The organism is uncultured Pelagimonas sp. (assembly GCF_947498515.1).
GTDB lineage: Bacteria > Pseudomonadota > Alphaproteobacteria > Rhodobacterales > Rhodobacteraceae > Pelagimonas.
This window is the reverse complement of record NZ_CANMKO010000001.1, coordinates 619,671-668,925: the sequence shown is the minus strand read 5'-3', so window position 1 is coordinate 668,925 and position 49,255 is coordinate 619,671. Positions and strand designations below refer to the sequence as shown.

45 protein-coding genes are annotated in these 49,255 nt (G+C 55.8%); 38 read left to right on the top strand and 7 right to left on the bottom strand.

What is annotated here, in order from left to right; all coding sequences use genetic code 11:
• Nucleotides 1–355: 355 nt before the first annotated feature.
• Entirely contained in the window at nt 356–1,048 is a 693-nt protein-coding gene (locus Q1A43_RS03350; RefSeq protein WP_299928537.1) for a GntR family transcriptional regulator, read from the bottom strand.
• Between the two features lie 108 nt (nt 1,049–1,156).
• Here Q1A43_RS03350 and uxaC point away from each other — a divergent pair, with 108 nt between their 5' ends.
• The 7 genes from uxaC to Q1A43_RS03315 all read left to right on the top strand — a co-directional run bounded on the left by uxaC (nt 1,157) and on the right by Q1A43_RS03315 (nt 8,101).
• Nucleotides 1,157–2,563: a glucuronate isomerase gene (uxaC, locus tag Q1A43_RS03345; RefSeq protein ID WP_299932481.1), complete on the top strand. Its 1,407-nt coding sequence runs from the start codon at nt 1,157–1,159 to the stop codon at nt 2,561–2,563.
• A gap of 28 nt (nt 2,564–2,591) precedes the next feature.
• On the top strand, nt 2,592–3,572 hold the full coding sequence (locus Q1A43_RS03340) for a TRAP transporter substrate-binding protein (protein WP_299932478.1): 981 nt from the start codon (nt 2,592–2,594) through the stop codon (nt 3,570–3,572).
• A gap of 59 nt (nt 3,573–3,631) precedes the next feature.
• On the top strand, nt 3,632–4,153 hold the full coding sequence (locus Q1A43_RS03335) for a TRAP transporter small permease (RefSeq protein WP_299932475.1): 522 nt from the start codon (nt 3,632–3,634) through the stop codon (nt 4,151–4,153).
• A 2-nt stretch (nt 4,154–4,155) separates the two neighbouring features.
• Nucleotides 4,156–5,436, top strand: a complete 1,281-nt coding sequence (locus tag Q1A43_RS03330) for a TRAP transporter large permease (protein ID WP_299932472.1) — start codon at nt 4,156–4,158, stop codon at nt 5,434–5,436.
• An 8-nt stretch (nt 5,437–5,444) separates the two neighbouring features.
• Nucleotides 5,445–5,756, top strand: coding sequence for a cupin domain-containing protein (locus tag Q1A43_RS03325; protein WP_299928552.1), 312 nt, complete (start codon nt 5,445–5,447; stop codon nt 5,754–5,756).
• Between the two features lie 15 nt (nt 5,757–5,771).
• Nucleotides 5,772–6,593, top strand: a complete 822-nt coding sequence (kduI, locus tag Q1A43_RS03320; RefSeq protein ID WP_299932469.1) for a 5-dehydro-4-deoxy-D-glucuronate isomerase — start codon at nt 5,772–5,774, stop codon at nt 6,591–6,593.
• A gap of 74 nt (nt 6,594–6,667) precedes the next feature.
• On the top strand, nt 6,668–8,101 hold the full coding sequence (locus tag Q1A43_RS03315; RefSeq protein ID WP_299932466.1) for a mannitol dehydrogenase family protein: 1,434 nt from the start codon (nt 6,668–6,670) through the stop codon (nt 8,099–8,101).
• Nucleotides 8,102–8,147: 46 nt separating this feature from the next.
• On the opposite strand, the gene Q1A43_RS03310 is transcribed toward Q1A43_RS03315, so the two are convergent.
• Complete coding sequence (locus Q1A43_RS03310) at nt 8,148–9,035, bottom strand: helix-turn-helix domain-containing protein (RefSeq protein ID WP_299928561.1); 888 nt, start codon at nt 9,033–9,035, stop codon at nt 8,148–8,150.
• Nucleotides 9,036–9,185: 150 nt separating this feature from the next.
• Here Q1A43_RS03310 and Q1A43_RS03305 point away from each other — a divergent pair, with 150 nt between their 5' ends.
• The 8 genes from Q1A43_RS03305 to Q1A43_RS03270 all read left to right on the top strand — a co-directional run bounded on the left by Q1A43_RS03305 (nt 9,186) and on the right by Q1A43_RS03270 (nt 19,913).
• Nucleotides 9,186–10,580, top strand: coding sequence for an alpha-galactosidase (locus tag Q1A43_RS03305; protein ID WP_299932463.1), 1,395 nt, complete (start codon nt 9,186–9,188; stop codon nt 10,578–10,580).
• A complete protein-coding gene (locus Q1A43_RS03300) occupies nt 10,580–11,464 on the top strand; it encodes a carbohydrate ABC transporter permease (RefSeq protein WP_299932460.1) in 885 nt (294 codons plus the stop codon). The genes Q1A43_RS03305 and Q1A43_RS03300 overlap by 1 nt, the downstream gene beginning before the upstream one ends.
• Before the next feature lie 3 nt (nt 11,465–11,467).
• Nucleotides 11,468–12,364 carry a carbohydrate ABC transporter permease gene (locus Q1A43_RS03295; RefSeq protein ID WP_299928570.1) on the top strand — a complete coding sequence of 299 codons (897 nt, stop codon included), beginning with the start codon at nt 11,468–11,470 and terminating at the stop codon, nt 12,362–12,364.
• Complete coding sequence (gene ugpC, locus Q1A43_RS03290) at nt 12,364–13,485, top strand: sn-glycerol-3-phosphate ABC transporter ATP-binding protein UgpC (RefSeq protein ID WP_299928573.1); 1,122 nt, start codon at nt 12,364–12,366, stop codon at nt 13,483–13,485. Before Q1A43_RS03295 ends, ugpC begins: the two co-directional genes overlap by 1 nt.
• A 28-nt stretch (nt 13,486–13,513) precedes the next feature.
• Nucleotides 13,514–14,776, top strand: a complete 1,263-nt coding sequence (locus tag Q1A43_RS03285) for an ABC transporter substrate-binding protein (RefSeq protein WP_299932458.1) — start codon at nt 13,514–13,516, stop codon at nt 14,774–14,776.
• A gap of 25 nt (nt 14,777–14,801) precedes the next feature.
• Nucleotides 14,802–16,349, top strand: coding sequence for a glycoside hydrolase family 28 protein (locus Q1A43_RS03280; RefSeq protein ID WP_299932457.1), 1,548 nt, complete (start codon nt 14,802–14,804; stop codon nt 16,347–16,349).
• Nucleotides 16,343–17,440, top strand: coding sequence for a glycoside hydrolase family 88 protein (locus Q1A43_RS03275; RefSeq protein ID WP_299932456.1), 1,098 nt, complete (start codon nt 16,343–16,345; stop codon nt 17,438–17,440). Before Q1A43_RS03280 ends, Q1A43_RS03275 begins: the two co-directional genes overlap by 7 nt.
• 472 nt (nt 17,441–17,912) lie before the next feature.
• Nucleotides 17,913–19,913: an ATP-binding protein gene (locus tag Q1A43_RS03270; protein WP_299932455.1), complete on the top strand. Its 2,001-nt coding sequence runs from the start codon at nt 17,913–17,915 to the stop codon at nt 19,911–19,913.
• A 225-nt stretch (nt 19,914–20,138) separates the two neighbouring features.
• On the opposite strand, the gene Q1A43_RS03265 is transcribed toward Q1A43_RS03270, so the two are convergent.
• Nucleotides 20,139–21,005 (bottom strand): amidohydrolase family protein, encoded by an 867-nt coding sequence (locus tag Q1A43_RS03265; protein ID WP_299932454.1) that lies wholly within the window; start codon nt 21,003–21,005, stop codon nt 20,139–20,141.
• Nucleotides 21,002–22,003, bottom strand: a complete 1,002-nt coding sequence (locus Q1A43_RS03260; RefSeq protein ID WP_299932453.1) for an ester cyclase — start codon at nt 22,001–22,003, stop codon at nt 21,002–21,004. The genes Q1A43_RS03265 and Q1A43_RS03260 overlap by 4 nt, the downstream gene beginning before the upstream one ends.
• Before the next feature lie 128 nt (nt 22,004–22,131).
• Here Q1A43_RS03260 and Q1A43_RS03255 point away from each other — a divergent pair, with 128 nt between their 5' ends.
• The 15 genes from Q1A43_RS03255 (at nt 22,132) to Q1A43_RS03185 (ending at nt 36,325) form a co-directional block, all read left to right on the top strand.
• Entirely contained in the window at nt 22,132–23,187 is a 1,056-nt protein-coding gene (locus Q1A43_RS03255; RefSeq protein ID WP_299932452.1) for an ABC transporter ATP-binding protein, read from the top strand.
• A 78-nt stretch (nt 23,188–23,265) separates the two neighbouring features.
• Complete coding sequence (locus Q1A43_RS03250; RefSeq protein WP_299932450.1) at nt 23,266–24,492, top strand: extracellular solute-binding protein; 1,227 nt, start codon at nt 23,266–23,268, stop codon at nt 24,490–24,492.
• A 69-nt stretch (nt 24,493–24,561) separates the two neighbouring features.
• Nucleotides 24,562–25,587 carry a carbohydrate ABC transporter permease gene (locus Q1A43_RS03245; RefSeq protein WP_299932448.1) on the top strand — a complete coding sequence of 342 codons (1,026 nt, stop codon included), beginning with the start codon at nt 24,562–24,564 and terminating at the stop codon, nt 25,585–25,587.
• A 1-nt stretch (nt 25,588) separates the two neighbouring features.
• Nucleotides 25,589–26,470 (top strand): carbohydrate ABC transporter permease, encoded by an 882-nt coding sequence (locus Q1A43_RS03240; protein WP_299928600.1) that lies wholly within the window; start codon nt 25,589–25,591, stop codon nt 26,468–26,470.
• A 124-nt stretch (nt 26,471–26,594) separates the two neighbouring features.
• Nucleotides 26,595–27,137, top strand: a complete 543-nt coding sequence (locus Q1A43_RS03235) for an ester cyclase (protein WP_299932446.1) — start codon at nt 26,595–26,597, stop codon at nt 27,135–27,137.
• Between the two features lie 10 nt (nt 27,138–27,147).
• Nucleotides 27,148–28,476 (top strand): histidinol dehydrogenase, encoded by a 1,329-nt coding sequence (hisD, locus tag Q1A43_RS03230; protein ID WP_299932444.1) that lies wholly within the window; start codon nt 27,148–27,150, stop codon nt 28,474–28,476.
• Nucleotides 28,477–28,576: 100 nt separating this feature from the next.
• On the top strand, nt 28,577–29,623 hold the full coding sequence (locus Q1A43_RS03225; RefSeq protein ID WP_299932443.1) for an ester cyclase: 1,047 nt from the start codon (nt 28,577–28,579) through the stop codon (nt 29,621–29,623).
• Entirely contained in the window at nt 29,620–30,384 is a 765-nt protein-coding gene (locus tag Q1A43_RS03220) for an SDR family oxidoreductase (protein ID WP_299932441.1), read from the top strand. The genes Q1A43_RS03225 and Q1A43_RS03220 overlap by 4 nt, the downstream gene beginning before the upstream one ends.
• Nucleotides 30,381–30,638, top strand: a complete 258-nt coding sequence (locus Q1A43_RS03215) for a hypothetical protein (RefSeq protein ID WP_299932438.1) — start codon at nt 30,381–30,383, stop codon at nt 30,636–30,638. The genes Q1A43_RS03220 and Q1A43_RS03215 overlap by 4 nt, the downstream gene beginning before the upstream one ends.
• Nucleotides 30,631–31,659: a LacI family DNA-binding transcriptional regulator gene (locus Q1A43_RS03210; RefSeq protein WP_299928618.1), complete on the top strand. Its 1,029-nt coding sequence runs from the start codon at nt 30,631–30,633 to the stop codon at nt 31,657–31,659. Before Q1A43_RS03215 ends, Q1A43_RS03210 begins: the two co-directional genes overlap by 8 nt.
• A complete protein-coding gene (locus tag Q1A43_RS03205) occupies nt 31,656–32,645 on the top strand; it encodes an ester cyclase (protein WP_299928621.1) in 990 nt (329 codons plus the stop codon). Before Q1A43_RS03210 ends, Q1A43_RS03205 begins: the two co-directional genes overlap by 4 nt.
• A gap of 156 nt (nt 32,646–32,801) precedes the next feature.
• Nucleotides 32,802–33,761 carry a cupin gene (locus tag Q1A43_RS03200; RefSeq protein WP_299932435.1) on the top strand — a complete coding sequence of 320 codons (960 nt, stop codon included), beginning with the start codon at nt 32,802–32,804 and terminating at the stop codon, nt 33,759–33,761.
• A 73-nt stretch (nt 33,762–33,834) separates the two neighbouring features.
• On the top strand, nt 33,835–34,950 hold the full coding sequence (locus Q1A43_RS03195; protein ID WP_299932432.1) for a cobalamin-independent methionine synthase II family protein: 1,116 nt from the start codon (nt 33,835–33,837) through the stop codon (nt 34,948–34,950).
• Between the two features lie 29 nt (nt 34,951–34,979).
• On the top strand, nt 34,980–35,633 hold the full coding sequence (locus Q1A43_RS03190; protein WP_299932555.1) for an alpha/beta hydrolase: 654 nt from the start codon (nt 34,980–34,982) through the stop codon (nt 35,631–35,633).
• The gene (locus Q1A43_RS03185) at nt 35,630–36,325 is read left to right on the top strand and encodes an RraA family protein (protein ID WP_299932429.1); all 696 of its coding nucleotides are present in this window, start codon (nt 35,630–35,632) and stop codon (nt 36,323–36,325) included. Before Q1A43_RS03190 ends, Q1A43_RS03185 begins: the two co-directional genes overlap by 4 nt.
• A gap of 492 nt (nt 36,326–36,817) precedes the next feature.
• On the opposite strand, the gene Q1A43_RS03180 is transcribed toward Q1A43_RS03185, so the two are convergent.
• Together Q1A43_RS03180 and Q1A43_RS03175 are read right to left on the bottom strand one after the other, a co-directional pair.
• Nucleotides 36,818–38,185 (bottom strand): sensor histidine kinase, encoded by a 1,368-nt coding sequence (locus tag Q1A43_RS03180; RefSeq protein WP_299932426.1) that lies wholly within the window; start codon nt 38,183–38,185, stop codon nt 36,818–36,820.
• Nucleotides 38,185–38,853: a response regulator transcription factor gene (locus tag Q1A43_RS03175; RefSeq protein ID WP_299932424.1), complete on the bottom strand. Its 669-nt coding sequence runs from the start codon at nt 38,851–38,853 to the stop codon at nt 38,185–38,187. The genes Q1A43_RS03180 and Q1A43_RS03175 overlap by 1 nt, the downstream gene beginning before the upstream one ends.
• 139 nt (nt 38,854–38,992) lie before the next feature.
• On the opposite strand from Q1A43_RS03175, the gene Q1A43_RS03170 reads away from it, so the two are divergent.
• From Q1A43_RS03170 to Q1A43_RS03145, 6 genes are all read left to right on the top strand, one after another.
• Nucleotides 38,993–40,081: a tricarboxylate transporter gene (locus tag Q1A43_RS03170; RefSeq protein WP_299928639.1), complete on the top strand. Its 1,089-nt coding sequence runs from the start codon at nt 38,993–38,995 to the stop codon at nt 40,079–40,081.
• A 74-nt stretch (nt 40,082–40,155) separates the two neighbouring features.
• Nucleotides 40,156–42,186, top strand: coding sequence for a tripartite tricarboxylate transporter permease (locus Q1A43_RS03165; RefSeq protein ID WP_299932421.1), 2,031 nt, complete (start codon nt 40,156–40,158; stop codon nt 42,184–42,186).
• Nucleotides 42,183–43,283 (top strand): 4-oxalomesaconate tautomerase, encoded by a 1,101-nt coding sequence (locus tag Q1A43_RS03160; protein WP_299932418.1) that lies wholly within the window; start codon nt 42,183–42,185, stop codon nt 43,281–43,283. The genes Q1A43_RS03165 and Q1A43_RS03160 overlap by 4 nt, the downstream gene beginning before the upstream one ends.
• Nucleotides 43,280–44,098 (top strand): universal stress protein, encoded by an 819-nt coding sequence (locus tag Q1A43_RS03155; protein ID WP_299932415.1) that lies wholly within the window; start codon nt 43,280–43,282, stop codon nt 44,096–44,098. The genes Q1A43_RS03160 and Q1A43_RS03155 overlap by 4 nt, the downstream gene beginning before the upstream one ends.
• A gap of 10 nt (nt 44,099–44,108) precedes the next feature.
• Nucleotides 44,109–44,300: a hypothetical protein gene (locus Q1A43_RS03150; protein WP_299932412.1), complete on the top strand. Its 192-nt coding sequence runs from the start codon at nt 44,109–44,111 to the stop codon at nt 44,298–44,300.
• 3 nt (nt 44,301–44,303) lie between these two features.
• Nucleotides 44,304–45,275 (top strand): D-2-hydroxyacid dehydrogenase family protein, encoded by a 972-nt coding sequence (locus tag Q1A43_RS03145; RefSeq protein ID WP_299932551.1) that lies wholly within the window; start codon nt 44,304–44,306, stop codon nt 45,273–45,275.
• Here Q1A43_RS03145 and Q1A43_RS03140 read toward each other — a convergent pair.
• Entirely contained in the window at nt 45,272–46,165 is an 894-nt protein-coding gene (locus Q1A43_RS03140; RefSeq protein ID WP_299928654.1) for a LysR family transcriptional regulator, read from the bottom strand. The genes Q1A43_RS03145 and Q1A43_RS03140 overlap by 4 nt on opposite strands.
• Before the next feature lie 77 nt (nt 46,166–46,242).
• On the opposite strand from Q1A43_RS03140, the gene tcuA reads away from it, so the two are divergent.
• Both tcuA and tcuB read left to right on the top strand, forming a co-directional pair.
• Complete coding sequence (gene tcuA, locus Q1A43_RS03135) at nt 46,243–47,628, top strand: FAD-dependent tricarballylate dehydrogenase TcuA (RefSeq protein WP_299932409.1); 1,386 nt, start codon at nt 46,243–46,245, stop codon at nt 47,626–47,628.
• Nucleotides 47,618–48,691, top strand: coding sequence for a tricarballylate utilization 4Fe-4S protein TcuB (gene tcuB, locus Q1A43_RS03130; protein WP_299932407.1), 1,074 nt, complete (start codon nt 47,618–47,620; stop codon nt 48,689–48,691). The genes tcuA and tcuB overlap by 11 nt, the downstream gene beginning before the upstream one ends.
• The last annotated feature ends 564 nt before the right edge of the window (nt 48,692–49,255 follow it).

Below are 49,255 nucleotides of genomic sequence, written 5' to 3'. Positions count from 1 at the left end.
GTGATCGCCGCTAAAGCAACCGTCTTCAGGAAAGTCCTGCGAAGTGTCATAATTTCCTCCCTTATGACCTCGTGTCGAAAACGTGAAACGACACTCTCTTGCATTTAATTATGCTTCATAACTATTATTTGGCAACATTTTTAAATCCCACAAATTCAACTCATTAGAAATTCATCGCGCCCTCTTCTCTGAGGTTTGAACACCAAATGGGAGATTTTCACCGCCCGTCACATGTCAGATTTAAGGAGTTTCAGCACACGACTGAAAGCTGGCCCAAGCCATTTCTATCACCGCAAACACCAAGCCTTAGGAACCGAACAACCGACCATCAGAACACTCAACGGTCCCGTTGGGGTTACCCCAAGAAATAGTCAGGAAACTCTTTTTGAATGCGGGTCAAATCCCGGCGTACTTGGGAAAGATGACTACGAAGTGTCACCTGTGCCAACCCCGCATCCCTTTTTTCAATCGCTTCAACGAGGTTCGTATGCTCTTCCAGAACGGAAACTCTACGCTCCTTGGAAAGGGTTAAAAACCGGATACGATCCATATGGGCTTTTTGTTCTTGGATTAAGACCCACGCATGTGGATGGCCAGAAATAGCACATAGCTTTTCGTGCAAAGATTCGTCGAGCTTGTGAAAAACTGCAGGGTCGGGGTCTTTCAAAGCCATGTCTTGCTTGGCCAAGTTTGCTCGCAAGCTTTCTACGTCTCGGTCCGTGATCTGTTCCATCGCGGCTCGCAAACATTCGACTTCAATCGCCGTTCGCAAAAACACCGCATCCAACACCGCTTGTTCAGAAATCTTGGTAATCTGAGCGGCCCGTTGCGGGCGGACCAACAAAAACCCAAGTTTTGAAAGTCGATAAAAGGCATCTCGAACAGGTTGCCGCGAAACATTCATTTGCTTAGCAATTTCGTTTTCTGAGATTTTTAGGCCCGGCGGCAATTCCAACGAAATAACAGCGGCATAGAGCACTTGAAATATCTGATCAGACGCCGTTTGCGGCGTTGGAGCTGACAGTCGGGAGATCTCAGTCTGAGGCATTTCAGGTCCGGTTGTAAAAAGTTGTCATCCACTGCTAGCGCAGTTTAAACTTTGACACAACTTATCAACTTGCATACTAGTTTGATTCGAAACCAGATGGACAACTAGATGCCCCTCACACACCCAGACCGGCTGTTCCCAATTGAACAATCCACAAGAAATGTGGCGCGCGCCCTGTATGAAAGCGTGAAGACATTACCGATCATCAGCCCGCATGGGCATTGTGATCCCCAGTGGTTTGCCCGGAACAATCGCTTTCCCAACCCGGCAGAATTGTTCGTCATTCCAGACCATTACGTGTTTCGCATGTTGGTGAGCAATGGCGTTCCCTTGACGGATTTGGGCATCGCGACTTTGGATGGAACGCCGGTCGAACGTGACCCGCGCAAAATCTGGCAACGCTTTGCCGAAAACTTTGATCTTTTCCGCGGGACCCCATCGTCCATGTGGTTGGAACACTCGTTTGAGCACGTGTTTGGTTTGGATGAACCGTTGAACACGGACACCGCGCTTGCGCATTACGATCATATCGAAGCAAAGCTTGGCGAGGACGCTTATCGCCCCCGCGCCCTTTTTGATCGGTTCAATATCGAAGCGCTTGCAACGACCGAGGGCGCGCTTGACGATTTAACGTGGCACCAGAATATCAACGACAGCGGTTGGTCTGGTCGTGTCATCACAACCTATCGACCAGACGCAGTTGTTGACCCGGACTTTGAAGGTTTTGCCGACAATATCCAGACTCTCGGCGAGTTAACCGACGAAGACACGTCAACTTGGACCGGATACTTGGCTGCACATCGCAAACGGCGCAGCTATTTCAAAACCTTTGGTGCCACGGCGAGTGACCATGGTCACCCATCCGCGCGCACCGAAAACATGCCGCAAGAGACCGCTGCGCACCTGTTTGAAACGATCTTGTCAGGCGAGTTTACTCCTGACGAGGCAGACGCCTTTCGGGGGCAAATGCTCACCGAAATGGCTCGGATGAGCCAAGAGGACGGCTTGGTTTTGCAAATCCACCCCGGTTCGAGACGCAATCATAGCGCCTCGGTATTTGCGGCGCATGGGCGCGACATGGGGTTTGATATCCCAGGGCGCACTGACTACGTCGCCGCGCTCAAGCCAATGCTGGATGACGTTGGGATGGACCCGAACCTAACAATCATCCTATTCACCTTGGATGAGACAAGCTATAGCCGCGAATTATCCCCGCTCGCCGGGGCTTACCCGGCGCTCAAACTGGGGCCTCCGTGGTGGTTCTTTGACAGCTACGAAGGCATCAAACGCTTTCGCGAAACCACAACTGAAACCTGCGGTTTCTACAACACTGTCGGTTTCAACGATGACACCCGAGCCTTTTGTTCGATCCCCGCACGCCACGATGTGGCGCGGCGATCTGACTGTGCCTATCTCGCGACGCTGGTCTGTTCAGGCCGCCTACGCGAGTCCGAAGCGTATGAGGTCGCCCACGACCTTTCATACCGTTTGGTGAAAGAAGCCTATCGCCTTTGATCACCGCAAATCTTCAGGGAGGAAGAAAATGAAATTATCCAACACACTGGTGGCAGCATTGCTGGCCAGCACAGCCTTTGCGACCGCAAGCCAAGCCTGCGAAATTACTCTTCGCTCGTCCGATACGCATCCAGACGGATACCCAACCGTCGAAGCGGTCAAACACATGGGCACGCTGCTCCAAGAGCGATCCGACGGGCGTATTTGCGTTGAGGTGTTCCACTCTGCCCAGCTTGGCGAAGAGAAAGACACAATCGAACAGACCCAACTTGGGGTGATCGACCTGAACCGCGTTTCGCTTGGGCCATTCAACAACATCATCGAAGAAACCAAGGTCTTTTCGCTGCCCTATATCTTTAGCGGCACAGACCACATGCACAAGGTTGTCGATGGCTCTGTCGGCGATCAAATTCTAGCCGAATTCGAAAACCACAATCTGGTTGGCTTGGCCTATTTTGATGGCGGGTCCCGCAGCTTTTACAACAGCCAAAAGCCAATCACTTCTATCGACGATATCAAGGGCCTCAAATTCCGGGTGATGCAGTCGGATGTGTTTGTCGACATGGTTGATGCCTTGGGCGGCAATGCCACCCCCCTGCCCTATGGCGAAGTCTATTCTTCGATCCAAACCGGGGTGATCGATGGGGCGGAAAACAACTGGCCGTCTTTTGAAAGCTCGGGTCATTTTGAGGTGGCTGGTCACTACACGCTGGATCAACACCTGATCGTGCCGGAAATCTTGGTCATGAGTCAGGCGTCTTGGGGCAAATTGTCCGCGGATGATCAGGCTTTGGTGCGCCAGGCAGCCAAAGACTCGGTTCCCGTCATGCGTGATCTTTGGGCCGCGCGCGAAGCGGCATCCGAAGCGAAAGTGCGGGCCGCAGGCGTCGCAATCATCGACGATATCGACAAGCAGCCCTTTATGGATGCGATGATCCCTGTCTACGAAAAGCATGTGACATCGGACAAGCTCAAGGCCTTGGTCGAAGCGATCCGCGCCGTCAACTAAGCCTATGACCTTCAAAACAGGCCGCCCCGTGCGGCCTGTTTTTCAATGTGGGAAACCCTATGCAAGACACCATTCTTTCGCTGTCGCGGTTTTTGGCCGCGCTGTCCCGTGTCATCTTGTGGATGGCCGCAACCGGACTTGTTGCCATGACGGCCCTGATTGGCTGGCAAGTTTGGGGGCGATTTGTTCTGAACGACACCCCGACATGGACCGAAACGACCTCTATCCTTTTGATGGGCTGGTTCATTTTTCTTGGGGCCGCCGTTGGCGTGCGTGAAGGCAATCACCTCAGCTTTGATGTGTTGCTATATGTGCTTCCTGATCGCGCCCAGCGGGTGTTGCACTCGGTCTCTGATCTTGTTGTGATCGCTTTTGCCGTCGGCATGATCTTTTACGGCTGGCAGTTGGCCGCCAACACATGGTCCACCACCATCCCTAATTTGGGCATCACCGGTGCGACCTCCTTCTTTTCGTTGATGACCGGTGGCCTCCTAATGGTTCTGCTATCGCTTGAACGCCTTTTGCGCCGTTTTGTCGGCCTGCCAACCGCCCGCTTTGGCGACGATCCGATCGAGGAATAATTATGGAACTTTGGGTCCTGTTTGGCACGTTTTCGGTGCTTTTGTTGATCGGTACACCGGTCGCCTTCTGTCTTGGTGTCGCTAGTTTCGCCACCATTGCCTATATCGGTCTTCCGCCCGTCGTTGTGTTTCAACGTTTGAACTCTGGTATATCTATCTTTGCTCTACTGGCGATCCCGTTTTTCATCTTTGCGGGTGAGCTGATGGTGCGGGGTGACATCGCCCGACGATTGGTTGCATTGGCTGGCGCAGCTGTTGGCCATATGCGCGGTGGATTGGGCCAAGTGAACATCACCGCGTCGGTCTTGTTCGGCGGTATTTCCGGCTCTGCTGCTGCGGATGCCTCTGCCATTGGTGGCCTTATGATCCCCCAGATGGAAAAGCGCGGATATGGACGCGACTATGCGGTCAATGTGACGGTCACCTCGTCCATCATCGCACTGATGCTTCCGCCGTCGCACAACCTGATCATCTATTCGATTTCGGCCGGTGGCAAAATCTCAATCGCGGATCTGTTCACCGCTGGCATCATTCCCGGTTTGCTACTCGCATTCGCCTTGATGATGGCGGCTTGGTGGGTTGCCAAACGGCGGGGCTATCCAACCGAGCCCTTCCCCGGTGCGCGTGCGGTTCTTGGCCTGTTGCTAAGCGCAACACCGGGTTTGATCTTGGTAGCGATCATTTTTGGCGGCGTGCGTTCGGGTGTCTTTACCGCATCCGAAAGCTCTTGCATTGCAGTGATTTACGCCATCGTCGTCACGATATTTGTCTATCGCTCATTGCCGTGGGACGAATTTGTAGCGGCGACAATGGCGGCGGTGCGCACCTCGTCGATGGTTCTCTTGGTGATCGGATCGGCCGCGGCCTTTGGCTGGCTGCTTGCCTATCTCAAAGTGCCCAGCGACTTGGTCCAATGGATGAAGGGGTTAAGCCAGAACCCAATTGTGATTTTGCTGTTACTCAACGTGATTTTGCTGATGCTTGGCACCTTTATGGACATGTCGCCCCTCATCGTGATCACCACCCCGATTTTTCTCCCCGTTGCCACCGCTTACGGCATCGACCCGGTTCAGTTCGGCATCATCTTGATCCTGAATTTGGGTATTGGGCTTTGCACACCACCTGTTGGGGCGGTACTGTTTGTCGGCTGTGCGGTCGGCAAGGTGCGCATTTCCGAAGTCATCCGGTCAATATGGCCATTCTATCTCGCTGCTATCGCCGTTCTGATGCTGGTTACCTACGTGCCCAGCGTGTCGCTCTGGCTTCCTGCTTTGTTCCGATGAGGGTCCCAATGCTTAAAACTTATCCGGTTTGCCATCCCGATACGGGTGTGACCCGTCAAGTCTTGTCACAACAGCCAGAGCTGATGGTTGTGTCTTTTGGTTTCGAAAAAGGAGCTAAAGGCGCGTTGCACGATCACCCACATGTGCAATCCACCTTTGTACGCGCAGGGCGATTTGAATTTACCGTTGGAGACGAAACGTTCAAAGTCGGCCCCGGCGATAGTTTCGTTATTCCCTCTGGCGCGCGCCATGGCTGCACCTGCCTTGAACCCGGCGAGTTGATCGACACGTTCACACCTCGCCGCGATGATTTCCTTTGAAAGGCCCCAAATAATATGACGTCTGCAGAAACCCGTTATGCCATTGACCCAAAAACCGCCAAGACCCTCGACACCCAAGGGCTACGTGACCACTTTCACGTCGGCGGACTGTTCCAACCGGGCCAAATCAAGCTGGTGTATTCTCACTATGATCGCCTGATCCTTGGGTCCGTTGTCCCGGCTAACGAACCGCTGATATTGGACAATATACCCGAAACCGGGACACCCTCTTTCCTTGATCGGCGCGAATTGGGCGTCCTCAATCTGGCCGAAACCGGAGAGATTACCGTCGGCGGTGAAACCCATACCCTTGGACGAGGCGAAGTTCTTTATATTGGCAAAGGTGCCGGTCCCGTGACATTTCAGTCCGGCCGGTTTTACGCTTTGTCAGCCCCAGCGCATCGCACCTGTCCAACCAAACTGATCCGTCTCCAAGATGCCAAACGCGTTGAACTCGGGGCCCCGGAAACCGCCAACGAACGCGTCATCATTCAACTCTTGCACCCCGACGTCTGTGACAGCTGTCAGTTGTTGATGGGCTACACGCAACTGTCACCGGGATCAGTTTGGAACACCATGCCTGCGCATACGCATGATCGCCGGATGGAGGCCTATCTCTATTTTGACCTCAGTGATGAGCACAAAGTATTCCATTTCATGGGCCAAGCGGATGAAACCCGCCACATTGTCATGGCCAACGAAGAGGCGGTGATTTCGCCACCTTGGTCCATTCACAGCGGGGCGGGTACGGGTGCCTATACCTTCTGTTGGGCTATGGCCGGTGACAATGTCGATTTCACCGACATGGATATGATCCCAATGGAAAATCTGCGCTGATTGCACATTTCTGCTGGGGTGATGGCTCATCGCCCCAGACCTTTTTAAAAACTCCGGAAAGACAGGACATATCTGTGACCGTCACGCGCTTGACCCGCCAATCCCCTGCCCCACAACGCGGTATTGTTCATCTAGGCCCAGGGGCCTTTTTTCGGGCCTTTAACGCTGTCTACACCCAAGAGGCCATGGAGGCGCATGGCGGCGATTGGGGGATTACGGCAGTAAGCCTGCGAAGCCCAACCGCACGCGACCAAATGCAGCCTCAAGACGGTTGCTTTACCTCGGTCACACTGGCCAGCGGAACGGTGAAAGACACCGTGATTGGATCGATCACCGATGTCCTTGTCGCGCCCGAAAACCCATCAAATATCATCTCGGCGATGGTCGATCCTGGTACGCGTATTGTCTCGATGACCATCACCGAAAAAGGGTATTGCCACCATCCGGCAAGCGGCGAAATAAATCTGGATCATCCCGATATCGTCCATGACCTTGCCAACCCGGATACTCCCCGTTCTGCGCCGGGTTTCATTGTCGCGGCCTTGGCGCAGCGACGCGCCAAGAATGTCGGTCCTTTTACAGTTTTATCCTGTGACAACCTTCCCTCCAACGGGGCCTTGGCGCGCGGTGTTGTGTTGGGCTTTGCCCGCGCACTTGACCCCGATTTGGCCAATTGGATCGCGCAAAACGTCCCTTTTCCCGCCACGATGGTGGATCGGATCACGCCCGCCACCACCGCACAGGACGTTGCGGACCTAGGTGAACGCAGTGGTTTTCATGACCCTGCCTGTGTTGTCCATGAGGCGTTTCGCCAATGGGTCATCGAGGATAATTTTGCTGACGGCCGGCCGCAATGGCAGGTCGCAGGCGTTCAATTTGTCGGCAATGTCGATGCGCATGAGCTGATGAAATTGCGGTGTCTGAATGGCACCCATTCCACGCTTGCCTATCTCGGCTATCTCGCTGGTTATCAAACCATCGCCGAAACTGTGGCGGACCCTGCCTTTGCCAAACTGTGTGAAATACTGTGGCGCGACGAAATCATCCCAACGGTCCCAGAACCGGAAGGCGAAGACTTAACCGCCTATTGCGCCACACTTTTGGCCCGCTACCGGGATACATCCATCCAACACAAAACCTGGCAAATTGCTATGGATGGTAGTCAAAAGCTGCCGCAGCGATTGCTCGGAACCATTCGTGAAAATCTCGACAAGGGTGTTGTTCCAAGCGGTCTATGCCTCGCAGTTGCGGCCTGGATGCGATATGTCGGCGGCATAGATGAAAAAGGGCAAGCCATTGATGTGCGTGATCCGCTTGCAGACCGTCTTAAGTCGGTGTCGGACCAAGCGAATAGCGCAGCTGACAAAGTACACGCCCTTATGGCAACACCCGAGGTTTTTGACGCGGCGCTAGCACAAAACAACGCGTTTCAAGAGGCGGTGACGTTGGCCTATGAAACGTTGGTTCAGCACGGCGCAAAGCGGGCTGTTCAAACATACCTAGCCTAATTTTTCTCTGAAAATGACCCGCCTTTTGCCGGGGGGGGGGCTCCAACTATTTCTGTGGCAATTTCTTTTCAACCCGGTTTCCTCCACGCTCGCCCCCCGGTTTGTAGCTTGACGGGCTGGCGCCCAAATACCGCTTGAACATGCGGCTGAAAAAATAGGGATCGCCAAATCCAACTTCGGCCGCAACCGCTTTGACCGACACCCCTAAGCCCAGACGGCTGGCCGCAAATTCCATGCGTTTGAGTTCGCGGAATTTATGCGGGGTTAGACCCATGCGATCTTTGAATGCGCGGCGGAAATAATCCGGGTTATACGGTACTTCGCTTAACACATCAAAGGCCTCGCCCCCCATCAAATCCGCCGAAAGACGCGCGGCAACCCGCATTATCTGAACCGAAAGCTGGTCTTGGGCACCGGGTGTCTCATCCTCTGATTTCCAATCAACAAATGCCTCTTCCAAATACGCCAACAAGAACACCATAAACTGGTGATGCTGGGCCAATGTGGTGCGCCCATGAGGGGCGGTATCCCGGAAGTATTGCACCAAGGGACCCAAAACCGGCCAAGTGGACAGGCGAACAACGGGCAGCAGCTGCATTTTTGACAACAGATCATCGCTTTCAAAAAGCTGAAGCGTAAAATGCTGAGCAATGCCAACAAATTGACCTGCATCGCCGGAGTGCGTTCCTCGAAACCGAGTTGAGGCCGGAATCAGCATCGCATCGCCCGCACGCAAGGTCACTGGCTCTGCGACATCCCCCAAAAAGTACCGCCCCCCACCGCTTAAGCAAATGACCAGATCATGCGTTGGGTTCAGCTTGTCGATTTGCCACTTGTGATCATGCAACATCTTGATCGTTGGTCGCACCAGTTTCATGCGCAACGAACTCGGTGGAATATGGCTTAGAAGTGAATGTTCATTTTCGTCCATCATTTTGTCAGTATATCGGCATTCTTTACCTTTCACTAGCAGACTAGAGTGAATCAAATGGTGTCGAAAGCTGGCTTAAACACAAGTTTGCCAGATAATATAGGGGGAGAGACGTCTTCGCTGGTTTTATAACCGGCCGAAGACCGTTTAGAGATGTACATTTCCGGTCAACATACACCTGTACGGATCGCCTTTGTCGGCGGTGGCTCTCTGAATTGGGCCATGGGTTTGATGGCGGACCTCGCCTATGACACCCAGCTGGCGGCGGATGTCCGGCTATATGACATTGATTTTCAAGCGGCAAAACGCAACTGCGAGATCGGCAATCGGTTTGCGGATGTTTCGCGGGGACAACCAGCGACCTACAAAGCTTGCGAAACTTTGGAACGGGCCCTGAATGGCGCGGACATCATTGTGATTTCAATACTGCCGGGCCAGTTTTCCGACATGGCGCAAGATCTTGGTATCCCCGCGCATTTTGGTATCCCACAATCGGTCGGGGATACGGTTGGACCGGGTGGATTTGTGCGGGCCTTGCGCGCCATACCGATGATGACATCCATCGCCCATTCAATTCGTGATCATGCGCCCAACGCCTTTGTTTGCAATCTGACCAATCCCATGAGCGTTCTAACAGGGGCCTTGTTTTCGGCCTATCCAAACATTCGCGCATGGGGCGAGTGTCACGAAGTCACCAAAATCAGAAAACAGGTTGCTTGGATTGCCAACCAAGAGAATGGCGAAAACAAATACGAATTTCGGGATGTTGCCGTAAATGTGCTTGGGATCAATCACTTTACCTTTGTTGATGCGATATCATTGAACGGGCGGGATATGTTGCCTGCCTACCGTGCCTTTGTGGCCGCCTATTCCAATTCTGGGTGGGAACAGTCCGACCCAGACAAGGATAGCGAACATCAGCTTTATTTTGGGTCCAAAAACTTAGTCGCCTTTGATCTGCTGCGGCGCTTCGGTATCCCTGCGGCGGCCGGCGACAGGCATTTGGCAGAGTTCTTTCCGTCCGCCGACTATCTATCTGATCCCCAGCGTTGGGGCTTTGCCCTGACACCAGTTGACTACCGTATCAAAGATCGCAAAGCAAAACTGGCACGAGCCGACTCCATGCGCAGCGGGGAAACACCGCCCCTTGCGCACCGGTCCGAAGAAGCCTTGATAGATCAAATCAAGGCGCTCATGCGGGGCGACACATTTGTGAGCAACGTCAACCTACCCAATCAGGGTCAGTTGGCAGGCCTGCCAAAGGGCACAATCGTCGAGACCAATGCGTTTTTTTCTGACCTAGGCGTTAAGCCGATCTTTGCAGGGCAACTGCCACACTCTTTGTTGCCAATTGTAGCCGATCACGCCGCCCGACAGACCGAGCTGTTGACTGCGACCCAAAACGAAGATCGCGGTGCGTTGTTCGACCTGTTTCATGCCGACCCATTGGTCGCCCATCTGCAAACCAAGGATGCTCAAGACATGTTTGACCAAATGCTAGGTGCAACAGCCGCCTGGTTGCCTGAAACCCTAAGCGGAGCAGCTTAATGGGGGGTGACAGCAAATACCTTGGGCTCTGGTTTGTTGCGCCCTATGTGCTTGGATTGGTTTTGTTCATCGCCTTTCCGTTTGTCGCGTCCTTCTACCTGTCGTTTACGGATTACGATTTGTTGTCGAGCCCTGAGTGGGTCGGGACCAAAAACTATGAAAAGCTGTTCACACGTGACCGTACCTTTGACAAATCTCTGTCGGTCACGCTGACCTATGTATTTACGACCGTCCCGCTTAAACTGGTCTTTGCCCTCTTCATCGCGGTGGTGTTGAACTACCGGCTACGTGGCATCAACCTGTTTCGAACCGCCTATTATGTGCCATCGATCCTTGGGGGATCTATCGCGATTGCCGTGCTGTGGCGCTATATCTTTGCCGATACCGGCCTGATGAACATGTTCATCACGATGCTGGGCTTTGAGGCCATCAACTGGTTCGGTGAGCCCGGCAATGCCCTTTTCACCATTACATTGTTACGTATCTGGCAATTTGGCTCGGCGATGGTGATCTTTCTTGCCGCTCTGCAATCGGTCGACAAATCGCTTTACGAAGCCGCATCCATCGACGGCGCAGGCCCCTGGCATACCTTTCGCTATATCACCCTGCCGCTGATCACACCGGTGATTTTCTTCAACCTAATCATGCAAACGGTCCAAGCCTTTCAGGAATTCAATGGCCCCTACATCATCACCGAAGGTGGCCCGCTGAAATCAACCTATCTGCTGCCGCTCTATATCTACGAAAAGGCCTTCAAGAGCTTTGACATGGGCTATGCCTCCGCCATTTCCTGGGTGCTTTTCTTCATCATCATGGTCCTGACCCTCATCGCCTTCTGGTCGTCAAAAAAATGGGTCTACTACGCCGGCGACAAGAGGAATTGATCCATGGTTGATCTCACACAAACCCCGCCAAACACATCAGACGCCCTGCAACGCAAACTAAAGCGTCGCGCCAAGATAAGCGCTACCATTCGCTACTCCGTTCTGGCGTTAATTGGCCTAATCATGGTCTACCCGCTCATCTGGATGATTGGGGCTTCGTTCAAAACCAACGCCGAAATGTTCTCCTCGCCGTCGTTCTGGCCCAAGGAACCGACGTTACAGGGCTATATCGATGGTTGGAAAACCTCGACGCCTTACACCTTTGGGCATTTCTTTTTGAACTCCCTTTGGATCATCATCCCAAAGGTCATTGGCACCGCGATATCTTGTACGCTTGTGGCCTATGGGTTTGCGCGCTTTGAATTTCCGGGCAAAAACTTCCTGTTTGCCACCGTTATCGCGACCCTGCTGTTGCCCAATGTTGTGACCCGCATTCCGCAATACCTGCTGTTTCGCGATATCGGCTGGCTCGACAGCTTTCTACCACTTTGGGTGCCGTCTGCTTTGGCGGGGGATGCGTTCTTTGTCTTTATGATCATCCAATTCTTGCGGGCCATTCCACGCGACATGGAAGAAGCCGCACGCGTCGATGGGGCCAACACCCTCCAGACGCTCATCTATATCGTTGTCCCCTTGCTGGCCCCGGCCATCATCTCGGTCTGTTTGTTTCAGTTCATGTGGACAATGAACGATTTTCTTGGGCCGCTGATCTACATCAGCTCGGTCGATAAATATCCGGTGTCATTGGCGCTCAAACTGAGCATCGACACCACCGAGGCCTTTGCCTGGAACCAAATTCTCGCGATGTCGGTGCTGACTTTGATCCCATCACTCACCGTGTTCTTCCTCGCTCAGAAATACTTCATCGAAGGGATCTCTACCGGAGGGGTAAAAGGCTGATGGCCGAGCTGCATCTGAAATCCGTCGAAAAGACATATGGCAACGGATTCAAAGCCGTACATGGCATCGACCTGTCGGTCAAAGAAGGCGAGTTCATGGTTTTGGTTGGCCCGTCGGGTTGCGCCAAATCCACCACGTTGCGCATGATTGCCGGACTAGAGACCACGACAGGGGGCGAGATTCATATTGGTGACAAGGTCGTCAATGACCTCGTGCCCGGCAAGCGCGGGATCGCCATGGTTTTCCAAAACTACGCGCTTTACCCTCATATGAAAGTGCACCGTAATCTGTCTTTTGGATTGAAACTAAAACGCGAACCCAAAGACAAAATCGAACGCGCCACGGCCGAAGTGTCGGGTGTGTTGCAGATCGAAGAGTTGCTGGATCGCCTTCCCAAACAATTGTCCGGTGGTCAGGCACAGCGCGTTGCTTTGGGGCGGGCCTTGATCAAACAACCCGAGGTCTTTTTGTTTGACGAACCTCTATCCAATCTCGACGCGAAATTGCGGGCAAGCATGCGGGTTCGGATCACCGATCTACACAAACGCCTGCGTGCTGAAGGCCGGCCGGCGACAGTCGTTTACGTGACCCATGATCAAGTCGAAGCCATGACCATGGGGGATCGGATTTGCGTCATGAAAGACGGTCACATCATGCAGGTGGCCGATCCCCAGACGCTTTATCAACGCCCTGCAAACGCCTTTGTCGCGGGCTTCATTGGCATGCCTGAAATGAACCTCGTACCTGCGGAACTCACTCCGGGTGCGGCCCCGGTTCTAACATTGCACGGCCAAAGCATTACGATTGCAGACGGATTGGCATCGCGAATTTCCGGTGTTCAGGGCGCTGTCACCCTTGGCATCCGACCACAGCAGTTGGAAGTGGTCGCAGCCCAAAGTGACAACGCCCTCACAGCCGAAATCACGAACCTCGAATTCATGGGACACGAAGTGAACTTGCACGCCCGAATTGGCGATGCGGATTTTGTGGCCGTCGTCCCATCCGAACGCTTTGACACCACTTTACAACGTGGTGATCCGGTCGGGCTCAAGCCCATCGGGTCACATATTCATCTGTTCGATGCACAAAACGGAAGCAACATTTCGATCGCAGCGGACTGAAATCTAGTCTCAAGGGAGGAGAACTATCATGAAATCCAAGATCATGGGCCTGGTATTGGCTACGACGGCATTGACCGGGGCCGCACAGGCTGCCGAACTACGAATGAGCTGGTGGGGCGGTGACAGCCGCCATGCCGCCACACAAGAGGCGTTGAAAGTCTGCGGTGAAAAGCACGGCCACACAATCAAACCCGAATTCACCGGCTGGTCGGGTCACTATGAAAAACTGACGACCCAGATCGCGGGCGGCACTGAAGCCGACATCATGCAGGTGAACTGGCCGTGGCTGTCCATCTATTCCAGCGATGGCAGTGGTTTGGCTGACCTCAACGAGCTAAGCGACATTATTGACTTGTCGAGCTGGGATGCCGCACAAATCGAAGCTGGTTCGATGAATGGCAAGCTAAACGGCCTGCCGATCTCGACCACCGGGCGTTTGTTCGTCTTCAACAAAACCACCTATGCCAAGGCAGGATTGGACATTCCAAACACCTGGGACGAACTTTTGGCGGCCGGGCCTGTTTTCAAGGAAAAGCTGGGCGACGATTACTTCCCGTTCGAAGGGGCCAAGCTGGACGCGGCCTTGCTTATGACGATCTATGGGACCCAAAAAACCGGCAAAGCCTTGATCAACCCAGACACTCACAAACTTGAGTGGACCAAAGAAGAGCTGGCTGATGCAATCCAGTTTTACAAAACGATGGTCGACAACCATGTCATTCCCGCGTGGAAAGATGTTGCCGCTGCGGGCAATGTTAGGCTGCATGAAAACCCGCTTTGGGCCGATGGTCACATTGCCGGAACCTATCAATGGGATTCGACTTACTTCAAAATCACCAAGCCGCTAAATGACGACCAAGAAGTCGTTTACCATGGCCTGTTGAGCCAAGACGGTCAGGCCACACCGGGCATCTATCGCAAAGCGTCGATGGTCTTTTCGATCTCCGCCAATTCACCCAACAAAGAGGCGGCAGCCCACATCGTGAATTGTATGTTGAACGAAAGCGAAGGCGTTGCCGCGATGGGTACAGCCCGCGGTGTACCGGCATCGACCGCGGCACGAGATCAGCTGTTGTCGGCGGATGCTATCAAACAGGTGCAGATCGACGCCCAAGCCAAGGTCATTCAGGCAGAAGGCCCGGCTATTCACCCCATGATGGAATTCCCGGATGTCCGGAGCGCGTTACAGGACAATCTGGAACTCTTTGCCTATGGCGAAGTCGACGCCGCGACAGCCGCAGACGACATGATCTATGCCATCGAAGAGGCGCTCGCCGACATCGCGGACTGATCATCACTCTCTCTGAGAGGCCTGCATGACGGGCCTCTCAGCCAGCGAACGGGATATTCAAATGCCAGTGCCTCAGATTCTCGCTGTCTCAGCAAGGACAGCGTCTCTTCTTGTTGTGCCAGAAGGTGCAAAATATACATTGCCCGCGCCGATACGTTGGACGCTGACGGATGCCGAGCATGTTGTTGTCAAATCTGGTGAAGCCCATTCTGTTGGTATTTTTCTCGACAAATTGACCCCGAACTCAACCTATCTATTTGAAAGCGATCTTGGCTCGGTCCGATTTCAGACCCAGTCATGTGCCGGTTTGATCGATGCCATGGAGTTTGGTGTGACACCGGATGCCAAAGATAATGGCCAAGCACTTCAGCGCGCCATTGAAGCCGTACCCAAAGGCGGCACTCTTCGGGTTGGCGCGGGCACCTACGCCAGCAGCCCTCTGTTTTTGCACCCCAATATGACCTTACTGTTGGAAAGAGGCTGTATTCTTTCGGCGATTTCTAACCGAAGCCAATGGCCTATTTTGAATGCGCATGACGAACAAGGTCGCGTGTTGGGCACCTGGGAAGGATTACCCGAAGCCAGCCACGCTGCTCTGATCACTGGCATTGATTGCCACAACCTAACCATTACCGGTGCCGGAACCATAGACGGCGGCGGGAGCACCGGCGACTGGTGGCAATGGCCCAAGGAAACACGCGCGGGTGCGCGTCGACCGCGGACCATTCATTTGGCGCATAGCAACCAAGTCACCCTGACCGGGGTCGCGGTTCGCAACTCCCCGTCTTGGACGGTTCATCCCTATTGCTGCAACAACCTTCATGTCTCAAACGTCTCTATCAGCAACCCACCAACCAGCCCCAACACTGATGGTCTTAACCCTGAAAGCTGCGAAGACGTCACCATTTCAGCGGTGCATTTTTCCGTGGGTGATGATTGCATTGCAATCAAGGCTGGCAAACGGGCCATAGATGACAATTCCCATCTTGTTCCAACGCGCGGGATAGCGATCCAGAATTGCCTGATGGAGCGCGGACACGGTGCCGTTGTTCTTGGGTCGGAAATATCTGGCGGTATTTTTGATATCGACATCCGGAATTGCGAGTTCAATGCCACCGATCGTGGCTTGCGGATCAAAACGCGACGCGGGCGCGGCGGCGAAGTTTCGTCGATCCGCATGTCAGATGTGGATATGACCGACGTCCCTACCCCACTGGCCATAAACGCATTCTATTATTGTGACCCGGATGGCAAATCAGATTGGGTTCAATCTCGCGAACCGGCACCGGTTTCGGAAACCACGCCAATAATAAAAGACGTCTCAATAGAACGCGTCTCTGCACGTGGCGTGACCACAGCATTTGCCGCCGTTCTTGGCCTTCCAGAGGCACCGATATCAGGCGTTACCATACGGGACGTAACGTTGACATTTGCGCCAAACCCCGCCCCGGACGTCCCACTTATGGCACTCCATGTTCCCACAATGGGTCACGCTGGCCTATGGGCCGAGTTTGCGACCGTTGACCACGACATAAACTTTTCCGCTCTCCAAAAGGATACTGCTCCATGTTGATGGCGTATTTTGACACATTGGCGCGAAACCATCAGCCCTACAAAGGCGGAGCCTGGTGCTACGAAGATGGCTTGATCTATCGCGGTTTAGAAAGCTTACATCGCGCAACCGGTGAAACCCGCTGGCTTGATCATCTTGTACGTTTGATCGAACCGCAACTGCTGGAGGGGCCAGACTTGGCCCAATACAAACCAAGCGACTACAATATTGATAATATCAATGCAGGACGGGCTTTGATGTACTTGCATGACGTGACCAGCGACGAAAAATGGTTGCGGTATGCTGAATTATTGATGGATCAACTTGCGACACAGCCCAGGACAACCACTGGCGTTTATTGGCACAAACTGCGTTATCCATGGCAAGTTTGGTTAGATGGCATTTACATGTGCCCGCCCTTTCAGATTTCATATGGGCTGCGCACCAACAATGATGCGCTGGTGGCTGACTCGCTTATTCAGATGAAGAAAGCGTTGGAACATACCTATGTGCGGGAAACCGGGTTATATGCGCATGCCTTTGATGAGGCTCGCAAACAACCTTGGGCCGACAAAAATACTGGTCACCCAAAAGCCCATTGGGCGCGCGCACTTGGATGGTTGGCAATGGCGTTGGTTGATGTTGCGGAATTGGTCGGGCCTGAGCGTTTTGCTCCGCTAAAATCGCAGACCGAAGATCTCTTGACCAGAATCGCCAATCTGCGCCGGCCGTCTGGCCTTTGGCTACAGGTCATCGACCAGCCGGATTTTCCTGAGAATTGGGAAGAAACCTCTGCCTCTGTCATGTTTGTTTACGCTCTGAACAAGGCAAAAAAGCTAGGGCTCGGAGGCGCTTTCACCAAGGATATGGCAACCAAGGTGTTGATGAATTCGCTGCGGCCCAAGCCGAATGGTGGTTTGGAAATGGTCCAAATCTGCCATGTCGCTGGGCTAGGAATGTATCAGGGGCGGTTCCGCGATGGCAGCGCAGCCTATTACATCTCCGAAACCTGTGCCATCGATGACCCCAAGGGTGTCGGCCCATTGATGACTTTGGCGGCCCTCTCTTTGGATGCCGTTGAAGAATTCGACGCATTTCACCGGGTAACGTAAGCCATACGGTCATTGCCGAAGTATTCCAAAACCCCGTGTTCCTTGCAATCGAAGCCTGAATAAGCCCCTGTTAGGAATAGATTTGGCGAGCTCATCAATAATCGCCACCATTCCAGACGCGACAGGCTTGTTTTATGCAATGTCTTGGCGAACATCGGACCATACAATGCCCTAGACCACCACCCACCAACGCCAGAAGTCATCATCCAGATAGACCAAAGGCCAGTCATGCACTAGCATTCGAACAGGAACACTTAAGCGGCGCTGGTCCGTGAACCGCAAAACTGAGGGCTAGGGCAATTTGATAAACAGGGTTTTAGAGGAACAAGGGCACCGTCAGAACCGGCTAGTGCAGCGGGCGTTGAATGTCTTCTTGGGGGCCTGTGTTGTCGGCTTACTTGTACAGGCCGCCCGTCTCCAACACTTCGGTCCTTCACCGATAATCCTCCTGCAATTTTCAAGCTTGCTATTGATGACTGCATCGCTTGCCTTGCGCAAATACCTTCCTGTTGTCGTTGTTGGGTCTATTTGCTTTTGTGTGCCCATTTTCATGACCCTGATTGGGATGCGCGAATACGGGTTGTTTGCAACAGGCTTAACTAGCGTCGTTGTCTTCCCCGCCTGTGCCGCAATTGTATGGGGCGCACGTCCGGGTGTGGCCGTCTATCTTGCAAGCCTTATCGGTGTTTTGGGGATGGTTTTGGCCTTTGGGGCTGGACTATTTGAACCGACTGTTCCAGCAATCGACTTCGCAGACAACTATGCAAATTGGTTGTCACGATGGTTCTCTTTCACGGCCATTTCCGGCGGGGCTCTAGGTATAGGAGTTTTGTACCGGCACTTTTGGGATAGCACCGTAAAAGCACTCATGGCGGAGAACGAAAAACGCCTGAAAAGTGAAGCTGGTCGTGACAATGCCGAAGCTTGGTGGAGGTCCATGGCACGCAACATTTCCGGTGTGATGTTTGAATATGTCAGGTTTCCCGACGGCAGCCACAAGATTTTGCGCATGAGCGAAGGAAGCATGGACTTTTGGGGACTGGCCCCAGAAGCTATTGAGAATGACATCAATATTTTATTTGAACGTGTCAGTCACAGCGCCCGCATTGAAGTTGAAAAAAAGCTTGTTTCCTCGATGGAGACGATGTCTCCCTTAAATATCAGGCTCTCGACCACCTCTGTATCCGGCGAGGAAAAATGGCTTCAAATGAGTGGCCAGCCAAGTGAGCACGATAGCGGTGGAACGATGTGGCATTTCTTGCTGCTAGATGTGTCGCGCGAAATGGCTGCGGAACAGGACGCGAAACACAAAGCCGAGCTTTTACAACAATCTGAACGTCAAAAAAGCATCGGCCAGCTCACCGGTGGTGTTGCACATGATTTCAACAATCTCCTTGCTGTGACATTGGGCAATTTGGAGCTTTTGCGAGATAATAAAAACGACGATCAAGACATCGCGCTTATAGACAATGCCATCAATGCGGTCATGCGCGGATCAGATTTGACTAAAAACATGTTGGCCTATTCCCGCCAAGCGCCTCTGGAACCAAAAGTCCTTGATTTGAATGAACTGATACGGGATTCCAAAAACTGGTTTGAACGAACCATTCCCGCAAACATTGATATAGACACTTCGTTCTTGGCGAACCTTTGGAAAATCGACGCCGACGAAAGTTCGACCGTTAGCGCGGTGTTGAACCTTGTTGTTAACGCCCGTGATGCCATGCCAGACGGCGGCAAGATCATGATGGAAACATCGAATGTTCGTATTGAGGAAGATTATATTGACGAGCGCGGAGAAGACATCGCGCCGGGTCGCTATGTTCTTTTGGCGATATCCGACACGGGCGTAGGGCTTGAACCAGAAACACTTGAGCGGATTTTTGAGCCCTTTTTTACAACCAAGGAGCCCGGGTCCGGTACTGGCCTCGGCTTGCCCATGATCTTGGGGTTCATGAAGCAAACAGGCGGGACTGTTCGCGTTTACTCTGAACCCGGCACCGGAACCACCTTCAAACTGTATTTCCCTGCATATTTTGGGGAAAATGTGCCCGTCTCAATCAAGGGGGACACTTTGAAGCCTTCGAAATCTTTGGGTGCCCGTATTTTACTTGTTGAAGACGAAGTCATGCTTTTGGAGAACTTGGAAACCGTTCTCAAAAAAGAGGGCTACCAAGTGGAAACCGCAAAAAACGGTGATGAAGCTGCTTTGATCTTTGAGGCAGACACGCGTTTTGACTTGGTCGTGACCGACATTGTGATGCCAGGGCAGCTTCAGGGAACGACGTTGTCACATAAACTACGCGAAATTCGATATGACATCCCGTTTGTGTTCATGTCGGGTTATGCGCGCGAAGCCGCTGTGCACGGCAATGGATTGCGCCCAGAGGACATTCGGCTGATGAAACCCATTCGTCGGCCTGAATTGATCAAGGCGATTGAACAGGCCATTGGTTCGGAAAAAACGCCTTGAGCCAACCAAGGGTTTGATATTGGGTTTTTACCCACGTCCGAACCAATTCTCAGCGTGACCAGCAGGGTGTAGCCAATGGCGCTATGCGGGCGATGAAAAAGACAACGACAACCCCTAGCGAGACGATCGTCCAAGTCTCCAAGCGGGCGACACGCAAACGGTTTTGCCGCTCTGCAAAGACCGTTTCATCCATGCAACTTCCAAAATCATCGGAATGCCCGCGTTCTACAGCGCATAGAACCTAGAAGCAGTACCGTGAAAAACTTGATCATGCATGCCCTGTGGAACAATAGACCGATGCGCCGTGACCAAGGTTGCATAGTCAGAATAGAGACTATCGACGGGAAAGTTTGAACCAAACATACAGCGTTCCGGGCCGAATTGCTCTAGGCAGGTTTCAATGATGGGGCGGAAGTCATCCTGTGTCCAATTGTGTTGAAACATTCCAAGACCAGACAGCTTGCAAGTGACTTGCGGCAAACTGGAAAGGCGGCGCATTTTGTCTGCCCAATCCCGTAGGCCTTGGGGCGAACGATCGTGCGGGCTACCTGCGTGACACAGAGCAATCTGGGTATCGGGCGCGCGTTCCAAGACACGGGCGGTTTTCTCCATCAGTTCGGGAATGAGTTGCAGGTCAAAGGACAGCCCTCGCCGCCCGGCCTCGCGCAAACCCTGTACAAAACGTGGATCGTCCAAAAGGCCATTGGTCCCTGTCACGGCATCCTCACCCGGGGCGCGGCCAACGATCTGACGCACACCACGAACAGTGGACAGGTTTTGAAAAGCGTCCAGAGTGTCGCCGAGATCGCAGGCTGTTAGGTCGCAAAAAACAACCTGCGCCATAGGCCAGTCAGCATTCGCATCGGCCACGGATTGCACCCAACGGGCCTCGGCCAATCCATCCGCGGCACCGACCTGTATGTGGACCGAAGCGGTGATCCCCTCTGTGGCGGCGTCATTGCGAAATTCTCTCAGCAAGTAATCCCGCTGGATCGGCGTCGGATCACCAAAGAACCGCGCGACGCCCTCGGCCATAAGCCATGGGTAACTCACAGCGGAAAGATCCCACAAATGATGATGCGCGTCGATCATGCCTCAGCTCCGTTTTGCAATTGCGCTAGAAAATCGAAGCCCTGACATTTCCAGAAATGCAGGAGGTCAATGAAAATCCAGTTTTCAGCCAGCTTGTCGCCCTCGCGGCGATAGATGTCGATAACCCGGAACTCCCCAATGTCGTTGGTTGCAGGTAGCCCCATGAAATCTCCGGTAAGGCGGGCAGAAAAGTTCGGCCAGCCAAAGAAACCGCCAAAATTGCCCTCGGCAAGACGCGCGATATGAGTGGTTTTAGAGCGATCAGAAAAGGCCGCGCGAAACGGGCCGGAATGTTGCAGCGCATAGCGTGGGATGGTGTATGTCGCGCCAATGCCGGTTGGCCCCCACCATAGCATGTCTTCGGCCCATGTCTGGCGCAGCTCATCCTCAAGGCTCAGCTCACTATCCCATTGCCCCAGATCGCTAATCATGCGGTTGATCAATGCCAGAGTATCTTTTCCATCCTGTTCGGGCGCCGGCCCAAATAGCAAACCGTCATGGGTCGCGGGGCCCGGCTGCACCAGCTGCGCGGCGGTCTGGTTGGGAAACAGCGTAACCCCCGCTTGCGCCATCAAGTGCGGCAAATCAAAATACATGGCGGTTTCAACTATCTTACCGCTCTTGACGCGGTGAAATTCGCAATAGCGCAGCATGGCGATTTTCCCGGTCGGCGGGATGCCAAGGAAAGGCGCATCGAACAACCCCATGAGATGGCCCATCGACACGACCCAAATGGCTTCGTCGTCTTGAATCCGGTTGCGTCCGGCAAAAAAGATATCCTGTCGGCGCTGCAAAGCCTTGAGGCTTTGCTTGAGGGGTCGCCAGAATTTTTGCGCAACCTGCTTGGGGTCGAACAACTCGCCGAAGGGGTGAAAACCGCGCCAAATGTAGCTATCGGCACAGTGCTGGGACAAGGTCTCCTCAATATCAGCATAAGGCGAATCCAATTGCTGATAGTAGTCCAATACGGCCTGCTTCGCGGCCTGAAGGTCTGACATAGCTCACTCTTTTCAAGGCGTTGCACCTATTTTGCATACGTGTGCAAAATTCTCTTGCCAAAATGTTGCCTCATTGCCTAACCTTTTGCAAGCGTATGCAAAGCGATTCCAACGGGAGGAAAAACCGCATGGCCGAAATTCGGTTGCAGAACATCCACAAGCGGTGGGGCAGCTTTGTTGGAGTTGAGAATTTCAACCTGACCATTGCCGACAAGGAGTTCCTCGTGCTGCTTGGGCCCTCGGGCTGCGGCAAAACCACGACCATGCGGATGATCGCGGGTCTGGAAGACGCAACCGAGGGAGAGATCCTGATCGACGGCAAAAAGGTCAACGATCTCGAACCCAAGGACCGCGATGTCGCCATGGTGTTCCAGAGCTACGCGCTCTATCCAAACATGAACGTCTACGAAAACATCCGCTTTCCCCTCAAGGTGCGTGGGACCGATCCCAACACCCATGACGAAAAGGTGCGCCGCGCCTCGGCCATGGTGGAACTAGATGATTTTCTACATCGCAAACCGGCAGAACTATCAGGGGGTCAGCGTCAGCGCGTGGCCCTTGCCCGGGCCATCGTGCGCGAGCCCAACGTGTTCCTGATGGATGAGCCGCTCTCCAATCTTGACGCCAAGCTCCGTGTAAGTACCCGCGCTCAAATCAAAAACCTCAGCCACGAACTTTCTGTCACCACGATCTACGTAACCCATGACCAGATCGAGGCCATGACCTTGGCGGATCGCGTGGTGATCATGAAACAGGGTGTGGTTCAACAGGTGGGCACACCGGTCGAAATCTACGACACCCCCGCCAACACCTTTGTCGCAAGCTTCATCGGCAACCCGGCCATGAACCTTTTGGAAGGTGAAATAAAGGATGGCGTGTTCACATCCGAAAGCACCGAAGTACGTGGCCTAGACGCGCCCAATGGCAAGATCACGCTGGGTTTCCGCGCCGAAGACGCCAACGTTGTCGAAGGCGGAACGGGCGGAGAGATCAACGCGCCAATCTATACGCTTGAGCTTTTGGGCGACAGCACCATGGTTTCGGTCCGCCTTGGCGGTCAGCTGGTTTCTGTGAAGGCCGACAAAACATTCCGCGCCGAAATCGACGACATTGTGTCGATGCAAATTCATACCGATCACTGCCATCTGTTTGATACCGCAACAGGTGCGCGCCTCGGGGGGTAACCCCCACTTTTCCGATCATTCGGAACAACCCGAGTGCAGCCTTCGAAGATGCACTCACCTCAACAGGGAGAAGAGACAATGTTCATGAAAAGAGTGGCCCTTGCCAGCACGATCGCCCTTTGGGCAGGTGGTGCCCTAGCTTGTGAAATCGACGCGCGCGTCAACATCATTGGCAACGAGTTCCCGGCGATCCAAACGGTTGGTGCAGGTGCTGCTGAATGCACCGGCGCTGAGGTCAAAAAGAACCTGACCGCAGATCACAAAGACATCCACGTTGCCGGCATGCAGGGCAATCCAGCCGAGTACACATCGGCCATTGTTGCGAACTCGACCCTGACCATCCTGATGAATGACGATCTGGTGCGTCCGCTGGATGATCTGATCGCCAAGCACGGTGCCGGTTTACAGAAAAGCCAGCTGATCACCATTGATGGCAAGGTCATGGCCGTGGCGTTCATGGCGAACGCACAACACCTGATGTATCGCAAAGACGTGCTCGCTGAGCTGGGCATCGAACCACCCAAGACCTACGAGGACATGCTCGAAGCGGCCAAGATGATCCGTGAAAAAGGTGTGATGGATAACCCGATTGGCGGTGCCTATGCGGCCGGTTGGAACCTAGCACAAGAATTCAACAACATCTTCTTGGGCAATGGTGGGTCGTTCTTCAAGGAAGGCAGCGCCGAGCCAATGGTCAACTCTGAGGCCGGCATTCAGACGCTGAACATGATGAAGGCGCTGACCGAATACATGAACCCCGACTTCCTGACCCATGATTCCAACGCAACCAACGCAGAATACCGCGCGGGCAACATCGCGATGCTGAACATGTGGGGGTCGCGCGCAGCAACCCAAACAACAGCGGACGGTGTGACCGATGAGGTCAAAGCCGGTCATGCGATTGCTGGTCCTTTGACCGTTGGCGGCGGCTCCATCCCGGCGTCGACCTTGTGGTGGGACGGCTGGACCGTAGCCAAAAACATCTCTGATGAAGAGGCCGAAGCGACCTTTGTTGCCATGATGAACGGCATCCGTCCTGACTTGATGAAGGACGACGAGATCGCCAGCCAAGCGGTTTGGCTGATCGAAGGCTATGAGCCAACAGATGCCGCCATCGGTGTTTTTGATGCGGCCAAGGCGGGCACCTTGCCTTACCCAATGGTGCCTTACATGGGCCTGATGCATGGCGCGATCGGCAACGAACTGGCTGACTTCCTACAAGGTAAGGAAAGCGCGGAACAAGCGCTGACCGATATCGAAGCGGCCTATGTCACCGCCGCTAAGGAAAAAGGCTTCTTGAAGTAAGATCCTCCCTCGGAGAGGGGGCAACCTCTCTCCGAACCTCACCAACCCCTCCTTTATTCGGATCACGAGATGAAACACCGCACGTTCTTCTGGTTCTTCCTGCCCACGGGGCTCGCGATGCTCTTGTTCATCGCCTTCCCAATCGTGTCGGTCGTGGTCCAGTCCGTCTTTGCCCCGCACGAAGCGGTGCTGAAAACCGTCGAAAACTGCACCCCGCTTGTGGGCTGCACCACCGAGACCACCATCGACCAAGATGCCACCCGCGAAATCCGCGATGCGCAGCCGCTAGGCCGGTTTGTTGGGCTCGACATTTATCTAGACCGCGCGCATTTGGCTGTGGCCGAGGTCAGTGACGCCTGGGCCACCACCAATAGCTGGGGCGAATTTTCGGACAAGCTTTTTAACCTACCGCTATACCGCGCGCTGGCCTTTACCCTAACCTTCACATTCATCGTGACACCGATGCTGATCATCTTTGGCTTGATGATCGCGCTGGCAGTGAATTCTCTTCACCGTCACCTCAAAGGCTTCATGATCTTCTTTTCGCTGCTGCCGATGATCGTGACGCCGCTAATCGGCTCACTCATCCTGTTTTGGATGGTGGATAGCCGCGGTGTTATCGGCTCGGCGCTTGTTGCATTGGCGGGTGATCCGAACTTCTCGCTCAAGGCCTCCACTGGGCTGACTTGGGTCATGCTGATCGTCTACGGCGTCTGGCACTCTGCTCCCTTTGCTTTTGTGGTCTTTTACGCTGGGTTGCAGACCCTCCCCAAGGACCAGATCGAAGCGGCGCAGATCGACGGGGCAAGCCGCTGGCAACAGATCAAATACGTGGTGGTTCCCCACCTTATGCCGCTGGTGACCTTTGTGGCGCTTATCCAGCTGATGGACAATTTCCGGGTCTTTGAACCGGTGGTCGGCTTCAACGCCTCGGCGCATGCGACCTCGCTGAGCTGGATCATCTTCAACGATCTTGGCGGCGAAACCCGACAGCTTTCTGCGGCTTCTGCAACCTCTGTTCTTACCATTCTCGGCGTGGCGATCCTGCTATCCCCAGTGCTGGTTCGGACCTGGCGCGATTTCAAGGGCAAGTAACATGGCATCCAAAGCACAACGCATGCCCACCGGGCTCCGTATCCTAACCAACGGTTTTGTACTGGTCTGGTTCATCCTCGCTGCCTTCCCCTTCTTCTGGACGCTCTGGGGATCGTTCAAGGTCGAGCTGGATTTCTTCTCCATCGCCGATTGGACCAATGCCCTGACTGGCGAACGGACCAAAGCCACCTATGGCAGCGCTTTTACCGGAGCCGCCTATGAAGGGGCTTGGGTCCAGGAAGAGTTTTGGCGCAATGTTATCAACACCTTCATCGTGTGTTTCTTTGTGGTCTGCACATCGCTGACCATCGGCACATTGGGTGGCTATGCCCTGTCGCGCTCTGGCTATCGCTATACGTTCTGGCTGCTGATCACCGCGCTGATCTTTCGTGCCATGCCGCCGATCACGCTTGTTGCGGGCTATCTCTTGCCCTTCTTTGAATGGAATGTCTGGGGCATCCTGCCGACTACAATCATTGTATTGGTGGCGATCAACCAACCCTTTACGCTCTGGATGTTGCATTCGTTTTTCCAAAACATCCCGAAAGAGTTGGACGAGAGCGCCAAAGTTGACGGCTGCACACAGTTTCAAGCCTTCCGCCATGTCATCGTACCGGTCATGTGGCCGGGTGTGATCACCACTGGCCTGTTTAGCTTCTTGCTGGCCTACAACGACTTTGCGGTGACTGCGATGCTCCTATCGGAAAGCAACCGCACCATGGTGCCTGCCATCGCCGCTTTCCTTGGCACAACCTATACCGAGGGCAATGTCATGTTCGCCGTTGCCGCCGTTGTCTCCGCCACTGCGCCGCTGTTCATCCTTGTGATGTTCTTCCAGCGCCAGATCGTTTCGGGCCTGACCGCAGGCGCGGTAAAGGGATGAGTTCGACCGCCCGCTCCAGCGCCATGTCGCGCCATCCGGCTCTGAACAGGATGCCTCGGGATTTTGTCAGCAAGGGCACCCCTGCCCCGCTGATCTATCCCGACATTCCAAAAGGAGACGCCCAATGAAAGGCTCCCGCCCTGAACAGGCCGTGCTGACCCGCGACACGGACATGAGCAAAACCGAAGATACCCGCCGGGTGATCGAAACCATGGTGGATGGTCTCAACGACCATCGCATCAACGATATTGGCGAGTTTTTCAGCGAAGGCTTTCGCTGGATGGGGAACCAAGGCTGTGGCACCAAGACCGGCCTTCAGGAGTTTCAAGACAACTGGCAACGCCCCTTTCAGGCTGCGTTTTCGGACAAGACCTGCATCGACGAAGCGCGTCTTTATATGGGCGAATGGGCCGCCGCCTTTGGCCGCCAAGAGGCCACTCATAGCGGTACGTTTCTCGGGATTGCACCAACCGGCAAGCGCATCGAGATCCGCTACATGGACTTCTGGAAAGTCGTTGATGGCAAGATCGTCGACAACTGGGTGAATGTGGATTTCGCCCATGTTGCGGCGCAATTGGGCGTCGATATTTTCAATGGTGAAGGCTGGGAAGCCTATGACCGAGGCGAGCGCACCGCCCCCCGGCCAGACACCGAGCCCGATAAGTGAGGACAAGGCAATGACAATCGAACACCTGAAACGGGGCAAACCCGAGGCGGACCGCGCAGAAGACGACGCCAAGACAGCGGCCGTGGTGGCGGCAACGCTCAAAGATATTGAAACCCGCGGCGATGCAGCTGTACATGAGCTGGCGGTCAAGTTCGACAATTATGACCGCCCGACCTATCGGCTGAGCGAAGCAGAGATCGCGACGATCATGGCCAAAGTGTCGGACCGTGAAATGGCAGATATTAAGTTCGCCCAAGAACAGGTTGTGAATTTCGCCCAAGCCCAGCGCGACAGCATGCTGGACATCGAGATCGAGACCATGCCCGGCGTGATCCTTGGCCACAAGAACATCCCGGTGCAATCGGTTGGCTGCTACGTTCCCGGCGGCAAGTTCCCCATGGTCGCCTCGGCCCATATGTCCGTCGCAACCGCCAAAGTCGCCGGTGTACCGCGCATCGTCGCATGTACCCCGCCCTTCAACGGAGAGCCGAACCCAGCGGTGATCGCCGCCATGCATCTTGGCGGCGCGCATGAAATATATGTTCTGGGCGGCATCCAGGCCGTGGGCGCGATGGCGATCGGAACCGAGACCATAGACCCGGTGCATTTGCTGGTCGGCCCGGGCAACGCCTTTGTTGCCGAAGCCAAGCGGCAATTGTTCGGACGTGTTGGCATCGACCTCTTTGCTGGTCCGACCGAAACCATGGTGATCGCCGATGACACGGTGGATGCAGAAATGTGCGCCACCGACCTGCTGGGTCAGGCCGAACATGGCTATAATTCCCCCGCTGTTCTCGTGACCAACTCGCGCAAGCTGGCCGAGGACACCCTGTCCGAGATCGACCGCATCCTGAAAATCTTGCCCACAGCGGGAACTGCCAAGGTGAGCTGGGAAGACTACGGAGAGATCATCGTCTGCGACAGCTATGACGAAATGCTGACCGTGGCCGATGATATCGCCTCCGAGCATGTCCAGGTCATGACGGACCGTGATGATTGGTTTCTTGAACACATGACGTGTTACGGCGCGCTGTTCCTTGGGCCACGCACCAATGTGGCCAATGGTGACAAGGTGATCGGCACCAACCACACGCTGCCTACCAAAAAGGCGGGACGCTATACAGGTGGCCTTTGGGTTGGCAAGTTTCTGAAAACCCATAGCTATCAAAAAGTCACCTCGGATGAGGCGGCCACGATGATCGGCGAATACGGCTCACGCCTATGTATGCTCGAAGGGTTTGTTGGCCATGCAGAACAATGCAACCTGCGGGTGCGACGCTATGGTGGGGTGAATGTCCCCTACGGCGAAGGCGCGCCCTATCGCGACGCCGCTGAATGACAAAAGCCGGGTGCGAGGGGCCCGCCTCTCGTCACCCATCACGCCTAGACCAATGGCATAACAATAAACGACCCCCGGGATACTTTGACCAAGAAAGAACATGGATCTTCACTCTGAACACAAGGCTTTGATGGCCCCGCTACGAACCGCGATGCGGGACTTTGAGCTGAGCGCAGTTCGGAGCGAAATGCAGGAGATTTTTGCCGATCTCGCGGTCGTGCGTTTGGCGCATCCATTCGGGGAAATGTCGGCGGTCGGTCTAGTGGACACGGCTTACGCGCCTCTTGCCGCCGCAATGCCTGATCTTGAGCGGCGCGACTGGATTGTCATGGCCGGTCAAGATGACCACGGGCAAAATTGGGTCGGATGCGGCGGGCATTATGTCGGAACGTTTGTCGCGCCGTTTCTGGACATTGCCCCAACCGGGCACATCGCCCATATGCGATTTCATGAGTTTTTCCGCTTTGAAGACGGGAAAGTCGTGGAAATGCAGGCGATCTGGGACATTCCCGAACTGATGATGCAGGCAGGCGCTTGGCCAATGGCCCCATCGCTTGGCCGCGAGCTTTTTGTGCCCGGCCCAGCCAGCCAAGACGGATTTGTGCCGGGGCCGTGGAATGCGGAGCGCGCGAAGGTCTCATGTGATCATATCGTTGACATGTTGGCGCATTTGGTCCGACACCCCGCCCAAGGTGGCCCTGAAGTTATGGAGATGGAACGCTTCTGGCATCCGCGCTTTAACTGGTACGGCCCCGCCGGCATCGGCACCTGTCGTGCTGTGTCGGGATTTCGCAATTGGCACCAGATTCCATTCCTCAATGCCATGCCGGATCGAGGCGCTCATGACACGGACTTGACCTTTCATTTCTTTGGCGACGGCGATTACGCCGCCGTCACCGGCTGGCCAAACATGAAACAGACGATCAGCCAAGGCGGTTGGCTGGGCATCGCCCCGTCCGGGCAGGAAATCACCCTGCGATCCTTAGATTTCTGGCGGTTAGAAAAGGGGCTGATCCGAGAAAACTGGGTTCTTGTCGATCTGCTGGACATTTATGCGCAATTGGGTGTCGATGTTCTGGCTCGGATGCGCGAATTCAACAAAGCGCGCCAATTCGGCCCAATTGCTATGCCCGGAGACACTCTATGATCTTGCCCCAAACCCCTTCTTTCCGCCTTGATGGCAAATGCGCGCTGGTGGCTGGGGCCAGTTCGGGCATTGGTTTGGCCTGTGCCGTCGCTTTGGCTGAGGCCGGGGCCCACGTAGCCGTGGCGGCGCGATCCGCTGACAAGTTGGCGGATTTGGTGGGGCAATTGGCCGAACAGGGGCTGAGCGCCGAAGCCATGACGCTGGATGTTTCCGACGTCGCGGCCACGCGCGAGGCCGTCGCCGCGAACGGACCTTTTGATATCTTGCTGAACTCCGCCGGATTGGCCCGGCACACACCCTCCGTTGACACCGAAGAGGCGGATTTTGACGCAGTGGCGGACCTTAACATCAAGGGGGCCTACTTTCTGACCCAAGCCGTGGCGAAGGGGTTGATTGAGGCGGGTAAACCCGGATCGCTGATCAACATTTCCAGCCAGATGGCAAAGGTGGGCGGCATTGACCGCGCGGTTTATTGCGCCACGAAACACGCCGTTGAAGGGTTCACGAAATCCATGGCGATCGAATGGGGCAAACAAGGCATCCGCGTGAACACGATCTGCCCGACCTTTGTCGTGACCCCGCTGACCAAACAAACCTTTGAGCGCCCCGAACGCCGCGCTTGGGTTGAGGACAAAATCAAGCTTGGTCGGGTCGGCGAAGTCGAAGACATCATGGGCGGCGTTGTGTTCCTCGCGTCCGAGGCATCGGCCCTAATCACCGGCACGGCTTTGATGATCGACGGCGGGTGGACCGCAGAATGAGTTCTTTTGTTTCAATAGCATATCAAGAAGACATGCTCGCGAAGGCACTGGCGGCACTAGACGATGATATTCGCTTTGTACGAGTGCGAAAGATTGAAGAACTGGGGCCAATAAATGCAATCAAGGAGATTGGGGCTCATTTCAAAGACGGGAAGTGGTCGGTTACCCCCTTCCCAGGAAGGACCGGTTTTGGTGAGTTGGGCTTGAAGGGCTCAACTGGTGCGGTGAACCACCTGAGGGCTCAACATGGTTGAACGCCCTGTCACCTCTGCAGAAGTTGCCGCACGCGCCGGCGTCAGCCAATCCGCCGTCAGCCGGGTTTTCACACCCGGTGCCTCGGCCTCAAAAGCGACGGTGGACAAGGTGCGCAAGGCGGCCGCCGAGTTGGGCTATCGGCCCAATGTGTTGGCGCGCGCCATGGTATCCGGCAAAAGCCGGATCATCGGGCTGGTGGTGGCCTATCTGGAAAACCACTTTTACCCAGAAGCCTTGGAAAAACTATCCAATGCCTTGCAGGAACGGGGCTATCACGTCTTGATCTTCATGGCGGCGAACACATCGGACAAAATTGACGATGTGGTCGAGGAAATTCTTGATTATCAAGTGGATGGAATTATTGCCGCATCGGTTGCTCTGTCGTCGCAATTGTCTGAACGCTGCCGCGCGGCGGGGATTCCTATGGTGCTGTTCAACCGTTCTCAACCCGGCACTGAGCTAAGCTATGTGACATCGAACAACCGCGCCGGTGGGCGCAAGGTTGCGGAGTACTTGCTCGCTTGCGGACATCAGCGGATCGGACATATTGCCGGTTGGGATGGGGCATCAACACAAGCAGATCGTGAAGCAGGCTTTGTGGCCCGACTTCACGAGGCTGGGCAGGATTTGTTTGCTCGTGCAGGCGGGGATTTTCACGCCGACAAGGCCGCGCAAGCCGCGCGCGACATGTTCGACAAACCCGCCGATCAACGGCCTGATGCCGTGTTTGTCGCCAATGACCATATGGGCTTTGCCGTGATGGATGTGCTGCGGTTTGAACTCGGGTTGAGCGTCCCCGGCGATGTGGCGGTGATCGCCTATGATGATGTCCCCATCGCCAGCTGGCCTGCCTATGACATGACAACCGTGCGCCAGCCCGCCAATCGCATGGTGGCGGAAACGGTGGACATTTTGCTGGCCGAAATTGAAGGCAAGAGCGACGGACCGCGTCAAGTTGAGATCGACGGGCCACTGATCATACGCGGTTCGACCCGCAAAGCTGAAGGATGGAATGAATGAAGGGGTTTGACCCGAAATTCCGCGATTTTCCCGATTACATCATTGGGATCACCCATGAAATTTGGGAAGAGCGCGGCTTTGCGACCTTGCATAACTATTATGCCCCCGAGGTCGTTGTCCGTATGCCCGGCTCGGTTTCATCTGGCAACGAAGGGGTGATTGCCGCAACCATGGCGACCCTGTCGGAGTTCCCGGATCGCACATTATTGGGCGAAGACGTGATATGGTCCGGCACCCCTGAAACCGGCATGCTGTCGAGCCACCGTATCCTATCCACTGCGACCCATCTGGGCGATGGCGTCTTTGGCAAGGCGACCGGGTCCAAGCTGATTTATCGCATTCTAGCCGATTGTCATGCCAAGGATAACGCCATCGACGATGAATGGCTCATTCGTGACAATGGCGCCGTGGTCCGGCAGATGGGCTGGGACCCGCGCGACTTTGCCCGCGACTTGATTGCGCGCGAAGGTGGGGCCGAGGCCTGTGTGAAACCTTTGACCCCGGGCAATGACCCCGAAGGGCCTTACACGGGGTGCGGCAATGACAATGCCTGGGGCCAGCGTCACGCTGACCTGCTGACCCGGATCATGAATGCCGATATGACGGCGATCAAATCCGAATATGACCGCGCGGTTTTGTCGGAATACCCCGGTGGTGCTCAAGGCCATAGCTGGGAGCCGGTGGAACGGTTCTGGATGGGGCTGCGTGCCTCGTTCCCGTCGGCCAAATTCACCATCCATCACCAGATTGGCCGCGACGATCCGAACATGCCGCCACGTTCGGCGGTGCGGTGGAGCCTGCACGGCAAACACGAAGGCTATGGAACATTTGGCGCGCCCACTGGGGCCGAGGTGTACGTCCTGGGGATTTCACAGGCTGAATGGGGCGAGCTGATCGGCGGCGAGATCAAGCTGCGCCGCGACTGGACCCTGTTTGATGAGGTCGCGATCTGGAAACAAATCCTTTTGGCATCTGGTGACATGTAAGTGGTCTTTTGCGGCACATATCGGCTGGATTGGCGCGAAGGGACGCGGCGCTACCATGCGCATCGCGCCTCTTTGCGGGCCCGACGGCTGAACAATCGCCCTCCGGGGATGGTGGGTTGAAAACCCACCCTACCGAAACAAAAGAGGACATTCACTATGAGCACCATCGAGCAACGCATCGTCCGCTATGGCGAGTTGAAACCCTGCAAAACCGCCTTTATTGACGCCCATACGCCGGGCAGCGATCTGAAAGAGAACTTCACCATCATCGGCGGTGGCGTGTCAGAATCCCCCGATCAGCACGTGCATATCTCCGACAAGATCGGCTTTAATATTGGTGCGGCGGGCCAGCCGCCGAAATGCCGCAACAGCCTCCATAGCCACACCACAGCCGAGGTGTTTTTTGTTGCCAAAGGGCGCTGGCGGTTCTTCTGGGGCCTGCACGGCACAGCGGGCGAATTTACCGCCGAAGAGGGTGATATCTTTAACATTCCCACCGGCATCTTTCGCGGCTTTGAAAACATCGGCACCGATTACGGGATGATCATGGCTGTATTGGGTGGTGATGATGCGGGCGGCGGAGTCACCTGGGCCCCGCATGTGATCCAAGACGCGCAGGCGCATGGGCTAATGCTCGGTGAAAACGGCGTGCTTTACGACAGCAAAAAGGGTCAAGAGCTTCCCCACAATGTCGGCCCGATGCCCTTGCTCAGTGAAGAGGAACTGAAGGCCTATCCCGAGGTACCGGTTGATGCCGTCATCGGCACATATGTGGCGCGTTATTGGGACTTGATGGCATTGGGGGCTAACAAACCCGCCGTGGTGATTGGCGAAAACGGTCTGATCAAAGACAAGCCCGGCTTTGAGGTCGATTTCCTGACCCGCGGTTCGGCGGTGACCACGCCGATCAAGGCCGAGAAACCGGTTGTTCTGATGCCCATGCGTGGCCATTGGCGCATTTGCATCAACGATGTCGAGGTGGTGTTGTCCAACGGTGACACAGCGCTTGTGATGCCGGGCGAAACCTACGGTGCGGAACCGTCGATGACCGGTGAAGCCAGCCTTTATCGGATCACCGCCACAGACGACCCAGCCGGAACAACTTGGACTCGATAATCCCAAGACAATCGACCTGCCCGCAACAACCGATGTTTCGGGCAGGCAACACTAAAACAGGAGGAGAACGGTCGTGGTAAAAACAACGCATGTAGGTAGCCTTCCCCGGACGCAGGACGTGGTGGATTTCATCTTTGCCCGCGAAAACGAACAGCCCTTTGATCAGGCTGCATTTGATGCCTGCATGACATCGGCCGTGTCTGAAACGGTGCGCAAGCAAGTAGACGCCGGCGTGGATATCGTCAGCGACGGCGAAACCTCCAAAATCTCTTACGCCACCTATGTCAAAGATCGCTATACCGGGTTTTCTGGCGACAGCCCGCGTAATGCTCCGGCCGACCTCAAGATGTTCCCCGGCTTTTTGCAACGGCTAGCGGATGACGGTGGCACCCCGCAATATGCCCGCCCGATGTGTACCGGCGAGGTGCGCTCAAAAGGGCAAGGTGAGCTAGAGAAAGATATCGCCAATCTCAAGGCTGCCATGGCCGATCATGGCGCTGAGCGCGGTTTTATGAATGCCGCCTCGCCGGGTGTCATCTCTTTGTTTTTGCAGAACGATTTCTACAAAACACGCGAAGCCTATCTTGCCGCGTTGGCCGACGCGATGAAGGCCGAGTACGAAACCATCGTGGCTTCGGGTTTGGATTTGCAACTAGATTGCCCTGACCTCGCCTTGTCGCGTCACATGCTGTTTAGCGACCTCTCGGACAAAGAGTTCGTCAACATCGCCAATATGCACGTCGAGGCGTTAAACCACGCCTTGTCCGACGTTCCAGCCGACAAGGTCCGCGTTCACATCTGTTGGGGCAATTATGAGGGGCCGCATTGCTGCGACATCGGTATGGACAAGGTGTTTTCGACGCTGATGGCCACCAAATCGCGCTATGTGTTGTTCGAAACCTCAAACCCGCGCCACGCCCATGAATGGACGGTGTTTCGCGATCGCCGCGCCGAAATTCCCGACGACAAAGTGCTTGTGCCCGGGGTTGTCGACACGACCACCAACTTTGTTGAACATCCCGAAGTGGTCCGCCAAAGGGTCGAACGGTTCACCGATATCGTTGGCCAAGACCGGGTGATCGCCGGGAGCGATTGCGGCTTTGGCACCTTTGCAGGCTTTGGCGCAGTCGACCCTGAAATCGCCTATGCCAAGCTCTCTGCCTTGTCCACGGGTGCGAAACTGGCGTGACCTCTCAACTGATATATCTGCCGGGCATGATGTGCGACGCCCGCCTGTTCGGGCCGCAAATCGCCGAATTAGGCGGGCTGTCGCATTCCTTTGGCAGTGACGAAGACAAGGTGGAGGACATGGCAAGCCGCCTGCTGCAGACCCCGGGCCAATTGGCTTTGGTCGGGTTGTCGATGGGCGGGATCATCGCCATGGAAATGTTGCGCCAAGCCCCCGACCGCGTAGAACGGATCGCTCTTTTGGACACCAACCCCCTAGCGGAAAAACCCGACATCCAAGCGCGGCGTGCCCCGCAAATGCAAGCGGTCCGCGAAGGTCGGCTCGTCGCGGTCATGCGCGATGAAATGAAGCCCAACTACCTTTCGGATGGCCCGCAAAAGCAAGGCATTTTAGATTTGTGTATGGACATGGCCCTAAATGCCGGAGATCAAGTTTTCCTAAACCAATCCATAGCGTTACGAGACCGCCCCGATCAAACCGAAACTCTGCGACATTTCAAAGGCCCTGCCCTTGTCCTCTGTGGGCGTGACGACACGCTTTGCCCAATTGGCCGACATGAACTTATGCACGATCTCATGCCACAAAGCACATTGGAGATCATCGACGGGGCTGGCCATTTGCCAACTCTGGAACAACCGACACAAACAACAAAAGCGCTGCGCCGCTGGTTGGAGAGCACATGACCCCCACTTTGCTGAACCTGTTGAAACAGGTCGACACGCCCACCGTTTGCAATGCCATCGAAGTGGCCCAAGGCAAACGCGGGTTTAATGCATTCACCCGCGGCACCATGCTATGTTCCGACCCCGACGGCGGCGCAATGGTCGGCTATGCTCGCACTGCAAAGATTGCTGCGCTCAATCCCCCGACCGAAGCACCGGACGTGATCAAAGCCCGTCGGATGGAGTATTATCGGCACATGGCCTCGGGACCTCGGCCAGCGGTAACGGTTGTTGAAGATATGGATTTTCCCGATTGTATTGGTGCCTATTGGGGCGAAATAAACACCACCGTTCACAAGGGTTTTGGCGTTAGTGGCGCGTTGACCAACGGGGTGATGCGCGATCTGGGGGATTTACCCAAAGAGTTTCCGGTCGTGGCCGGATCAATCGGCCCGAGCCATGGTTTCGTTCATGTCCGCGAAGTCGGCACCCCGGTTTCTGTGTTTGGGATGACCGTCAAGGATGGGGACCTCATCCATGCAGATCGCCACGGCGCCCTTGTCATTCCCACTGGTGTCATCCCAAACCTTGAAACCGCCATACGCAAACTGCTCGACACAGAAAAACTGATACTTGAACCCGCACGATCAGGCGGCTTCGATTTCGAGAGCTTTGAGAAAGCATGGGCTGCGTTCGAGGCATCCCGCACCTAAAACGCCGCGCAGGGTATGGTGCAAGCACTGTTCTGAACAGGTTTTGGGCGGTCGCGGGGCGAAGTCATTCGTCATTTGCACCGCATGCCCTCCCCGGCAGGGTCTTGGTAAAGCCCCGCCCCGAGGAGCCGGTCATTTGAGCGGAAAAGATGCTCTGAGGAGCATGGCATTGTACGGAGAACTCATCATCCAACGCCACCCGCGCGTCCAATTTCGGCCCTTTCATCACGCCCCGGCTACAAAATGACTTGAATCTGCAGATTGGCCCCCAATCACGAAGGGGCTTTTCAAATGAATGCCGTCTATGTGGGATGGTTGTGCTTGCTCAAGTTTCACTCGAACAATGTAAATTTGGTCCAGAAAATCCATACACCGAAACCCTGTCTAGAAGGTGCTAGATCTGAAGGCGTTATTCAGTCAATTCGCCCCCTAAAATCGACAACCTAGGGTCTCAGCTCAATCGGGCCAAACCTGTGCAATAGGTTTGAGAGATCAAACCACAGATGGCAAACACAGGGTCAGGCTGGCCCCCGCTTCAACCGGGTCAATACTGAGCGAACCATTGTGACGTTCCGCGACGGACCATGCAATTGCTAGGCCAAGCCCGCTCCCTTCGGAGGGGCCAACCTGCGAAAAACGACGGAAAGCGGCCTCATGCTGGCCCTCTGGAATACCTTTTCCATCATCCAAAACAGTGACTTGGGCACAACCGGTCGCATGCGACAATTGCACTTTGATCGTGCTCATTTTGGGCCCACCATGTTTTAGCGCGTTGTCGATCAGGTTCTTGATCGCTTCGCCGACAAACACCCGGTCACCGTGCACCTCGATAACCCCTTCGGGTGTGTTCATCTCGAAATCGATCCCCTGCAACAACACAATCGGCCCCATGTCTGCACAGGTTTCTTGGACCAGACGACAGAGGTCAAAGACTTCAAACGACGCAGTGCGAACCGGTTGTTGCAACCGATCAAGCGACAGCAGCTGATCCGCCACCCGAGCCGAGTTTCGCGCCGCCACAACAAGTTTTGCAATCCTTTGGTTGCGATCCTCCTCACTGGGCGCGTCTTTGACCGCCTCGGCCATCGACTGAACCGCGGCCGCCGGATTTCGCAACTGATGTGCTGCGTTTGAGATAAAGGATTGATGTGCGGTGATGCTGGTTTCGACTTGGCCAAACAGCCGATTGAGGGTGCGAACAATCCCTTGCGCCTCTACCGGAACGGCGCGCTTGATTTGGCTCAAGTCATCGGGGGAGCGCGCTGCGATGGCGTCTTGCAAAGACAATAGCGGACGCAGGCCACGCGCAACTCCGAACCAGACGACCAAGGCGAGGGTCAGCAACAGCACGCCCATGATCGCCGCTGCGCGCACCGCCAACTGGTTGGAAAACGCGCGCCGATCCGCCAGTCTTTGCCAGACTGTGACGGTGGCGTCGCCGGTCAGGTTGTCGATCGACATCCGTTCCGTCACCCGAAGCACAAGAACCTGTTCGTCACGATAAGTGGCCTGAAACAAGACCGGTGTGTAGGGGTCGTCAACTTGGTCGCCAGCTTCTGTTGGCGGATAAGCATATCCGGTGACATAAATCCCGCCCGGACCTGTGGCGTGATAGAACACTTCACCGCCTGAGGCATCGCGGATCAAGTCGCGTGTCAAGGGCTGCAACGCGTCGCCGCCCGACACCGCCACGTCGCGTGAAACCGCCAAAGCAGCGGCCAGAAGGGTGCGGTCAAACAACTCCTCAGCGGTGCGTTCGGCGACGCTAAAACGCCAATACCCTAGCAACATCGCCATTAGGACCAGCGGTACCAAAATCAGCACAAACAACCGAAGACGCAAGGAAGCGGCTCTTCGCATTATCCTTTAACCTCAAGCATATATCCAAGTCCGCGTGCGGTTTTGATCGACACACCATGATCGGCCAAACGGCGGCGCAAGCGGGACACATGTGGTTCCACCGCCGTATCGTCAACATCGGCGCCGGTTCCGTAAACGTGGTCTGTCAGCTGCGATTTGGGAACAATGCGGCCGCGCCGTTCCAATAGGCATTCAAGCACCGCCAATTCACGGCGTGGAATGTCCAGAGCGGTGCCTCGCGCCATGACCTGCCGCGTGGCGCGGTCAAACTCTAACGCTCCAAAACTTTCGCGGGCACCATAGTCCAAATCCTTGCGCCGGGACAGCGCACGAATACGCGCTTCCAACTCGTCCATCTCGAACGGCTTCACCAGATAGTCGTCAGCCCCCATATCCAACCCGGCAACACGGTCGCTGGTATCGCTGCGGGCGGTCAACAAAATCACCGGCGAGCCATCGCCCCGAGCCCGAATACCGCGCAAAACCTCAAGCCCACTGCGCCCTGGTAGGTTGATATCCAGCACCACAAGATCGGCACCATCTCGGGCCAGAAACGCGTCGGCCTCGTCGCCGTCATGCAGCACGTCCGCCGCATGCCCACGGTCGCGCAGGCGATAGGCGATGGCGTTTGCCAACGTCTCATTGTCTTCGATGACCGCAATGCGCATATTCGCTCCCGCAAGCTTGGTGCAAGGTTGGCCTTTCATGATCAGCAGATCGAGGGGGGGAATCAATCCCCGATTTGAATTGCAATCATGATGGCGTGGAGGATGCCCTTGTGATTGTCTGGTCACCAGGGAGGATCTAATGACCGTATCCAATTTCTCACGCCGTGCCGTGATAGGGCTGCTTACTGCCGCTGGTCTGGCGGCGCCCGCTGCTGCTGATGTTGATTTCACCGGCAAAACCATCGAATGGGTCATCCCATTTTCGGAAACTGGCGGATCGGCCAAATGGGCCAACTTCTTTGCACCGTTGTTGGCAAATGAATTGCCCGGCACCCCAACAGTTGTTGTGAAATTCATGCCCGGTGCAGGGTCAACCAAAGGGGCCAACTGGTTCCAGGAACAGGACGAAGGTGACGGCACTTTGTTGTTCGGGTCGTCCGGGTCGACCCAATTCCCGTATCTGTTGGGCGATCCCCGCGTGCGGTATGAATATAACGACTGGAACGCCGTGATGGCATCCGGCACCGGCGGGGTCGCCTATCTGAATGCCGAGGATGGCGCAAAATTTGACGGCTCTGCCAATGGGTTGAAGGACATCGATTTCATCTATGGCTCGCAAGGGGCCACCCGTCTGGACCTTGTGCCGCTTTTGGCATGGGAAATGTTGGGCATGAATGTCGAGCCGGTCTTTGGCATCAAGGGTCGCGGCGATGGCCGTCTGATGTTTGAGCGTGGCGAAGCGACGATCGACTATCAAACCACCTCGGGCTACTTGGGCGGCTCGACAGCGCTGGTTACGGACGGCAAAGCCGTGCCGATGATGACTTGGGGCGCATTGGACGCCGACGGCAACATCGTGCGCGATCCGACCTTCCCCGACATCGCGACCTTCAAGGAAGTCTGCGAAGCCACCGAGGGTTGCGAAACCTCGGGCGAGGCATGGGACGCATGGAAAGCCTTCTTTGTCGCCGGTTTCCCGGTCCAGAAACTGGCCTTTCTGCCTGCTGGCACGTCGCAAGACGTGATCGACACCTATACGGCGGCCTTCAACGCCGTGGTGGCCCGCAGCGATTTCGCTGAAATCTCGTCCAAGCGGGTTGGTGAATATCCTGTCTTTACCGGAGCTAGTGCACAGACTGCTTTGGGCACGGCCACCAACGTGCCGGACGAGGCGAAAGCCTTTGTCGTCAATTGGCTGAAAGAAGCCTACGGCGTTGAGCTGAACTAAGCTCATTCTAGGCGGGCTGGCCTATGGGTCGCCCGCCCCTTTTTTCCTGACATTCCTAAAGAAAGGCGGCTCCAATGGAGACTTTCGCCACAGCCCTTCCTGCGCTCAGTGATGCGTGGGCCCTGATCCTGCAACCTGTTGTTCTCGGATACCTGGTTCTTGGTGTCGTTATGGGACTGGCCGTGGGGGTTTTCCCCGGCCTTGGTGGCATCGCAGGTCTTTCCTTGTTGCTGCCTTTCATGTTCGGAATGGACCCGATCCTAGGGCTTGCCCTAATGATCGGTATGGTCGCGGTGGTGCCAACGTCAGACACCTTCGCCTCTGTGTTGATGGGCATACCGGGATCGTCTGCGTCACAGGCCACGGTCCTTGACGGCTTCCCGATGGCTAAAAAGGGCGAAGCTGCCCGCGCGCTATCGGCCGCGTTTGCATCGTCGCTGTTTGGCGGGCTGGTCGGTGCGAGTTTTCTGACCGTCTTTATCTTGATTGCGCGCCCTATCGTGTTGGCATTCGGCCTTCCCGAGATGTTGATGATCACCATTCTTGGCCTGTCGATGGTCGCGGTCTTGGCCGGGCGCATCCCTCTCAAAGGGTTGGCAGCCGCCGGTCTGGGCCTGATGATTGGCACGATTGGCGAGGCCGACGCAGGCGGCAGTCTGCGCATGGCCAGCTATGACATTCCCTATCTGACCGATGGGCTAAAGCTGGTGATCGTTGGTTTGGGCATCTTTGCGATCCCTGAAATCGTATCATTGCTGCGCCAAGATCGCTCCATTGCCAAGGGCGCAAGTCTTGGTGGTGGCTGGATGGATGGCGTCAAAGATTGGTTCGCCAATATCTGGCTGTCGGTGCGCTGTTCGATCATCGGTGTTGTAGTCGGCGTGATCCCCGGCCTTGGTGGGTCGGTCGTTGACTGGATCGCATACGGCCACGCAGTCCAAACCACCAAAGACAAATCAAACTTCGGCAAAGGCGAAGTGCGCGGTGTGATCGGGCCGGAAAGCTCGAACAATGCGAAAGAAGGCGGCGGACTGGTCCCCACTCTGCTGTTTGGCATCCCCGGATCGGGCTCCATGGCGATCTTTATTGGCGCTGTTGCCCTGTTGGGATCGGGTGAGATCGAAGTCGGCCCCTCCATGTTGAAGAACAACCTCGATATTACATATTCCATCGTCTGGTTGCTCGCGCTGGCCAACGTTGTCGGCACGGTGCTTTGCATCGCGGCAAGCGGTGGCATCGCCAAGCTGACCACCATCCGTTTCACCTATCTCGCGCCGTTCCTGTTCATGCTGATCAGCTTTGCGGCCTTCCAATCGGGCCAGAACTTCGAAGACCTTCTTGCCCTATTCACCATTGGCCTGATCGGCATTTTCCTGCGTCGTTTCGACTGGTCGCGGCCTGCCTTCCTCATCGGGTTTGTGCTGTCTAACCCGGTTGAAAAATTCACCAATCAGGCCTTCCAGATCGCCTCCTTCCGCTTCCGCAAAGGCTTTGAAGAAGGCATGGACTATGTGTTTAGCCCGATCGTCATCGTGTTGATCATCATCACCGTGGTGTCGGTGGTCCTCGGCATTCGTCAGGCCAAGTCGATCATGGCCGAGGGGGACGTCCAGTCCGGCTCCAAACGCGCGCCGATGGTCTTCCTGCTGGTTATCGCGGGCTATCTGACCTTTGCGCTGATCAACGCAAACATGATCCCCGATTACAACATGACCGACAAGATCATCCCGCTGGTCATCGGGGGCTTCTCGCTGGCCTGCTGTCTGATCCTAATGGTGCAGATGATGCGCCGCCCCGAAGGCGACAGCATCTTTGCCGACAAAGAAGTTGCGGGCGAGGACGCCGATGCGCCATTCGGTCTTTGGAGCACGCTGGCATGGTTTGGCGGGTTGATCGTGGCCACATGGTTTGTTGGCTTCATTCTGGCGCTGATTGGGTTCCTCATTAGCTTCTTCCGGGTCCGCGCCGGGGCCAGCTGGGGCATGACCCTTGTCCTAACCGCCTGCGGCATCGGTTTCATGTGTTTGATGGCCGGTGCGTTGAACCGCGATTTCCCTCCGGGGCTTTTGCAGGGGGCGGTTGATCTACCGTGGCCACTGAAATGACCCAGACTGGCATCCCCTACCTGTTCATGCGTGGCGGCACCTCACGCGGTCCCTATTTCCGGCGCGATGATCTTCCCAAAAATCTGGACACGCTCGCCGACGTGCTGATTGCGGCCGTAGGCTCGGGGCATCCGCTTAACATCGACGGGATCGGTGGGGGCACCGCGGTTACTACCAAGGTCGCCATGCTATCTGAAAGCGCGGATGACTGGGCGCAGATCGACTATTTCTTTGCGCAAGTTTCGGTCGAGGACAAGCTAGTCGATTTCGGCCCGACCTGCGGCAACATCCTGTCGGGCGTTGGCCCTGCTGCCATCGAAATGGGGATGATCCAGCCAGTCGGAGACGAGACAGAAGTCCGCATTCGCGCCGTCAATACCGGGGCGCATGTGGTTGCAAAGATCCAGACCCCCGGAGGGCGGCTCACCTACGAAGGCGACACTGAAATCGCTGGTGCACCGGGAAGCGCAGCACCGGTGGAACTGTCCTTTATGGGGGTGGTTGGCTCTTCCACGGGCGCGTTCTTACCCACCGGTCAACTGCGCGATACCATCAACGGGGTCGACGTGACGTGCATGGATGTCGCTATGCCTATTGCCATCGCGCGGGCCGAGGATTTCGGCCTGACAGGGTATGAAAGCGCCGCTGACCTGGACGCCAACACCGACTTTTTCGACCGGATGGAGCCCATTCGTCGACAGGCCGGACAACGAATGGGCATGGGAGACGTGACAAATTCGGTGACGCCCAAGTTCGGTCTACTGGCTCCGCCCCGCAACAACGGCACCATCGCCGCACGCTATTTCATGCCCTGGAACACGCACCCCACGATGGCGGTCACCGGCGCACAATGTCTTGCGGCCTGCGCGCTGACACCCGGCACCATCGCCGATGGCATGCTGACCCGGCCAACCACCAGCCCCGCAAAGGTCGTGCTGGAACATGCCTCGGGTACGATCGACGTTCTGGTCGATTTCTCGTCCGAAGACGGGTTCACGCTAAAGGCCGCTGGTCTGGTGCGCACGGCCCGTAAACTTGTCGATGGCCGCGTTTATGTACCCAGCCGCATCTGGCCGGGAAAGGAGACTTCCGAATGAGCATCCACAACATCCTTGTTGCCTTTAATGGCACCGAAAGCGCCGTGTCCGCGTTGAAATATACGGCCTCGCTGGCGCGCGGGGGCGCACATGTCACGGCGCTTCTGGCCCATTCCACCCATGAGGTGGTGAACAGCCATGCGGCATGGGTTCCGTCCAAGGCGCGTGAGATCATCGCCCAGGCCAATGCCGACATTTTGAGTGAGATCGAAAGCCGGTTTGAAACCCTTCGTGACGGGTTGGCGTTGGGCGACAGGTTACATTTTCAACGGGTTGCTGGACGGGTCGATGCGGTCTTGTCCGACTGCGCACGGGGCTATGACCTTTTGGTGGTTGGTCAGGACCATGGCGAGGGCGTCGATGAACACGTGACGATCCACCCAGACCGCATTGCCCTCATGAGCGGGCGTCCGGTATTGATTGTGCCGCGAGGCCATGATGCCGAAGCAAGCCACAACCACGCAGCACTGGCTTGGGATGGAGGCCGCGCCTCGGCGCGTGCCCTGTCCGATGCTCTCGGTCTGCTTGAGGACAAGGGCCGGGTCACGGTTCTCACCGTTGGCAACGACGCCACTCCGCGCCCTGTGTCCGAATTGATGGATCACCTCGACCGGCACGGCGTCGCCGCAACCCACGAAGCCATCGCCGCCGTACCGGGTGTCGCCCGCGCCCTCATTGCGTGGTGTCGCGAAACCGACCCCTGTTTATTGGTTATGGGGGCCTACGAACATTCGAAATTCCGCGAAGATTTTTTGGGCGGCGTCACCGCCCGCGTTCTACGCGATACACCCATTCCCGTGCTCTTGTCACATTGAGGACCCCACTATGACATCCCAAGAAGCCAGCAAATTGATTGCCTCGGCCATCGAAACCCTAAAAATGGTGCGAGACGAGTTAGGGACGCAGCTGTGTAGAGGTGGCGCACAGCTTGATTTGAAAAACCCGGAAACGCGCCGGATGTCAGACCTGCACGACCGTGCAGCAAGGACGCTTGCGGCCTATCGCAAGGAAACCTGATTGGTGCGTGTGCATATCCTCGACGACTGGTTCGACACGTTGCGAACTTTGCCGTGCTTTGACACGCTTGCCGGTCAGGACGTCACGGTTTGGACCGATCATGTCGAAGATCTTGACCTTCTGGCCGAACGACTACGTGAGGCCGAGGCCGTGGTTCTGTTTCGTGAGCGCACCAAAGTCACCCCAGCCCTCTTGGCGCGTTTGCCAAACCTGCGCCTGATAAGCCAACGCGGCGTGTACCCGCATGTCGACGTGTCGGCCTGTACCGACCACCACGTGCTGCTGTGTTCAAGAGTGCCTGCTGGCACGCCTTCTTATGCAGCTGCGGAATTGACTTGGGCGCTAATCATGGCCGGGATGCGGGATCTTCCCGCGCAAATGGCATCCACCAAGGCCGGAACGTGGCAAGCGGGCGTTGGTAAGACCTTGCGCGGACGGACCATCGGGCTCTTTGGCTATGGCCGTATTGCGCGGACCGTCGCAACCTATGCAGAGGCCTTTGGGATGAATGTCGTCTGGTGGTCATCTGATGTAGGGCGTGCGCGTGCCAAAGCGGATGGCGCACGTGTTGCCGAAAGCCGCGACGCCTTCTTTGCCCAAAGCGATGTCGTGTCGCTCCACGTCCGTTTGAAGCCAGCCACCAAAGGGATCATCACCGCTGCTGATCTGGCCGCTATGAGGCCCGGGTCCTTGTTCGTGAACACATCGCGCGCCGGTCTGATCGCACCAAACGCACTGTTAAGCGCCCTAAACAACGGACGCCCGGGAAAGGCTGCGATTGACGTCTTTGACAAGGAACCTTTGACTGATCCGGCTGACCCATTGTTGGCGCATCCCAACCTAATTGCCACGCCGCATATCGGCTTTGTCACCGAGGATGAGTTCGATCTGCAATTCTCGGATATCTTCGACCAAGTTGTTGCCTTTGACCAAGGGCGTCCCATCCACATGATCAACCCCGAGATTTGGGGTTAGACCGCCCGGCGTATCGCGTCCTTCATGGCCTTGACGGCGGGGGCATCTGTTTGACCCAAGCGCGACAACACCCCAACCGGGCGCGCGATGTCCGGCGCGGACAAAGCACAGGTCGCGACATTTGCCACGCCGATCGCCGACCTAGGTACCAAGGCGACCCCAGTGCCATCCGCCACAAGCTCCAACGCCGTGGTGGACCGTCCGACCTCATAGGTCCAGTTCAACGCCAGTCGCGCCCGCGCCATCGCTTCGTCGATCAACAATCGGTTGCCAGTGCCCCGCGCAGGGAGGATCAGCGGTGTGTCTCCCCAATTGCCCCAACCAACGGTATCGCGCACAGCCAGATCATGGCCAATGGGGACCGCTAGAATAATCTGATCATCGAACAACGGTTCGAACTCTGTCGTCGGTTCCAACATCGGGATCGAACAGATCCCGAAATCTGCGTCCCCTGCGGCCACGGCCTCGGCGACCTCATTCGCAGAACCGTCCAAAAGACGTATGCGCGCGCTGTGCCCGCCAGAACGCAAGGCGCGGATCGCCGGCGAAACAAGACGTGCAACAACTGTGGGGATCGTTGCCACTGTGACCACCGCCCCACGTTGATGGGCAAAGGCCACGCTTTCGTCGCGCATAGCGGTGGCGGTTTCCTGTGCGTCGGCCAATATCGCCTCGGCCCGCGCTTGCAGCCGCTTGGCCGCAAGGGTCGGTTTAACGGCCCGTGTTGTGCGTTCAAAAAGCACGCTACCCAGCGCTGCCTCGAGTTTTTGCACCCGGCGGGTCACGGCGGATTGAGAGAGGTTCAAGCGCTCGGCAGCCACATGAAAAGACCCGGTGTCTTTCACTGCCAGAAACGCTTCTAGGTCATTGAAATCGAAATTAATGCGCATTCCGCATCAATTCCATAAAAACCATCATTGGTCAAATTAAACAGGCCGCGATAGCACGGGGCGACAAAGGAAACCCAATGACCAAATCCTATGACATAGTCGTGATTGGTGGTGGCAACGCCGCCCTGTGCGCCGCGATGACCGCCGCCGAAGCCGGAGCCAAGGTCTTGATCCTTGAAACCGCACCCAAAGAATATCGCGGTGGCAATTCGCGCCACACCCGCAACTTTCGCTGCATGCATACTGGGCCTTTGGGTCCGCTGGTGGATGACTATAGCGAAGACGAGTATTTCGCCGACCTCATGAAAGTCACGGGTGGCAAGACCGACGAACACCTGGCACGACTGGCCATTCGCACCAGCGAAGATTGCCTACCTTGGATGCAGGCGCATGGGGTGCGTTTCCAGCCATCTTTGTCCGGCACCTTGTCATTGGCCCGCACCAATGCGTTCTTCATGGGCGGTGGTAAAAGCCTAGTAAATGCCTATTACCGCACGGCCCAAGGGCTCGGTGTTGATGTGCTCTATGAGGCCGCCGTGACCCATCTGGAACTGGAAGCCGACCGCATAACGCGGGTGGAATATACTCACGCCGGGCAAAACCACAGCATGTCCCCGAAATCCGTGATTGTCGCCTCTGGAGGCTTTCAGGCCGACACCGATTGGCTGACCCGCGCCTGGGGGCCAGCGGCTCAGAATTTCCTGATCCGCGGCACGCCGTACAACCGTGGCGTGGTTCTGGCGGACCTATTGGAGCAAGGTGTTCAATCGGTTGGTGACGCCGACCAATGCCACGCGGTTGCCATCGACGGGCGCGCGCCGAAATTCGACGGTGGCATCGTAACCCGTCTGGATTGCGTACCATTTTCCATCGTCGTGAACAAAAACGCCGAGAGGTTCTATGACGAGGGAGAGGATGTTTGGCCCAAGCGCTACGCGATCTGGGGCCGTCTTGTGGCCGCCCAACCCGATCAGGTCGGCTATGTCATCATCGACGCCAAGTCGCTTGACCTGTTTATGCCGTCGGTGTTTCCGCCGCTAAAAGCCGACACGCTTGAGGAACTGGCCGCGCAATTGGATCTCCCCGCATCCGCGTTGTGCGACACAGTGGATCAGTTCAACGCCGCATGCGGGGACACCACGAATTTTCACCCAACCGAGTTAGACAATGTCGCGACAACCGGCATCACCCCGGCGAAAACCAATTGGGCCCGCCCGATTAGCGAACCGCCGTTTTATGGGTATTCGCTGCGAACCGGTGTGACCTTTACCTATCTCGGCCTAAAGGTCGATGAGAACGCACAATGTTCAACCCAGAACGGCCCGATCGCCAATCTTTGGGCGGCGGGGGAAACCATGGCCGGGTCGATCCTGGGCCAAGGGTATCTGGCTGGGTTCGGCATGACCATCGGCACTGTTTTTGGACGTATCGCAGGTCGGGAGGCCGCCGCTTATGCAAACTGATCTGCTCACCGAAGCCCGTCGTCAGGCCGAGATATGCAACGCCTGCCGCTATTGCGAAGGCTATTGTTCGGTCTTTCCGTCCATGCATGCGGGCCGCGCATTTTCCGATGGCGACCTGACCCAATTGGCGAACCTGTGCCACAATTGCCGCGGCTGCTACTACGCCTGCCAATACACTGCACCGCATGAATTCGATCTGAACCTTCCCAAAGCGCTCTCTGAAGTGCGGCGTGACAGTTGGGAAAGCTTTGCCTGGCCACAACCGCTTGCCCGCAAGTTCCATAGCCACGGCGGCGCAATCGCCTTGGCTTTGGTGCTTGGCCTTGCCCTGCTTTTCCTAGCCATTCGCGCAATTGGGTCGGCCGGCGGCGCAGGTTTTTACGCCGTTCTCTCCCACAACGCCATGGTCGCGATCTTTCTGCCCGCCTTTGTCTTGCCGCTTGTAAGCCTCGCGATAAGCCTGCGCCGCTATTGGCGGTCGGTTGGGGGAACCCATTTGCGCCTAGCCAACATCACCCACGCCGTTGGTATGGCCGCCAAGATGAAAGATCTGGCCGCCGGTCATGGTGATGGCTGCAATTTCGAAGATGAAGACCGCTTTTCCCACGCCCGCCGCTTTGCACATCAGGCGATCATGTATGGGTTTCTGCTCTGCTTTGCTGCGACCAGCGCGGGCACGGTGATGCATTATCTGTTCAACATGCCCGCACCCTATCCGTTTTGGTCCCTGCCAAAACTTTTGGGCACCAGCGGAGGCTTGCTTCTCACTCTCGGCTGCGGATGGATGATGGTCTTAAAACTGCGCGCCGACCGCCATATTGGGGATATCGGCGCTTGGAGCGGAGACCTCGGATTCATCGCCCTGCTGGGGTTTTCTGGGCTGAGCGGCCTTGCACTCTATGCGTTTGGGGACACCCAAGCCATGCCGACGATGCTAGCCCTGCATCTGGGTGCAGTCCTGACCTTTTTCTTGCTGACCCCCTTCACCAAAATGGCGCATGGGTTTTTCCGCTTGGCTGCATTGATACGAGACGCACAAAGGTCAATTGATGGGAATCCTTAGGACAATCCCTAGTTTTGTTGAAGTGACCGGCCTTACTTGCGTTTCTTTTGGCGGCCGAACCTGAACCCGGCGTACTGCCCCCGCAATTGAAATGCCTTGGGCGCGCGACATTTAACTCTGGCGCGGCCTCTTTCAAATATCATCCGATGTTTGTCGTTTTCTCGTTATTCTATGGTCTACCTAGTGGGGTATTCCTATCCCACTAGGTAGACCACTTTCAGGGGCTTTCCAAAGGTGACCCACTAGACAAGCAACCTTTTTTGGCTGCCATCTCTTTACATTGCAGCGCCATTCGGGACGACGTTGAGCGCTTAGCAATGCGGGGCTTCACACCCGTCACAGGACCGATCAACACAGGCTCCAAGTGGACTTCCAGTGGAGCCTCGAAACACATGTAACTCGGCTTCCCGATGGCGAACGGCAGCCCAAAAGCACCCGCTCTAAGGAATCAAATCAACATCTAAATCTGTGTATTAAAACTCTCTTAGGTGTGGATTTATATCAACCGAAACGAAGGGGTGGCACCCTTTTGCAATTGTTCTGAAACGCAAACTCATGGCCCGA

Bases quoted from the DNA above. Each gene is read 5' to 3' on its own strand.
- Q1A43_RS03350 (WP_299928537.1), bottom strand. From the start codon at position 1,048: ATGCCTCAGACTGAGATCTCCCGACTGTCAGCTCCAACGCCGCAAACG.
- uxaC (WP_299932481.1), top strand. From the start codon at position 1,157: ATGCCCCTCACACACCCAGACCGGCTGTTCCCAATTGAACAATCCACA.
- Q1A43_RS03340 (WP_299932478.1), top strand. From the start codon at position 2,592: ATGAAATTATCCAACACACTGGTGGCAGCATTGCTGGCCAGCACAGCC.
- Q1A43_RS03335 (WP_299932475.1), top strand. From the start codon at position 3,632: ATGCAAGACACCATTCTTTCGCTGTCGCGGTTTTTGGCCGCGCTGTCC.
- Q1A43_RS03330 (WP_299932472.1), top strand. From the start codon at position 4,156: ATGGAACTTTGGGTCCTGTTTGGCACGTTTTCGGTGCTTTTGTTGATC.
- Q1A43_RS03325 (WP_299928552.1), top strand. From the start codon at position 5,445: ATGCTTAAAACTTATCCGGTTTGCCATCCCGATACGGGTGTGACCCGT.
- kduI (WP_299932469.1), top strand. From the start codon at position 5,772: ATGACGTCTGCAGAAACCCGTTATGCCATTGACCCAAAAACCGCCAAG.
- Q1A43_RS03310 (WP_299928561.1), bottom strand. From the start codon at position 9,035: ATGATGGACGAAAATGAACATTCACTTCTAAGCCATATTCCACCGAGT.
- Q1A43_RS03305 (WP_299932463.1), top strand. From the start codon at position 9,186: ATGTACATTTCCGGTCAACATACACCTGTACGGATCGCCTTTGTCGGC.
- Q1A43_RS03300 (WP_299932460.1), top strand. From the start codon at position 10,580: ATGGGGGGTGACAGCAAATACCTTGGGCTCTGGTTTGTTGCGCCCTAT.
- Q1A43_RS03295 (WP_299928570.1), top strand. From the start codon at position 11,468: ATGGTTGATCTCACACAAACCCCGCCAAACACATCAGACGCCCTGCAA.
- ugpC (WP_299928573.1), top strand. From the start codon at position 12,364: ATGGCCGAGCTGCATCTGAAATCCGTCGAAAAGACATATGGCAACGGA.
- Q1A43_RS03285 (WP_299932458.1), top strand. From the start codon at position 13,514: ATGAAATCCAAGATCATGGGCCTGGTATTGGCTACGACGGCATTGACC.
- Q1A43_RS03280 (WP_299932457.1), top strand. From the start codon at position 14,802: ATGACGGGCCTCTCAGCCAGCGAACGGGATATTCAAATGCCAGTGCCT.
- Q1A43_RS03275 (WP_299932456.1), top strand. From the start codon at position 16,343: ATGTTGATGGCGTATTTTGACACATTGGCGCGAAACCATCAGCCCTAC.
- Q1A43_RS03270 (WP_299932455.1), top strand. From the start codon at position 17,913: ATGACTGCATCGCTTGCCTTGCGCAAATACCTTCCTGTTGTCGTTGTT.
- Q1A43_RS03265 (WP_299932454.1), bottom strand. From the start codon at position 21,005: ATGATCGACGCGCATCATCATTTGTGGGATCTTTCCGCTGTGAGTTAC.
- Q1A43_RS03260 (WP_299932453.1), bottom strand. From the start codon at position 22,003: ATGTCAGACCTTCAGGCCGCGAAGCAGGCCGTATTGGACTACTATCAG.
- Q1A43_RS03255 (WP_299932452.1), top strand. From the start codon at position 22,132: ATGGCCGAAATTCGGTTGCAGAACATCCACAAGCGGTGGGGCAGCTTT.
- Q1A43_RS03250 (WP_299932450.1), top strand. From the start codon at position 23,266: ATGTTCATGAAAAGAGTGGCCCTTGCCAGCACGATCGCCCTTTGGGCA.
- Q1A43_RS03245 (WP_299932448.1), top strand. From the start codon at position 24,562: ATGAAACACCGCACGTTCTTCTGGTTCTTCCTGCCCACGGGGCTCGCG.
- Q1A43_RS03240 (WP_299928600.1), top strand. From the start codon at position 25,589: ATGGCATCCAAAGCACAACGCATGCCCACCGGGCTCCGTATCCTAACC.
- Q1A43_RS03235 (WP_299932446.1), top strand. From the start codon at position 26,595: ATGAAAGGCTCCCGCCCTGAACAGGCCGTGCTGACCCGCGACACGGAC.
- hisD (WP_299932444.1), top strand. From the start codon at position 27,148: ATGACAATCGAACACCTGAAACGGGGCAAACCCGAGGCGGACCGCGCA.
- Q1A43_RS03225 (WP_299932443.1), top strand. From the start codon at position 28,577: ATGGATCTTCACTCTGAACACAAGGCTTTGATGGCCCCGCTACGAACC.
- Q1A43_RS03220 (WP_299932441.1), top strand. From the start codon at position 29,620: ATGATCTTGCCCCAAACCCCTTCTTTCCGCCTTGATGGCAAATGCGCG.
- Q1A43_RS03215 (WP_299932438.1), top strand. From the start codon at position 30,381: ATGAGTTCTTTTGTTTCAATAGCATATCAAGAAGACATGCTCGCGAAG.
- Q1A43_RS03210 (WP_299928618.1), top strand. From the start codon at position 30,631: ATGGTTGAACGCCCTGTCACCTCTGCAGAAGTTGCCGCACGCGCCGGC.
- Q1A43_RS03205 (WP_299928621.1), top strand. From the start codon at position 31,656: ATGAAGGGGTTTGACCCGAAATTCCGCGATTTTCCCGATTACATCATT.
- Q1A43_RS03200 (WP_299932435.1), top strand. From the start codon at position 32,802: ATGAGCACCATCGAGCAACGCATCGTCCGCTATGGCGAGTTGAAACCC.
- Q1A43_RS03190 (WP_299932555.1), top strand. From the start codon at position 34,980: ATGTGCGACGCCCGCCTGTTCGGGCCGCAAATCGCCGAATTAGGCGGG.
- Q1A43_RS03185 (WP_299932429.1), top strand. From the start codon at position 35,630: ATGACCCCCACTTTGCTGAACCTGTTGAAACAGGTCGACACGCCCACC.
- Q1A43_RS03180 (WP_299932426.1), bottom strand. From the start codon at position 38,185: ATGCGAAGAGCCGCTTCCTTGCGTCTTCGGTTGTTTGTGCTGATTTTG.
- Q1A43_RS03175 (WP_299932424.1), bottom strand. From the start codon at position 38,853: ATGCGCATTGCGGTCATCGAAGACAATGAGACGTTGGCAAACGCCATC.
- Q1A43_RS03170 (WP_299928639.1), top strand. From the start codon at position 38,993: ATGACCGTATCCAATTTCTCACGCCGTGCCGTGATAGGGCTGCTTACT.
- Q1A43_RS03165 (WP_299932421.1), top strand. From the start codon at position 40,156: ATGGAGACTTTCGCCACAGCCCTTCCTGCGCTCAGTGATGCGTGGGCC.
- Q1A43_RS03160 (WP_299932418.1), top strand. From the start codon at position 42,183: ATGACCCAGACTGGCATCCCCTACCTGTTCATGCGTGGCGGCACCTCA.
- Q1A43_RS03155 (WP_299932415.1), top strand. From the start codon at position 43,280: ATGAGCATCCACAACATCCTTGTTGCCTTTAATGGCACCGAAAGCGCC.
- Q1A43_RS03150 (WP_299932412.1), top strand. From the start codon at position 44,109: ATGACATCCCAAGAAGCCAGCAAATTGATTGCCTCGGCCATCGAAACC.
- Q1A43_RS03140 (WP_299928654.1), bottom strand. From the start codon at position 46,165: ATGCGCATTAATTTCGATTTCAATGACCTAGAAGCGTTTCTGGCAGTG.
- tcuA (WP_299932409.1), top strand. From the start codon at position 46,243: ATGACCAAATCCTATGACATAGTCGTGATTGGTGGTGGCAACGCCGCC.
- tcuB (WP_299932407.1), top strand. From the start codon at position 47,618: ATGCAAACTGATCTGCTCACCGAAGCCCGTCGTCAGGCCGAGATATGC.